Source organism: Clostridium sp. C8-1-8 (assembly GCF_009928445.1).
Classification (GTDB): Bacteria; Bacillota; Clostridia; order Clostridiales; family Clostridiaceae; genus Clostridium_AR.
In genome coordinates this window covers 115344-173014 of record NZ_JAABNO010000005.1, presented here as the reverse complement: position 1 = coordinate 173014, position 57671 = coordinate 115344, and the positions used below count along the sequence as shown (strand labels likewise).

The window sequence follows — 57671 nt, the reverse complement described above, 5'->3', positions numbered from 1 at the left end:
CCAAGAATCTTTTCTTCCATTTCCTTAAGTTCTTGGGTTATGAATCTTTCTGCATTTGCTAAGGTTTGCTTTCTTATATATCTTCCTTCAGGTATGGAGCTATAGTTTGCTCGAGATATTTCTATATAGTATCCAAATACCTTATTGTAGCCTACTTTCAACGATCTTATACCTGTAAAATCTCTTTCTTGATTTTCTAAAGAAGCAATCCATTCCTTACCGTGGAGCTTTGCCTGTCTTAGCTCATCTACTTCACTAGAAAAGCCATCTTTAATTATATTTCCTTCCTTGACGGAAAGAGAGGGCTCCTCAGATATGGAATTATCCAATAGTTCGTAGATATCCCTTAGCTCATCTATATTGTTATGGAAATCTAAAAGCATACTGGATTTGCTATCCTTTAGTAATTCTTTCACATTAGGTATTTTTTGAAGTGATACCTTTAGTGATACCATATCCTTTGCATTCACATTGAAGTTAGCTATCTTCCCTGTTATTCTTTCTATATCATATATATCCTTTAAGGTCTCTTTTAGCTGCTCCATAAGGTATAGGTTGTTATATAGATCTTCTACACCACTTAATCTAGCTTCAATAAGCGACTTTGTTATAAGCGGTTGGTCTATCCATCTTCTAAGCTCCCTGCTTCCCATAGCAGTAGAAGTCTTATCAAGAACCCAAAGCAGTGAGCCTTTTTTAGTTTTCTCTCTTATATTTTCTGTAAGCTCTAAGTTTCTTCTAGAATTCGTATCTATAGTCATATAATCCACGATAGAATAAGTATCTATTCTATTCAAGTTGCTTAAAGACATCTTCTGAGTGTCTACAACGTATTTAGTTAGTCCTATAGAGCTTTTTAGGGATAAACTATCTAGCTTATTCTTTTCCTCTTTAAATTGAGCATAGAGTAGATCTTCGCTGTCATCTTCAAAGTAGCTTGTTGTCTTTCTAGTAATCAAAGCATTACAGCTATCTGTAATCATGGATATTAAAGTAGTGTCCTCTAATATATTTATGATTATTTCCTTTGGAGAAAACTTTGATATCTCGTCTAATATTATATTTGGATTATAATCAAAGCTTGTAGTTAAAAAGTCACCGGTAGATATATCAGTAGTGCTAAGCCCTACCTTGTTCTTTTCCGCGTCTACAAATAAACACATTATATAGTTGTTCTTTGACTCATCTACATAATTAGAATCATTATATGTACCAGGAGTAACTATTTTAATTACATCTCTTCTTACTATGCCTTTAGCAAGTGCTGGATCTTCTACCTGTTCACATATTGCTACCTTGTATCCCTTAGAAACCAATCTGCCTATATAGGAATTAGATGCATGATAGGGAATACCACACATAGGAGCTCTGCTTTCTAAGCCGCAGTCTCTTCCTGTAAGAACTAGCTCCAGTTCTTTTGCCGCAACCTCTGCATCCTCAAAGAACATCTCATAGAAGTCACCTAATCTAAAAAACAAAATACAATCTTTATAGTTCTCTTTTATCTCCATGTATTGCTGCATCATTGGAGTTAGTGCCATTATTAAACCTCCTTAAAGGAAAAAGCCCTTAAATCTAAGAGCTTTTACTTTTACTTATAATTATACTTCTTCACCTACAAGAGAAAAGGCCTGAGCTCTTGTTATCTTGACGTTTACAAGCTTTCCTACGCTTTCTTTACATCCGTCAAAGTTAACAAGCTTACCATTTCTTGTTCTTCCCATAAGTCTATTTTCGTCATTTTTACTTGTTCCTTCAACAAGAACCTCAACAACTTTACCTTCATAAGTAGCATTTTTCTTAGCAATTATTCCATTAACTGCATCAACTAGCTTATTAAATCTAGCATGCTTTATATCATCAGGTATTTGGTTTTCCATTCTATCAGCAGGAGTGTACTGTCTTCTAGAATATATAAAAGTAAATGCAGAATCATATTCTACTTGTTTTACTAAATCAAGGGTTTCGTTGAAGTCTTCTTCAGTTTCACCAGGGAAACCTATTATTATATCTGTAGAAATTGATACATCAGGAATTTCTTGCTTGATCTTTTTAACTAGTTCTAAGTATTGTTCCTTAGTATAACTTCTGTTCATTTCTTTAAGTACTATTGAAGAACCACTTTGTACTGGAAGGTGTATTTGTTCACATAGCTTATCACATTCTTTTATAGCCATTATAACATCTTCAGTTAAGTCCTTAGGATGTGATGTCATAAATCTAACTCTTTCTAATCCTTCTATGTTGTTTATTCTTCTTAGAAGATCGGCAAAAGTTAATTCTTCTTCTAAGCCTTTTCCATAGGAGTTTACATTCTGTCCTAGTAGAGTTACTTCTTTATAACCTGCAGCTACTAAATCTTTTATTTCCTTTTCGATATCTTCAGGCTTTCTGCTTCTTTCACGACCTCTTACATATGGTACTACACAATAAGTACAGTAGTTATTACATCCATACATTATAGTAACAAAGCCCTTTATATCGCTCTTTCTATCTATAGGAATACCTTCTACTATCTTGTCTTCCTTATTTACTATTTCTTTAACTTGAACACCTTGTTGCTTAACAGTGTTTAAATACTCTGGGAACTTATAAGAATTATGAGTTCCGAATATAATATCAACATATGGGAAAGTAGTTAGTATTTTATCCGCCATTCCCTTTTGCTGCATCATGCAACCACATATAGCAATTATAAGATTAGGATTCTTAGCCTTTAAAGCCTTTAGAGCCCCAAGGTTACCAAATACTTTATTTTCAGCATTTTCTCTAACACAACATGTATTAAAGATTATTATAGAAGCTTCTTCTTTAACTTCTGTACTTTCGTATCCAATTCTTTTAAGCATACCTGAAAGCTTTTCAGAATCCTCTTCGTTCATCTGACAGCCCCATGTTTCTATATAATACTTATCCATTATGTTACTCACCGCGTTACTCCTCCAATTATTCAATTCTTTAATATTATACTGAATTTGTGAAGATTTTTAAAGTGTTAATATATAAGTTTCCTTAAATTAATTAACTTTACGACTTCATGTTACAGATTTTGAGCATAAATTTGTTTCGAATTATTAATTTTATACACTAAAACTACTAAAAACTCATATCTTATCCCTTTTATGAAGGTACTTAAGGAAAGTAATCACTTATAAATAATTAACTTCGTATTGCTTTTCCATAACTATAAACTCCACATCTTCATCATATATGTCCCAAGTAAATTCATCGATTTTTTTAAAACCTAAGCCTTCGTAAACTTTTATGGCTCTCTTATTAAACTTGGCCACATATAGTGATATTTGATCATAATCATATTTACTTTTTCCAAAAGCTAAAATAGCTTCTACAAATTGGTGTCCCATTTTTTGACCAGTAAACTCTGGTTTCATTTGAAGACCTAGTATCACTTCACCATCTTCATTGTCAAAGCTGCAGTGACCTATCAAAACATTATCCTCATTATAAATCACAAAAGCATCTTCTTCTGTATGGATATTTAATGCCCACTCTCTTTTTGCTTCTGTTCTATCATTGCTATAAAAAGAATATATATCATCATATTTCCAGGTTGCTATGTCTAAGGAATCTTTTTCTTTTGGTATTCTAAAATCGAATTTCATATATGTCTCCTTTTAGTAAATATAACTTAATTATAATACATAGATGTAGACGCTATTTTAAAACGCACTATATATACTAGTTTTTTATGCTGCTTTTATTAAAGCTAATTACAGTAGCCCCCATATTATCAGGAGTATCCTTACTTGGCAAAATAGAATATCTAATCCCATCTCCAGAAGCTTCTTTTACCATTTTAACACAGTAATTTGGAGTTCCAGGTATAAATTTATCTTTATTCGAATATGTATCGTAGGCTAAATCTTTAATAATCTTCCCATCTGACTGATATTCCTCTAGTTTATTAACTAGTAAGGTACCATTATCTTCTAGAGTGCCTTTTATTACACGCACATAAGCTGTTTTACCGTTGTTAAAGGAATCAATAAATTTATCTAAACTTGAAATGTTGTATACTTCAAGTTTGTCGCCATTTCCTTTTGAAATCATTATTACACTTCCATTGCTTAAGGATAACTTAAAGTCTCTAGCTTCTTCTATATTAGGCTTTTTTAGATCACTATTTTCTTTAAACATTTTACCTAAATTCTCAGATTCTTCTTCAGCTGTTTTCTGTGAATCAACATTTTTAATACCTGTATTAGTATTATTTATAGTGCTTACGGTTTTACTTACATTCTTATTAGCTGTACACCCAGAGGTAATTAAAGCTACTAATATTATAGTTGTTAAGCCTATATATCTCTTCATAATTTATCTCCCTTTTAGCATACTTCCAATATGTTTAAGACATATCTTTGATTATATTATACTAGATTTAAGCATCATGTTCAAAATTTGTAAGTAATAATACAATACTAATTTTCAGTAGAAATTACTTAAATTATTTTACAAAAAACAGCGGCCATCAGATTTATCACTAAACCTGATGGCCTAAACTCACCCACATTTTTTCAATACATTCGTATATAGCAGATAAAATTAATATGGTTAATCCTAAAAAGCTTATTTTAGCTAATTATCAACCTATTGTTTAGACATAAGCTATTTTAGAAACTATGTATTAATTAAGTTTTTTTATCTTAAAGATCTCACCAACACTTACTAATTTTATATTTAAAGTATCTGTCAAACTTTTAAGATTTCTAAGATTGTTTATAAATCTGGAATTGTTTCTTTTAACAACTATCTCAATTACATCTATGATATCTTGTTTTTCCTTTAAGCTTAATCTAAGATCGTGATTTAAACATTCTTTATTTATATAAGTCAATGTAGTCCAAAGCTGCTCTTCTGATATAGTATTTAAATCCATTAGTACCCAGGTAAAGTCTTTTCTTCTATGGTGTTCTGGATAAGCTTCTTTAAAAAATTCAATAAAGTGATTTGTTGGTTTTGGATCTTTTTCAGAAACTAGTTTACCTAATTGAGATTTTAGATTATTCTTTAGAAACATTCTGGTATTAGGCTTTATGTCTAAAGCTTCTATTTTTTCATATATTAGATTATATGTATCTTGAATCTTATCAGGGCTTATTTCTAGTTTCTTTAGAACCCTTGTAAGTTCAATATATTCAAGTATATTCTTCTTTGTATTAATTTCCTTACCGTACAGTTTTTCAAGTAATTCAACTGCAGTTAATTGTTCTATTTCTTCTTTTGTCAATGTGAAGTTATTTTCCATGTTTGCTCCTTAAGTCTATTTAATGAATTTATTTTTATTAATTATTAGGATGCTTTATAAGTATACCAATCTAATTAGAGAATTATCTCTATTGAATAGTTCCATCTTATTGTACCACAAATGAAATTACATCAAAACCATAATTAAAGACTATACTTAATAATATTGTTGAAATTAAATTTGATTTTCTTTTCACGTACACTCTTTTATGTTTATAAGATGTTAATGCAGCGTCCTAAAAGAAGAAGGAGTGTCGCCACCATTACCGACAAAACCAGTGCTAAAGTAAAAGGTGGTGAAAAATATCTATCTTAACTATTTTAAGTTACTTTATTAAATTGAGTTCATCAACTCAAAGAAATATTTTGACTCCTGAGTTTTATAAAGATTGTACCAGGAATCCAAGGTTTGCGGTAAGAATATATCTAGACTTCTCAATATATGCAAAGCAAATTCAAGAGGAGCTATTCCAGAGGCAGTAATCAAATTTCCATCAGTTACTACAGATTCTTGCTTATAATACAGCTCTCCACAATAATTCGGACAAACCATTTTAAGATATCCAAGGTCATTGCTTGTATGATCTCGTTGATCCAATACTCCCCCCATAGCAAGTCCCATTGTAGCACCACAAATTGCCCCCACAACAATACCTTCCTCTAAATATTCTTCAGCCACTCTTATAATGGGAGTATGAATTGCTTCTGTCCATGTATTACCACCAGGTAGAATCAAAGCAGCAGCATCTTTAACACTACACTCATTAAGTTCAATTTCTGGCAATATTTTTAGACCTCCCATTGTAGTAATAGGGGTCTTGGTAATTCCTACAGTTACAACTTTTAGAGGCATTAATCCCTTTTTGTAGTACCTTCCTGAATTGATTTCAGCTATTAAATAACCTATTTCCCAGTCTGCCATTGTATCAAATACATAAAGATATACTGTATTCTTCATTATCTATTCCTCCATATTCGTTTTATTAGTGCTATTGGTTGCAGGATGGTCTCAAACTCCATCTGGGTCTATTATATATTATCTTCACTGACATATTCAGTCAGTGAAGATAATGAGCCATCAAATCTCTAAGAATTGCTACCATAGCATCTTTAAAACTATTTGGTTCAATAACTTTTATTGATTTACCATATTGAAGTAGAATATGAGGAACATAGGTATGTATTGAGTTTTCATCCATTAAAAAATTAGCTCTGCATTCAGTTCGTTCTATCAGATGGTAGCCTAAAAACCAATGTGCACAAAGATCATTCAATGCTTCTGATTTGCCCTCTATCACTAAAGTACAAAGTCCTACTTTGCTTTCTTCATTCGATAATAAGTTTTTTGTAAAAAACTCACGTGCCGAAAAAGCTTCAGGACGCTTAAACGAATTTTTAGTTATTATAATATTTACTATCCTATCTACCCTAAAGCTGCGAATTTCATTCCTAATATGACAAAACCCTATAGTATACCACTTATCGTTCCAGTAAAGCATACCATAGGGATCAACAATCCTTTGCTTAGGATGTCCTTCATAACCTGAACAATATTCAATTTCAATAGAGCATTCATTAGCAACAGCTTGCTCAATTTCTATTAACATAGGTTTGACAGCTGGATCGCAAATACGACTGGCTACTTCAAAGCCGACTAAATGACGATTAAGAACTTTTTCTTGTTCTTGATTGGAGAACATCTTTAACTTTGAGGTTGCACTATTTAGTGCTTCCACAAAAGGATATCCTGCTTCCATTGCAAAAATAGCAGCATGTAAAAGTGATTTTTTCTCTTCAAGGTCAAAAAACAGGGGTGTTCGGATAAAATTGTTAAGCAAACTATATCCACCGTTATGACCAGGCTCAGATATTATTGGCACTCCACTAACACACAATGCATCCATATAACGGTAAACTGACCTTATGTTTATTTCTAACCTTTCGGATATTTGCTTTGCAGTTATTTTTGCACCTGAATTCAGCATCCATAAAATTGCTAGCATATTATCATTTTTTGGCATAATGCGCCCCACTTCCTTAGATTTTTATTAGTATCATTTATTAGTAAATGTAATGTACATCATTGCCAACACATATTTTACTCATATTTAAATTAGCATCTTTGACACCTTTGTTTGTTAAAGAAAATTAATGGGGTCAGTTCTTTTTCTTAATATTAATTCTTTACATGGTCTCAACCATACATAGAATGACTGACCATTTAATTTCAACAGGGTACTTTAAGAGAACTTAATTAAATTATATTATTTTCAAGTAAAAACTTAGTATCCTTCAATACCTCTTCATAGTCATCATCTCTTATGATGCAGTGATTGTCTGAGAAAACAAGCGCTCTCCTAAATACACCTTGCACGTATTCAAAATCATGGGTTGAACATAGGATTGTCTTACCGGCTTTGTTTAGATTAATCATGAATTCTTTAAGGAATCTCTTTGTTTTAGGATCTAGTCCATTCATTGGTTCGTCAAAAACATAGATATCAGGATTGAGAACCACCACAGAAGCTATTGCCACCTTTTTCTTTTCACCGCCGCTTAGATGATAAGGTTGTCTATCAGATAAATTCTCTATTTTTAAAAGTTGCATTGTATCCTGTACCCTCTTATGAACCTCTTCTTCCTTCATGCCCATTTGTCTTGGTCCAAAAGCAATCTCGTCATAAACCTTAGAGCAAAAGAGCTGTACCTCTGAATTCTGAAAAACAAAGCCTATTCTTTTGTGAAAAGCCTTCGAAAACCTTTCGCTCTGTAGCTTTTTATGAGTTATTTCTTCATTATCAAGCAGATACTTTCCCTTTGTAGGAGAAATTAAACCATTAATTAAACTCATCAAGGTTGACTTACCACTTCCATTTACCCCTATTAATGCTACTGCTTCCCCTTCGTCTATCTTAAAACTTATGTTATTTAGAGCAGTTATACTATTGTCATAAGCATAACTTACATCCTTCATCTCTATCATAAAATCACAACCTATCAAAATAAAAATATATTAGTACTAATGTCAAATCAATTGCTACGAATATAAAATCATATAAACTGAATTTAAATTTTGTATATATTTTATATTCACCTGTAAATCCTCTGCATTCCATAGCCATATGCATATCTTCAGCCATTTCTTTAGACTTTATAAACATAGTGCCTACAATGCCAGAAAGTGCTTTACTTTTCTTATCACTTCTTCCCACTGACCTTACCTTAAGCGCATACAGCATGTTTAAAGAAAATTCTCCAAGAATTATTATATATTTTATCGTAATATCCAATACAAAAATAAATATATCTGGCATATGAAATAATTTTAGAGCGTTTATTAAATCGCTCCAATTAGTAGTTATAGCCAAAATATTAGCAGAAGTTATTGATGTTAATACTTTTAGAATAATTACAGCACTATTATTACCATAACCAATGAAAATAGCAGGTAAAAGTACTATAAACGTGAACAATAAAACAATTAGATTAACATTTAAAATATGCTTAATATCTTTTATACTTAAAAAATTAATTATAATAAGTAAAACTACATCAACTATGAATATATAGTAAGTGTTTTTACTTAAAGAAGTAAAAATGATTAGAATGAGTGTTGAGATTAATTTTATTGCAGCATTTAACTTAAATTTACTCTGCTTATTGTCAGCTTGTACTCTAAACTTGTTCAATATTGTAAGCAGCGAAATAATACTCTTATTTATAAAGGCATTATTACCTTTTTCCGGTGAATAATCATCCTTTTTAAGTAACCATTCAGGCATTATAATCTTCCTTTCATTATTATGCAATATTATTAATTGTCTCAGTAGGTTTTATTGACTTTCTTTTTTAGAACTTGAGATAAGTCTAAAAATTATGAGTAGTATCGCAACTCCTGCAATAGCAGAAAGAATATACCCAACGATTTCTGGAAGTCCTTTTAATGAGTAATCAGACATAAGAGATTTAAAGCTAAAACCATTTTTCATTCCCTTAGGGATAAATCCTAAAGCTTTACCTCCTACGTTTACTGAACCTATCTCATCAACTCCCCATTCACCCCAAGCAGTTCCAGAAGCTAGAAGACCTAATGGAGACAATAAAATAAGTACAATGATAAAAGCGTATATTGGTTTTGTCTTGGCTTCAGTATTGTCGTATATAATGCCAGGAGAAACTCTTCTTATAAAGCTTAGTACCCCCACGGTTATTATACCTTCTAATACTCCTGCAACAGTGAGGTGAGGTATCATCATTGATGGTATAGATATTCCTAGTGGATATGGGCAATACAAAGGCATACCAAGCGAATCTTTAAATAACAAGGGTTGTATACCAAATTCAACAGAAGTAAATAAAGCTCCTATATTTAAGGCTGCATATGAGGAAATAAAAGTTACAATACTTCTTCCCTTATCTGTTTTTACTAATTTACTGAGTAGATTATAGATATAGTAGCCTGTGGTTGGAATTATAAAAGCCATATTGAAGGTATTAGCACCGTATGCCAGTATGCCGCCATCACCAAATAGAAGTGCTTGTATAAGTAAAGCAACGGATATGGAGATGCAAGCTGCTTCTGGCCCTAATAAAATTGCAAGCAAAGTACCTCCTACAGCATGACCAGTAGTGCCTCCTACTAAAGGAACATTGAACATCATCGTTAAAAAAGAAAGTGCTGCCCCTATGCCCATAAGCGGTAGCTTCTTTTTAGATATCTTTTTCTTAACTGTTTTAATAGATTTTGTCCATATAGGTACCATTGCTGCCCCCATAACAGCACAGGTAGCTGGACTCAAATAATTGTCTGGAATATGCATCTTTAACTCCCCTTTGTGATTTTTGTAAGTCTATATTTAGATTTTATCTAAAAAATAAGACCACAAAAATTGATTATTGTATAACAAAAATCAACCTTCGTGGTCCTAATAAAATTCTATTTATATAAATAACCATAGGATTATAAATAAAGAACCTATTTATAAAATCCTAAATCAAAAATTATTTAGACTAGTAATTGCAAGGCTTTACTAGTTCTTAACATATTTCAAATAAAGTACATAGTATGCCTTCGTGACATACATATTAATAATACAATAACTTATTATTAATGTAAATAATGGCTTATTTTCCTATCACGACTTTAAGCTTATCCTCTAAGGTCTTAGAAAGCTCTGCTATGCCTTCTTTAGTCCTTGTAGATACCCTGAAGATATTAGATATTGGATTTAAAGCTAATATATTTTCTTCAACTTTATTGTGATCGAACTCAAAATACTGAAGCATATCATATTTATTTAGTACCGTTATATCTGCTTCTGTAAATAGAAGAGGATATTTCTCTATCTTATCGTCACCTTCCGGTACACTCAGTATAGCAAGCTTTATATCAGCACCTATATCGTATTCCGCAGGGCAGACTAAGTTTCCTACATTTTCTACAAAAATAATATCTATTTCATTTAAATCAAAGTATTGCAGTATATTTTTTATTGAAAGAGGTTCAATGTGGCAAGCACCCTCTGTATTAAGCTGAACTACAGAAATTCCAAGTGCATCTATCTTCTCTGCATCTACCTTACCAGCTATATCCCCTTCAACCACGGCGATGTTATATCTACTCTTTAAACTATTTATAAGCTCTATAATAACGCTGGTCTTTCCTGTTCCAGGAGAGCCCATTACATTTATAAGATAGACATTCTTAGACCTCAATATATCTTTAATATCATTGCTACAATCCGTACTATCTTCTATTACTTGTTTAATAACTTTAATATCCATATGTACATCTCCAAAACTATAGAATATATCTATATTTTATTATATAATAAAATTTATGGTTATGTAGTCTTTTTATTTAAAAAGCTTAAAAATCTGGAGGAATTTTTTCATGAAAGTTGCTGTAATAGATGCACAGGGTGCAGGTCTTGGACAAACAATAATAAAAAAACTTCGTAAAGAATTAAATAGTGATATTCATATAGTTGCACTTGGGACGAACACTTTCGCTACCTCTAATATGGTTAGAGCCGGAGCCAACGTAGGAATAAGTGGCGAGAAAGCAATCTGTTCTTTTTGCAACAATAATAGAATCGATAGTATAATTGGGCCTATAGGGATACTCTGTAGTGGTGGTATAAATGGCGAGATTACTCCGTTGATATCAAAGGCTATATACGATATGAATTGTACTAAGTATATCCTACCTTTACAAAAACATCAGATATACATTCCAGGTACTAAAAATACTTCGATTAAAGACTTAATAGATGAAATCGTTTCAGATATAAAGAGTAAAATAGTAGTATTGGCTTAGCATGAGCTAGTCCTATTAAATTAAAACCTCTAAAAAGCCTTAATACTAATAAGGTTTCTTAGAGGTTTTATTAATACACATCTTATTAAAATTTAATATTGGGCTGTGTTCAACACGATACTTTAAACTCCTTCGTAAATCTTTGTACAGTTCCTCGAACTCTCTTTAGCCTCGTAAAGAGCTATATCTGCTTTTCTTATGAGTTCATCTAAATTTGTAGCTTTATTGTTATTATCAGCTATACCAATACTTATTGTATAATTTATAATAGTATTCTCATCAACAACTACAGCACTGCTTTCTACTTCTTTTCTAAAGTTTTCTAATAAGTTAAATGTCTTATTCTTGCTGATACCATTAAATAAAATGGCAAATTCTTCTCCACCTATTCTCCCCAATGCATAAGCTGTATCTAAATACTTATTCAATAGTTCTGAGAAATGCATAAGTACTTTGTCTCCTGCCATATGTCCATATGTATCATTTATACTTTTGAAGTAATCTATATCTATCATTGTTATTGAAATTAAGTTGTTAGATATTTGTTCTTCTATGTAATTAAATTTATCTGTGAAGCCTCTTCTATTTAATAACCCTGTTAAACTATCTCTATCTGCTTTTTCCTTTAAACTGATTTCATATAGTTTCTTTTCAGTAATATCATTTAGTATAAGTATTGCACCAATCATAGCTTCTTTACTATATAGTAAATGCACACTACAGCTAAGATAGTTATCCATATCATTAAGCTTATACTTTAACTCTACATAGTCCTCATTTTTTGAAGAATACAAATCCAAGATTTGTTGATGGTCCTTTAATACATCAGTTACTTTAAAACCAATTAAGTTGTCTTCCTCGGTAATATACTTTGAAGTTAATTCTTTAGCATATTCATTGGCGTCAACTATATAAGAAGCTTCATCAATTACGATTATACCTTCTTTAATAACATCAAATACCTTATCTCTGGCAATTGGAGAAACATTTAATAAGTTATATTTGAATAAGCAATAAAACATAATTAAAGTACTAGGTATATATAGTACTGCTATTGGTATATATAAACCTAACTTCTCCAGAACTGCGGTCTTTGCCCAACTAAATAGCAGCATAAAGAAAATACTTAATATAACCAAAGATACCTGCTTTTTGAATTTATCTGATACTTTTCTTCTATAGTTAAAGAGTATGGACATAGATAGAAGAGGTATAAAAAAATTAATTGCTACTAAAATTGAACCCAAAGTAGTAAGTTTAACTACAAGATTTTGTCCAAAAACAGCATTTTCAGCTAAAACATAACCTGATCTTACTAAATGATGATAATAATTAGTATATATCAGTACTATATCTAGCACTGGAAATAAAGTTAACACATATGCATATTTTTTAAATCTATATTGTTTGGAATAGGCAATGGCAAAAAACACACTTGCTATTGGAACAGTAAATACACCTATCTGCTGCATGTTTCTCCATATTATTTTATTATATAAGCCTATGGTGTTAATCTCTAAAAAAGATGCTAGTGACCATAGGATACCACCAGACATCTGTATGAAAAGAAATAAAGCTCCTGGAACCCGTCTGTTAATAAGAGAATACAAACCTATATATCCTAGAATTGTTATTGATATTAAGAGCATAAAACCTTGAATAAATTGCATTTTATGTACACCTTTCAATTGTCATTTTACCTTAAGTAGATAGTAAAATATTCTTTTCAATTAAATAGTTAATCAAACATACACTACTTTAAAGAACTCATGAAGATAATAAATATGATTTTAGCATCACTATAAATATATAAATTTAAATTTTTATCAATTATATTTTGTATAACCTAAATTATACTATATATTTTTATAAAAGGAACTATTTAATAAAAATAACTATTATTTAAAAAACAGAAATTTGCAATAATATTAATAAAAAAGTCGCTGAATTTAGATATATTAGTCTATAAACAGCGTTTTAGCTCTATACTAAAGGTACTGCCACTACCAAGCTGTGATTCAAAATATATTTTCCCTCCATGGGCCTCAACTATTTCTTTACAAATAGCAAGACCTAACCCAGTTCCACCTACTTGCCTGCTGTCGGAGTTATCAACTCTATAAAACTTTGAAAATATATTTTTCTTTTCTGATTCTGGTATTCCTAGACCATGGTCCTTTACATCTATCTTAACAAACTTTTCTTCTATAATTACTCTAACCTCAACCTTTGAGTTTTCTGTTGAATACTTTATGGCATTACTTATTAAGTTATGAAGTACTTGAGTTATCCTATTAGAGTCTATATCTACTATAACCTCTTCCTCAGGAATTTCCAAAGTTATATTTTCATGCTTTAGCTTCCATTGGTCAAGTATATCCTTCATCATTTCATTTATATCAACACAAACAAAATCATACTTTTGTTTACCTGAAATCATTTTTTGAAGATCTAAAAAGTCATTTATCAAATCAGAAAGTCTCTTAGCTTCTTTATAAATTATCTCTAAATATTTTTTTTGTTTTTGAGCGTTTAACTCTTTATGCATAAGAAGTTCAATAAACCCAAAGATAGAGGTCATAGGAGTTCTTAGTTCGTGTGAAACCATATTTATAAATTCCTCCTTATGGTGTTCAACCTCTCTTTGCTCTGTAACATCTATGCTTATTATTATAAATTGGGATCTTCCTTTAACTTCATTCAAAATAGGTACCATAGTAGAAAACATAAGATGTTCAATAGAATCTTTTCCTACTACACTTAAGTCTCCACTCCAAGTTTCACCTGAGTTTATAATATTTTTAATATTATCTATGGAATCTTTCCCCACAACCCTTAAATTTAAAAAGTCAAATTTCTTATTGTGAAGCTCTTCATAGGTATATTGAAGCAATTTGCAAATGTTTTTATTAGCATGTATGATATTGCCATTGCCGTCAACTATACATACAAAGGTGGCTTTATCCACAGCAAACTGTATGTTATCTAACCGCTTAGTTGTTATATTTAACTGTTCAGCGGTTTTTTCATATTGTTCTTCTAAGTCTTCAAAGCTGTCTTTCAAGGCTACCTGCATAGCCTTGAAGTTTGAAAATAATATACTTATCTCCTCTACTAGAGTTTCTCTCTCTAAGTTTATTATTCCATGATTCTTTATTTTTTCAGGTAACTGATAGGTTATATTGGCTAAGTTAGAAAGTGGCTTTAGTAATATATTAAGTATTAGAGACAATATCAAAAGTAATAAGCCTATTGATATTGCAATAATAGAAAATATTTTTATATTAGTGTCATACAATTGTTTTATGTATGGTCTTAGCTCTAACTTAATCGTAACAATGCCATCGTCTATAGGCTGTGTTTTTATATAGTAAGACTCTTCCCACTGCTTTATAGGAGGTGTAGCTATATTAGGAACCCATCGATACATACCACTTCCAAGGTTAAATAGTTGACCAACTGAATGCCACTTATCTTCCATGTCATTTTCTTTGTTGGAATAAAGTTTGTTACCATTGTTTTGTCTAAAAGATATTATTAGGTTCTGGTTGTTTGAGTATGTGTCAAGTAAATCTAGGCTATAATTTGGTTCATCTAGATTTTCCTTTATATAGTAAGCTAAACTATTCGAAGCTATATCCAGCATGGATCTTCCATTATTATTAATATAACTTAGCTCTCTATTTCCTGATATCACTATATAGATTAAACTCAAGGTTAAGATTAAGCTTCCTATACTATTGAAAAGAATATTCTTTAATGAAATCTTTGAGCTAACATCGTCATTTATTATGGTTGAAAAGGGTATAACCATATATAGAATATTAGCTAAAAGAACATTGAAGATTCCATTAATACCTTGCTTTAATACTACAAGTAAAGTAGCATCAGCACTGACCTTCATTACATAAAGATAAGCTACATAAACTAAAGCTGCACCTAAAGTACACCAATATATAATGTCGGCCATAAGTAAGGTTTTGATCTTTGTCTTTCTTATTATTAGGTAAATCATTAGAACTTCCATTACTGATGCTACTATAGCATACGGATGCCCCCACAACAAAACAGTTCTATAATTAACTATTAAAGCTGATATAACAGCATATTTAACTCCAAATAGATAATAGCATAATATGGTACATATACCACCTAGTAAGAAATCAGTACCAAAGGGCAATGGTATTGAAAATAAATTTAAAATAACTCCTAATAACAATAAAATTATAAAAACTTCCATCTTTCTTATCATATTTTTAAATTTTCCTTCTATGTTTTAGCTGTATAGTATATAGAAATCATAATAACTCTTCAAAAATATTATCTACTTTATCAAGTAATTCCATTGGGCTAAAGGGCTTTGTCAAAAAGTAATCCGCCCCGCTTTCCATGGCCTTTTCCCTATCTGAAAGTTGAGCCTTGGCAGTTAATAGCATTATCTTCATATCTCCTTTATCACTACCAAGCTTTTCTATGACTTCATAGCCTGTTAGTTTTGGCATCATAACATCTAATATTAATAAATCAGGCTTTTTCTCATATACCAGCTCTAGAGCTTCCTGACCATCCTTAGCCTGATATATCTCACTATCATCGTCCTCAAGGGTTTCAGAAATAAGAAATCTAAGTGAAATTTCATCATCTGCTATAAGTATTTTTCTCATAAAGTCACCTTCTATTTCTTTTAAATCTTGTAATGTTTACTTTTTCTATTATGGTTTTAATAACTTTAAATGTATTGTAAGTAATATTATTAGTAGTAGCTATGATTCTTGTTGCTAGTTTTTTTAAGTTATTATCTCTATTTTCGGTGGTATAAAATTCATAAATCACAAAAGTAGCAACAAAACCTAAAAAGAACACTATAAGACCAAGATAGTATAACTCTCTTAGAATAACTTTAGTTGTACCTTCACCGGTTTCATTAACTATAAATCCAGTAGTTACTCCATTTAAAATCATAGTTCCTCTTTGCTTTTCACCAAAGTCGATTTGCCAAACAGGATTTGGTGATTCACAGTAATTTAGCAAGATTCTTTCCTTAACTGGGTTGCTTACATTAAACTTTCGCTTCATTCTATCTACTTTCTCATAATTTACTCCTTCAACCTTAGTTTCTGATAAGTTAAAGAAATTATCTAAATCATTTCCTTCATAAAAAATCACATTATCAACTAGAAGCATATGATTGTAAGGTATAATACTAAAATTCTTCAGCTCCAAATATCCATTACTAAGCTTCTCACCTCTAGCTAGTATATGATACTGCATTAAGGTAGCTTTTTCCGGTACCTTAATTATTTGCTCGTATTTATTCCATTTGTACTTATCTTTCTCTTCTACCTCATTGATATAAGTAACATCTACCACGTTCATATCGTCATCTAAAAATATAACCTTCATATGCCTTTTTCTAATGTTCTCTGAACGAGCCTCCACATTAACTAAATACTCTTCCTTAGGGTTTACCTTTATTTTCTTTGAGGCATAGACGTACCAATCACAGGAACAAGTTTTTTCATAATCTATCTTCATAGCGCCATTGCTAATTGTATTATTCATCATATCCTTTGTGACTCTATCGCAATCAGAGCAGTCTTCTTGAAAGATATCAGCAATAAAAGGAGGCAGCTTAATCTCACTAACATCAAATTTATGAAAATCAGAAAAGGTACTTACTGAAGGTACTTTGCTATCGAAAGTTAGCTTAATAGTATAGTATCCACTGCTAAAAAACATATTTTTAAGATCAACTCTGTAGTAATATTGTAAGGTGTCAGCTAACTTATCTATGGTATAAGGATAGCCTTTACTCAATGGATTATAATCTATCATAGTTGCTGGTTTTTCAGTCTTTAACTTAAAAGAACTAGTTTCGATAACTCTGGCTATTTTTTCACCGGTATCTTTATTGGTTATATCCACAAGAATTCTTCCGCTATTTAATGGGTATCCGTTGAGATTTAATGATAAGGAATAAGTACCATCTTTTAATACTTCTACATCTCTAGACAAAGTTCCACTTTGAGAACTAATTCCTTTTCCAAAACTCAAAGTTGGATAGGCTCTTTCAGATTGCAAGTTTCCACTATAAGAAAAATCATTTTCTGCCTCTAGGCTTACAAATATATTTGATCGTTCAACTGCCTTTTTTATTGGGAAACTGATTCTTTCAAAGTCGTCTTCTGGAATTATTGCAAAAACATTGACTGCATTAAAGCCAGAGACATTTTCTACAGCTATGTTATTTTCACCTTTTTCAAAGGAATGTATACCTAAATCTATCCAAATGAATTGATTGAGGCTTATGTCCTTAGTGTTAATAATACTTTTATCCTTAGGAAAAGATATCTTCAAATTACCTCCTACCTTTGATCTTAAAACTCTTGCGTAGACATGGGCTTTTGTATCAGTATCAAACTTTTTCTTCATTGTAAACTCATTAGGAGCTTTGTATTCCTCAAGATCAAAAAGCTTCATATCATGTATCCACCAGTAGGTTCTTTGTTCTGGCATTTGATAACTTAATATATCTATTCTCATGTATTTAGAACCAAAGGGAGAAATATACTCACCAAAAAAGTTCACTGCATCGAAATTTACAGATTCAGTTGGAGCCACCACATAGCTAATTCCTAGTTCTTTCATGTTATCGTCAAAGAATCTAACCTTTATATGCATCTTGTTTACTCCTCTGCCAGATACAGCTATATTGAACTGGTAAGGATTATTCTCCTTTGCTTCCAACAGTCCTGATTTTGCTACTTGCCATATATTTTTAGGGTCTCCACTGGCTATCTGTCCATAAAGCATTGGGATTGCATTGACATCAGTCATTGGTGCAGCTTGAACATTAAAATATTGTGGGTTATCTGGTACGAAAAATTTTTCTGTCCTTAGTAAGGAATTAAAATCAGCTACTAGTTTTCCTTTAATACTTTTCATTCTATATGGCAATATATTTAGCTTACTACTAGCAAAGGTTACCCCAATTCCTGAAGATTGATCAAAATCAAAGGGAAAGTTTTGTATCCCCTGAGAGGATAAAAACCACAACCATTCGTTATTTTGAGGCAAGGTTTTTGCCCATTTTAAAAAAGGATTAGCGGAATCTATAAATTCAAAGGGCTTTATGTAATTATCGCTAGGTAGATTTGAAAGCAATAAATCTCTCATATTAACTGCTTCAATGTAATCACCTTTGTTTGCACTAGTAATGTAACTTTTAGGTTCTATGCTTGAGAAAATTACTCCTATATCCTTAAAGTTAAAATTAGGTATACTGTTATAGGTTTCTAGTCTAGAAAAACCATAAGGGGTATATAATTTTTTAGGAACCTGGTACATATAAGGAATAGGCTTAGGAACTTTATATAGTGAAAATATATTATCCTCATATTTCTTTGACAGATTTTCCTGCAATTCTAGAAGTTTTTTATTAAATTGCTGTCTTTCCTCTTGACCAACATATTCCTTATGATATGCAAGCTCATTTATTCCAAAATTACTTACTAAAGTACTTATATTACTACTAAGTCCTCTGTCCATGATATATTGAAGAAAATTAAGGTAGTATGTAATGCTAGGTATATTACCTTCGTGATGGAAGATTGTATTTTTCTGGGATGAATATACTTGCAAGTCCCCAGTGGCTTTTTCCATACCTGTTATATTAGGATTTTTGTTCCAAAAAGGTGTTGCTACACCAGTATTACTCTGAGTCATGTTATCAGCTATAGGCATGTATAGGACTTTACTATCAAACCTATCCTTGTCTATAAAGTGCTTTTGCACTTCAAGATATTCCTTGGGGATTTCTACAGGATGATAAAAACCTTGTATAAAGCTTTGGTAAAAAGGATTAATATAAAGCCAGAAGCTTCCTATAACTCCTACCACTAAGCAACCTTTCAATATACTGTGATATATATTAGTCTCTAGCTTATGGAGCACAGCTTCAACTCCAAAGGTAAGAAGAAGACTAAAACCTACAGCCATTAGACCTACGAATTTATTTGGATCCCTAAACATTGATCCTATTATGGGAACTTTGGTCACTATTATCACAAAGTAATCTGCAAAAAGTGGCAAGGTTACACCTGTAGAAAGTAGTACAAATAAAAGTGATAGAATGGTGAAAAACAAAATTATATTCTCTTTATAAGCTCTAAACACCATAGCATAGATTATAAAAAATATAAGTACAGCACCACCCATATAGAAAGTGATTGGAAGCTTCTCAATATTGAACATAGGCCACCAATAGCTAACTAGATAAAGTACTTTTACTGGCGTACTATACCTACTAAAAAGTGAAAGTGTATCTACAACATTAATATTATGCTGAGAGGCTTGTGCTTTAAAAAGAATGCTACCAAAGTACATGGAAAGCCAATAAAAGCTAAAGAAACAAAATACTGTTCCAAAGGCAAAGATCTTTAAAGCAAAGTTAATATAGACTCTTCTTAATCTCTTAAACTCTTTACTTCTGGCAAATATGATAGTTTGCTTCATCAGTAATAACATACCTATTACGAAGAGAAAGATAAGACCATAAAAAAAGTAGTGAATGCCTCCTGCACTGATGGTAAATATTATGCTTATCATAAAGATATCAATAACATTTCTCTTGTAGAGCTTGATGTTACTTACATCATAATGTGGAATTATTTGAGCCTGAAACTTAGGGTCAAACAAATTAAAGAAAAACATAAGGACTAAAGGAAATAAGCTGTATCCACACAAAAGATAAATATGCTGTATTCTATAAATTACCCAAGGGTTAAGAGCATAGAATATTGCACCAGTTAGCAAAGCAAATATTTTAAAAAAGTTAAATTCCTTTGAAAAGTAAATACTTATTATTCTCTTAGAAAATAGATACATAGAAATTGCTGAGTTTAAAATCAAGAGTATTATAAAGCTTTTTAGGAGTACAGGACCACTATAGTTAAATAGCTTAGATAGTATATAAGGGGGAAGAATATATAGCAGTCTAGGAATGTTCAGTAAGGTTGTTGTACTCCAACGTTCATTCCATACTCCAAAAATCTCCTCCATGTATCTACCTGATGTAAAGCCAAAGGCCATATCACTAAAAACCACATGCCCTTTTTCAAATAGAGGCTGCAAGAACCATAAGATTAAAAATACCATCATAACCAAGGAAAAGATATCATATCTGTATATATAGATTAAGTCTTTAAGCTTTTCCTTCAGGTTTATCTTTTTCATTGATATGCAATCCTTCCTTTCTTACTTCATCTTCAAATTCATTTAAATCTCCTCTTAATTTTGACAAAGGTTCATATAAGTTTTCTATGTCCGTAATATGTTTCAGAACTTTGTTAGCTTTTTTGCTTAGTTCGTCTATATCAAAAAAAGTAGTGTTTTTTCTATTCTGTATTTCATCTTCTACAGCTTCTTTTAGATTGCTATAAGCCTTCCAGCCTAGAACAAAGATAGCTATAAAAGTTAAGAAAATTACAAATAAAATAAAAGTTCTAATATTGTTTACTGTACCTAGTATATTCTTTTCACTATTATAAGAAGCTAGATACAAAGCTACTCCGTTCAAATCTATAAAACTGTATGCATATCTATATCCTTCATAGGCTTCAATATCTGTATTTCCATCCAAAGCCTTCTTAGTAATGGGGGTTATTTCAGTCTTATTTATGTTTTTAATATCCGTATCACAGACCACTTGAAATTTATTGTTATATATCTTTACCCCTAATTGCTTAGAATTTTTCAAAAGCAATTGTAATTGAGATTTATCTATGGTAAAAACAGTATACCCCAGCGCTCCTGACTTATTAGAAATCTTATAGTACAGATATTGATAGTCTTTAGAGCCAGTAATAAAAAAATCACTTAATATAAAAGGCTCTTTAAACTTATATTGTTTTAAGGTATCCGATACTGTAGTAATATCAGAATCAGAGTTCTTTTTGTATATAAGGTTATAGCTTGTATCAAAGACATAGATATTCTTAATCTCTGCATTTTTGTCATAGGCAGTAAAGTCCCAGCCGTTAATAAGCTCTCCTTTTCCTCCTAGAATTGATAAAGCTATTGTTTGAGAATATATCTCTTGCTTTTCCTCTAACTTGGAGTAATGTTCCTTAACAAGATTGATTTTTTCGTCTCTTAGGCTTTGAAGATTAGTATCCGCAGCAGAAATAAAATATCCTCTAAATCTAAATAAGAATAAAATAACAAATAAGATAATAGGTATACCCGCAGCAAAAATCATATACATTATGCTTTTGTAATGATATGTTTTTTTCATTTTTATCTCCTCATACTTTTTCTTTGCTTCTCTATTTTCCACATATTATAGAAAATGTTGTTAAAGCCAATTGCATCTACATGGCTACTATACCAGTGTAAAGCATAGGATAATTAACCACTGAATTTCAGCAAAGTATGTAAACAGTGTGTTTTCTAATATTTTCAATGAATTATAATTGCTCTTCGACGTATATTATTATTTAGAGAAAGGAGATTTATACATGACTAATAATGACAGCATTTTAATTATTTCCGATAATTTTAGAAAAATAGATTATGAACATATAATAGATTTTTACTCTCACAAGCTTATAAGCATAAATGAAATGGAAGAAACTTTGTTGGGAGATTATTCAATGATTTTATTAGATTTAAAGGATACAGAAGATACCATCAATTATGCAAATAAAATAAGGAATATAGTTCCCAGTATGCCGTTGCTACTTATCAGCACCTTGGATGAAGCTAAGGATTTCACATACTTTAGGTCTATTGTAGGTTATGGACAGATAAGATCTTTAAATTATCGTGCCAGTGATTCAGATGAAATCTTAGAATACATACAAAGCCTATTGCATCCTGAGTATCCTAGTGAAAAAACTGATATAGCTATAGTTCTTCCAGTATACAACGAAGCTAGTAGGTTCAATAATGTATATGAATTTGTAAAAAAATTAAAGGTATTACTTGAAGAAGGTTTTATAAATGCCTCACTATACTTTATAAATGATGGAAGTAAGGATAATACAGAAGAGTTGGTAAAAAAGCTTATAGACAATGATCTTTTAGAAACAAATTACATAAAACAAAGAAGTACAATTTCTTCTCATGAGCTTAAGGTTAACACAAGAAAAGCAGGAACCTATATTGAGGGAATAAAAAGTATACGCTCTGAAATTCTTGTTTTTGTAGATGCAGATAATTCCTTTGAAATAGAAGACATAGCTAAGATGATAAACATTATAAAAGCAGGTTACTACGATATCATAGTAGCTACAAAGGATATGACAGCAGAAAAAAGACCTCCTATAAGAAGGTTCGTTAGCTTTTTCAAGCGTCTAATGACAAAACCTATGCTTCCAAAGGGGGTATATGACTCACAGACTGGACTTAAAGCGGTGAATTCTGTAGCTGCCCAATATATTCTTCCCTATCTTCATGCAGAAACAGAACTTGCAATTGATTTGGAGCTTGTGTACTTAGCAAAGCGAATGAACTTTAGAGTGCTTCAGCTTCCAGTTAGATGCATTGATATGGAAGGTTCTCATGTAGATATAGTGAGAGATTCTATTCACTTTGTAAAATCCATCTTCAAGATATATAAAAATCATCGAAATATCTCCTTAAGGAAAATATAATATGTTACACATGGTTAGATTTATAAAAAAAAGACAGAATATTATCTTCCCGTTTTTAGATATAGCTTTGAATGTAGTAAACTATTTCTTTCAATTATACTTGAGTTGGAACCTCTTATCACAGCAGTATGGCACTATTAATTCCCTACTATCTTTTTCTGCAATATTATTTGTATTAGGTATTTCTTTTCAAACTTTAACAGCTAAAAGAGTATCCTCTGGTCAATGCTCTGCTGATACTTTTAATAGCATTTATTTGTCAACACTATATTTTTTGTTACCTATATTATTAGGAACTTTAATTCTAGCAAAACCAATTGTAAGTTTTCTTAGGAGTGATTATGTTTCATTATTTTTTTTAGTAGTTATATTTGTATTCAATTTATATTTGAGTATCTTTAGAGGAATTTTTCAAGGAAACCATCAATATTTAAATTTGAATATAAGCTTCTATATCGAAACCTTTGTAAAACTAATATCTATATTTTGGCTTTTTAGTTATAGAAAAAACGTACATATTGCCTTAATATCAATACTACTTGGGATGGGATTTTCTTTTTTTCACGGTTTTTTAACAAACTCAAAAATGAAAAAGTTTATGTCCGTAGATCATTCAATAAAAACTTCTGTCCAACAAATTTTTAAGCAATCGATCTCTATTTATATAGCTAATTTTTTTATATACTTTTTCACCAGTATAGATATGCTGATAATAAACTATTTTCTACCTCAGGTTTCAGGAATATATGCAGTTATTCAAAAGTATAGCCAGCTTATACTTGCTGCATCCTTTAGTATAATAACCGTATTTATACCGACCTTTAGTGCAAACTATAATGACAAGATAAAATTAAGGAGTATTGTTAAAAAGGCATTCTTATTATTTGGCCTGTTATCTGTAATAGCTCTTTTAGCTTATTACTTCATACTCCCCTATACAGTTTCTATTTTTTTCAGTACCAAGTATGAAGAGGCTAGAAATTATTTGTTTTTTAGCTGTATAGCGTATAGTTTTTTAGTGTCTTGTTTTTTAGCTATAAATGTCTTTATTGCTTTAGAGAAGAAACGCTATCTGATTTATTTATTAATAACATCAGTATTCATGTTGTTGTTATTTTTAATGCATCATGAAAGCATACTATCAATTATATTCATTCAGATTATCTGTTACGTTTTAATGTTTATATTTTTGATAGCAAGATTAACAAAAGAGTTAAAGGAGTAGATTGTATGTATACGGAACCTGATTCATCAATGATTACTATATTATTTCTATCCTGGAGAGATATAAATGCGCCTAAAAAAGGTGGTGCGGAAGTTTATACTCATGAAATGCTTAAGCGTATCGATCATTCTAAATATAGGATAATTCACTTTTCACCTATGTTTGAAGGTGCAAAGGAAGAAGAAATCATAGATAACATATTATACTTAAGAAAAGGTAATGAACTCACTAGTATACTTGAAGCTATTAAGTTTTATAGACTTAATAGAAGCACCATAGATTTTGTAGTTGACCAGTGTAATACTCATAGATTTTTCACTAGATTCTGGGTTGAAGATAAGAAGAGAATCTTCTTTATCCATCAACTTACAAGAGAAATCTGGCACCTAAATACTAAGTTTCCTTTAAACATTGCTGGTTATCATACTGAGGATGCTCTTTTAAGATTATCAAAAAATGACTACACCATAACCGTATCCCAATCCACTAAAAATGACCTTATTGATGTAGGATTTAATCCTAGAAAAGTATATATATTGCCTGAAGGAATTGAGTTTGAACATTTGAAAAAAGAAGAGTTTTTAGCTAAGGAGGAGGTGCCAACTTTTATCTATGTTGGGAGATTTGCTAATTACAAAGGAATTGATGATTCTATAAAAGCCTTTGCACTTTTAAAAACAATTTATTCTACAGCAAAGTTATGGATTGTAGGTAAGAAAAATGAAGCATATATAGCCGAAAGGTTAAAACCTATATTAAATAGAGAAAATCTTTCCTATGGAAATGAGGGAGAAGACAAAGATGTCACTTTCTTTGGATTTGTAAGTGCAGAAAAAAAATTAGAACTTATGAGTAGATCACATGCGTTGCTGTTCCCATCTCAAAGAGAAGGTTGGGGGCTAATTGTAACCGAAGCCGCTGCAGTAGGTACACCAAGTATAACCTATAATTCTCCTGGAATAGTAGATGCTGTTGACTTTGGAAAGGCAGGATATCTTTGTAAAAAGAATAATGTGCTGTCTTTAGCAAAATTCATGGAAAGAGTTATTATTGCTAAAGATGAATACGAACAATATAGAAATAGAGCCTATGAGTTTTCACTAAAATTTCATTGGAGAAATACCGCAAAGGCTTTTGAGGACTTTATGGAAGTAGTAAGGAAGGGATGAAAGTATGAATGATAAGGTCAGCATTATATTTTCAACCTACAATAGTTCAGAATATGTAATACCTTGTTTAAAAAGTTGTTTAGAACAGGATTACAATAATTTTGATGTGATAGTTTCTGATGATGGTTCTACTGACAATACTATAGAAATATTAAAGGAAACAGCAGCTTCTTGTGATAACTTTTATCTTATTCCTCTGCCTCATGGAGAGAGAGGAATTGCTAGAGCCAAAGCGATTGAAAAAGCTAAAAGTATAGGTACTAATTTTATATTTATAATAGATTCTGATATGGTTTTAAAGGAGCATTTACTGAAGGATGTTATAACATATTTTAGCGATCATCAAAAGGTTGGAGCACTTGTCATTCCTGAGATAGCTTATTCTGACTACCATAACTTTTACTCTAAGGTAAAGGTCTTTGAAAGAAATACAATAAATAATGCTGGAGAAAATTTAGGTAAAAACTCCATTGAAGCAGCGAGATTTTGGAGAATAGATGCTTACAATAGCACAGGCGGAATTAACATAAATCAAATAGCCTTCGAGGAAACCCAACCAACCATAAGGTTTATTGAAAAAGGTGGTTTAATTAAAAGAGCCCAGTTTACTGGAGTATATCATAATGAAAAACATGTAACCTTGAAAAATATAATAGCAAAAAAAAGATATTATTTTTCTGTTATGGATAAGACTCTATCAACTGAAGAAGGTGGCTTTTTTAAGGCACTTCAAAGATGGTACTTTTTTAGACCTGTTCTATACAGAAAGGATAATCTCAAGAGATATATAAAGCATCCTTTACTAACTATTGGGATGTTTTATATGTATCTTTGTTTAAGTATAATAGGTGTTTATGAAATTTTGAGTTCAAAGTTTAAGAAGAAATGAGTCTATAATATCATTATTATTAAACATAGCCTAAACAAAAGACATGGATAAAGTAACAAAACAAGTTTCCTTTATCCATGTCTTTTAATGTTGTAATTTTTAAATATATCTCTGATGAAAAAGTTACATAAGCTATTATTACTAGGTTGGTTTAGCATTTCTTTTATGTAATTGTACTAGACGGTAAAAGCTATAATTTTGTAAAGTAAAAATAGTCATTTTCTTAGAATCAATAGTTTGTAGTTATCACCTATTACAAGTTCTTTCTCTATATTATTCTCTTCTAATTTTTTAATATTTTCGCTATACGCTTCATCATTATTTTCTATAAAAATATAAGGATTAGGCAAGAATCTTAATAGTTGTAAAAAGTCTTCTTTTTTTATATTAAAGCTATCAGAAGCCGATGTATTTTTAGACTTAAGATAATCAGAATAATCCGAGGCTTCTTTAATTATTTTCTTAGCTTCTTCATCTACCTTCCAAGGTTTGGTGATATACTTAAAGATATCCCCACTATTTATTGCTTCGATTATAGAAGGAATCTGTGAAAAACCAGAAAGAACTATTCTTACTATATCAGGATATTGAGTCTTTACAACCTTCAATACTTCAAGGCCACTCATTCCAGGCATCCTTAAATCAGTGACCAAAATATCTATGTTATTGTGCTTTAACAATTCAATTGCCTGAGGACCGCCATTTGCAAAAAACAAGTTATACTCCTCATCTTGAAACATCCTTTTAAGTAGAAGTAATATTTCATCTTGGTCGTCTACAAACAAAATGGATTTTTTCATAGTACACCACCTTCTTTATACATGAACAAATAATATATATAGGTGTATCAATCTATATATGTAACTTTTACAGATGCAAGATATTCTTTTAGAGAGTTTATCACATCAACTATTTCGCTATTGTTTTGTCTAACTGCAGCTGCCTCAAGCTCTTCACCTAATTTTGAAGCAAAATGAAAACCGTAACTTCCACTAGCTCCGTATATAGAATGACCTATTAACCCTATAGTTTCAAAATCAGAAGTTTCAACTGCAGCCTCTAGCTTTTCCACATCTGATAATCTAGCACTTAAAAATATAGGCACAAGATCTCTATATTTTTCTTTAACTTCAACGGTTAAATATTTTTCTGAAAAATGCATTTCTTTCTCCTGTTAATGAATAGTTTAGATATTTTGTTATAGGTATCATTAGGTTAATTGTATTACCCTAATTATATTATTAACAACAATATGGATATACTATTCAAATTATAGAAGCTAAATTATATTTCTAGATAATTTAGCTTCTAACTAAGATCAATTATTAATTTTCTTATCATAAACCATAGGTGCTGTATAAGGAGTTGTATTACAATAATGTTATTTGAACTTCTTTAATACTAAAGTAGCATTATGTCCGCCAAACCCAAAGGAATTGGATAGAGCATAATTGAAATCAAAATTCTTTCCTACATTAGGAACATAGTTCAGATCACATTCTGGATCTGGTGTACTATAGTTTATTGTTGGAGGCACAAAGCCTTCCTCTAAAGCATATGCTGTTATAATTGCTTCGACAGCACCAGTGGCTCCTAAAAGATGTCCTGTCATAGATTTTGTTGAACTTATCATGAGGTTATAAGAAGCATCTCCAAAAACAGTTTTTATTGCTGAAGTTTCACTTCTATCATTAGCTTTTGTGGACGTACCATGAGCATTTATGTAACCAATAGCTGATGGAGCTACACTGGCATCTTCTAAAGCTCTCTTCATACATCTTGCTGCGCCTTCTCCTCCTTCTGAAGGTGAAGTGATATGATAAGCATCATTGGTGCACCCGTATCCAACAACTTCAGCGATTATATCTGCATTCCTTTTTAATGCATGCTCAAGTTCCTCTAAAATTACTATACCAGCACCCTCCCCTAATACAAATCCATCTCTATTAAGATCAAAAGGTTTGCTAGCACTTTTAGGATCAAGGTTAGTTGTCATAGTCTTACTAGAAGAAAAACCTGCAAGAGTAAGTCCTGTGATAGGAGCTTCTGCTCCACCTGCTATCATCACATCTGCATCGCTTCTTTGAATAGCTTTGAAGGCATCTCCTATAGAATTAGTTGAAGTAGCACAAGCTGTTACTGTACACTCATTAAAACCTTTTGCTCCGTATTTTATAGCCACTAACCCTGAAGCCATATTGGGTATCATCATAGGAACTAAAAATGGACTAACTCTACTTGGTCCTTTTTCAAGAAATATGTTATGCTGAGCTAAGGTAGTTTCTATTCCTCCTACCCCAGTTCCTATAATTACGCCCATTCTTTCCTTATCAACTTTATCTAAATTTAGCTTTGAGTTGTCCATTGCAATTTTTGTAGCCGCCAAAGCAAATTGAGAAAATCTATCAGTCCTTTTTACCTCTTTCCGTTCCATAAAATCACTAGGTTCAAAGCTCTTTATTTCAGCAGCAACCTTTGTAGGAATTTCTGAAACGTCCACTCTTTCTATAAGGCTTATTCCACTTTTACCTATTTTAATATCTTGCCAAAACTCCTTTGCACCAATCCCAACGGAAGAAACTACTCCCATACCTGTTATTACTACTCTTCTATTCATATAAGAAACCTCCATATATCAAACTGTATTTACTTTTCAAAATATAATAGATATAATAAATTTAATCTATTTAGCTGCCACTTAAATTCCAAATTCATCTTAAAGCGTCTTGTGGTAAAGAAAATAAGCTTTAAAGTCATCTCAAATATTTAAGTGCCAGTGATTTGTTAATCACCTTTCAATATTATTGTAGTAGATGTATTTTTACTAAAATGAACAGATATTGCTTTTATAGAGTTCTTATATCGAAACTAAAATGAAAAGGTGCAAAAATATGAAAGATTTAAAAGAAGCTATTGTTTCCGCAATAGCTTATATTGAACAGAATTTATATAATAAAATTTCTTTGGATGATTTATCAGAACATACTGGGGTTTCTAAGTATTATCTTCATAGGATTTTTAAGTCCTTAACTGGTGAATCTATAATCGAATATACTCAAGGCAGAAAACTAACCTCCAGTATCAATGAGCTTTTAAATACTGATATGAGGATTATAGATATTGCATTAAATTATGGCTTTGATTATGAACAATCCTATATACGAGCTTTTAAGAAGTTTTTCGGACATACTCCTTTAAAATTAAGGTCCGACAATATGAGTTTAAGCTTAATCATAAAGGAAAAGATAAATACAAAGGATATTTTATCTGTTGAAAACTCAATAACCTACAATCCTCAGTTCGTATTTAAACAAAAGTTTAATCTTATTGGAACAAAGCATAAAATATTAAGTAAATCTGGAGATAAAACTGCCAATGCCTTTGGTAGAGAATTTTTTTATAAACAAAGAAGTAAGATCAAAAATATCTCTAAAGATAACGTATATTTTGGATATACTGATTGGAGTGAAGATCATAATGGCGTCATATACTACATGCCAAGTGCTGAGGTTAGTAGTTTAGAATCTATTCCGGAAGGTATGGTTGGAATATCTATACCTGCTCATAAATATGTAGTTTTTAAATTTGTAGGGTTCTTTAGTCCAGATAATATAAACGGAAGACATGTGGGGCGGCTTTTAGTTCAAATGTATTCAAGGTGGATTTTTAAATCAGGGTATAAATTTGCTGATACCTTTAGATTTGAATATATTGATAATTCTATGTCAAAAGATAATTACTGCGAGTTATATGTATATCAGCCAATTGAAGATATATAAAGCTTCGCTGAAGGATAGGCACAATTTCTATCCTTCAGCGAAGCTTTTGTTCATATGGTTTATACTTTATTAATATTTTACATAAAATATAATTTTATCTGTGTAATAAAGTTTTAGTAGTATTCATGTCCTTTAATCTCATAATCAAGCTCATCAATAAAACTTTTTATAAATGATATTTTATTCATCAATAATTCTTTACCTGCATCGGTGTTAAGCTTATTAAGCTGACGATAACAGTATGGAAGCTCTTTGCTATTAAGTTTATCACGTAATTCATCAAAAAAATAAGGATTTCCTTTATCAAGTCTATTTGAAAGCATAAAAATCGACATTGTACCTATTTCATCAAGTAAATCTGCATCCTTAAGTATTGCAAGACATATATCCTCTTCCTTAGTTTCTTTATCTGAATGATTCTTAATAATTTTCAGTAGTCTTTCTTTTTCAGTAACAGTACTTGCTATATCATCATAACTGTTAAGCCAAGCTTCTACTAATTCCATACTCTTCTCAGCATGTTTTTCATTTACATGAGCTTTTCCTATATCATGCAATATAGCAGCTAATCCAATTAAAATAATATCATCTTCAGAAAGTACAGGTATCTCCTTTTTACTAATTTTCATTGCTATACTATGTACTCTAAAAGAGTGAAGAACTATATGCTTTTCATCTCTTGCCCATGGGTTTATATTTTCAAATTGCCTAGTATTTTCATTAAGATATTTCTTTAGATAGTTTTTTGCTTCCTCTATAGGGTTTATACTCAACTTCATCTCTCCTCTAATATAAAACTAATAAATTTAATATTTATGATTTGTTAAAGTACCGTGTTGAAATATAGACAATATTTACTATATGCTACTTGATATTCAAGGATTATTCATCATATTTTTGAAGAAATAAAATTAGTTCAGCACGGTTTTTTAATTGGAGTTTTTCAAGTATTTTTGATACGTAGTTTTTAACGGTACCCTCAGTAACATACATAGCCTGTGCTATGGCTTTATTACTTTTCCCTTCCAATATGTGAGAAGTTACTTCTTTTTCCCTCTGAGTGAGGGAGTTTATAAGTTTTTTCCCCTCACTACTATTTTCTTTAGCTTTTTTCTTGTCTTCAATTGAATTTAGAAGATTTATAACTTTAATAGTTACCTTGGGATTTAGTAATATTTGATCTGCGTAGGCAGTTTTTATTGAGTTAACAATCTCTTGAGAATCGGAATCCTTAAGAATATAACCATCTGCTCCGTCCTTTAACACTTCAAAGATATATTCATCTTCATTAAAAGTAGTTAATATAACTATTTTAATTTTTGGATAAGTGACTTTAACTATTTTTGTAGCCTCAATTCCATCCATTATAGGCATCCTTATATCCATTAAGATTACATTAGGAGTATGTGTTTCTAGTAATTTTAATAATTCTCTGCCGTTGCTCGCTTCACCTATTACCTCTATCTCATCATGAAGGCTTAATATCATTTTCAGTCCTTCTCTTACAATCTCTTGATCATCTACAATAATAACTCTTATCATACTATCCTCCAGTTGATTATACGTTAGGAATATTAGCTCTTATACTAAAATCCTTTAATTCACCAGATATAAAACTAACATTACCACCAAGCGCTTTTATTCTATTCTCTATTCCCTTTAGCCCAGTTGATTTTATTATATTACTGCAAGGTAACCCATTATTTTTTATAAGCAAACTAATATTATTGTCTTCGTTACTTATCTCTATAATAAAATTAGTTGCATTTCCATGCTTAATGCCATTAGTAACCGCTTCTCTAATAGTTTTATATATACAATTTTTCATATCAGGGGTGGCCTTCTCCACCTGTTCATCCATTTGCAAAGTAAATTCTATGCTATTACTATCCTTAAAATTATTAAATATTTCATTTATAGAACTTCTTAATTTATCTATGTAATTGTCTTTTCTTAATATAGAAACTACTTCCCTCAATGAATTCATAGAGTCCTTAGAAACATTCTTAGCTTTACTTATTGCTATCTTTGCCTTTTCAGGGTCTTTGTCTAATATATTTTCTGCATACTCTATATTCATCTTTAAAGCTATAAGTGAGTGTCCTATTGAATCATGAAGCTCTTGCGCTATTCTAGTTCGTTCTTGCTCAAGAGTTAGCTGTTTAATTATTTCTGAGTATTCATTTAAAGTTAAATTCTTAGCTAGAAGCTCTTGATTAAGATCTAACACTTTATTCTTCTCTTTTACCACTGTTCTAAAAAGAAAGATTATTAGAAAGAAGGAGCAATAGTTCATCGCTATATTTATCAAACTGGCTATAAAGACTTTTGTATCAGTAAAGCCTATTTTTGATAGATTTGATATTAAATAGACTGTAAAATGGAAGGCAACTAGTATTGCTCTTGTTTCTCTATTAGCTATAAGTACCTCAATAAGCATAAGAATAAAATAAATATCCGTACCTGTACCTCTCATAGAGAAATTAAGATAACCTATAATTGCTACACTTATATTATAAGAAAGATAATATGTCTTGCTTTTATAATCCTTTAAGTACTTGTACCTCACAATATTGTTCACTATTAAAATGATAGCTAGAAAAAGAAAAAATGAAGTTTCTATATTTTTCAGATTACTTCTTTTTAAAATATAATTTAGAATTGTATTAAATGCTACAAGCTCCATTATCCTACAAAACAATAATCTACCCTTTGACGATGAGTAATTTTTCATATGCATACCTTCACAACTTTATAAATTAACTCTATTATACCATTTTATTGTCATAATCCACATATTACTAAAGTAATGATTAACAATGATAATTATAGCTAGTATTGACCACTTGCTGTATAATTTAATAAAACTTGCAAACTAAAATGTACCACAATACTTAAGGATACGGGAACATATAGACGATTAAGGAAATTGAGAGTGGCAGAAACATAATACTATAATGTAATAATGTATATTGTTTTAAGGAGATGTTTTGTATAAAAATGTGTAAAAAAAATATATTGATTTTTATGCTTATGGTTATTCTAATAACAGTGTGTTATGGGTGCGATGTAAAAAGTAAAGAACAAACACAAAGAAAAGCAGATTTTATTGAAAAAAGCAATATAAGCAGTTTTAAAATACACAATATACAATCAGAAGAAAAGGAAATAAAAGATAAGTCTGGTAGAGACAATATAATTGACCTAATTAATAGTGTAAAGATTAAAAAGTCAAATGTAGAGCCACAGGATGGAGTTGGCTATGGTATTATGATAACCTATAGTAACGGAAAGAAGTTCTCTGCCAGTTATTTATCCTCTAATATGATTTATACAATAGACAACAAGTCTACATGGTGCCATATAGATAAAAATATTGTTGATGAGCTAAAAAACTACTATGATAAAAATTAGCTGCTTAAAGTTGTAAATATATTAGTGGTTTTAATAACATTATTTGATGGGACATCATAAGATGTCCCATCAAGAATATAGTATTAATAGCAATATCTTTAACATAGCTTCTATTAAAACAGGAGTATTCATTATCGCTGAAAAAATATAACTGCTATCAAGCTTTATTTTTTTCTGAAAGTGACCAGGACTTTAGGCTTAGAACCATTATTACACAAATTAGAAAAGCTCCTACTATGTGCCCATTATAGTCTTTTACTTTCTTTATAAAGATTGCATATAGGTTCAAAATCAATGCTAAACTTTGTACTGATAAAATAGTTATTTGTAGTGGTCTCAGCTTCATATTATCACCTTATTAGTATTTAAGTTATCATTATCCTTTAATAACATTACCTTAATTATTCCCAACCTAAAGAAAAATATAATTAATGTCTAATAAGTTATTTAACCAGACCACTTAAAGTTATAGTTACAATAGAAGTACTCTAATTGCTATAATATTAAAGAGGTTAAACTTTACTACAGTTTAAGTTTTTTTATCTTTTCAAGCAGCTCGTAATACTCTCGATCCAATGCTGCTACATCATCCTTCTTCGATGGCATAGATAGTCTTCCTAGGATCTCCGAAAGTCTATTCTGAAGCAGCATTAACTGCTCTTCTTTGTTTGTTTCCTTTAAAGGATTTATTTTTGATTTTTTTATTATATACTCTTCATATCCTCCATTGAACAAATTTATCTGCTTATCTTCAATAATCATTATTTTATCAGCAACTTCTTCAATAAATCTTCTGTCGTGAGACACAAAAAGTAAGGTTCCATTATAGCTTCTTAGTGCTTCTTCGATGACACCTAGGGAATCTATATCCATGTAATTTGTTGGTTCATCTAAAATAAGCATATTAAAGTCGCTAAGTAATATTTTTGCTAGTGATACTTTAACTCTTTCTCCGCCGCTTAAAATTCCAACTTTTTTATAGATGTCATCTTTTTTAAATAAAAGCCTAGATAGCAGTATCCTAGCAAAAGTCTCATCGTAAATACTTTCCTTTAGCACATTTTCCTTTATTGTTAAACCTTCATCAAGTATATTCATATCTTGACTGAAATATCCTATCTTGGCACTGTTAGAAATACGTATATAGCTATCTCTTTCCATAATCATCTTTATAATAGTACTTTTACCACAGCCGTTAGGCCCTATTATAGCTACTTTAGAATCTTTATATATTTGAAATTCTGCATTGTTGAATATTATCTTATCCTTGAAGCTTTTGCTTATATTGTGACCTTCAATGATGATTTTACTGTGCAATTCATTAACCCCTGAAATATCAAGTTTAATCTTATCCTGAACTATTGGCTTTTCTTTTACCTCTAGGTGACTTATTCGTTTATTTAAGTTTTTTACAGCTCTATCAATACCTGCTTTAGCCTTTTGTCCCCCCATTTTATGGAGCCTTGCCTCTGAGTTGCCCATTCTACTAGGAGTTCTTTTTATTCCTGAGGACTTTTCACTTGCATCTACAATTGCCTGCTTAAGTCTATTTTTTTCTTTGGTGTATTCTGTATATTCAAATTCTGCTCTTTCTCTATCATGAAGTTTTTTCTCAAAATATGCACTATAATTACCGTTATATTGTTTTAGTTTACCATCTTCTAATTCATAAATCTTATTACATAATTTATCTAAGAAGTTTCTATCATGGGATATTATTATAAGTGCCCCTTTATATTCTTCAAGTCTTTTCTCAATTAAATCTATTCCTTCAATATCTAAATTACTTGTAGGTTCATCAGCAATTATTAATTCATGATCATGACTTAAAGCACTTGCAAGCTTAAACCTGGTCTTCTCTCCTCCACTCATACTTCTTTCATATTGAGTTTTGATATTAAACCTTGAAGCTATTTCCTCATTGAGTCTATTATCCTCTGCTTCTCTTAACTGTGATATATAAGAGTAGCTATCATAAATGTTTATATTGCCTTCATCCGGTCTTATATTTTTAGTTATTATATCAATTAAAGTTGTTTTACCAACACCATTGACTCCTACTATACCTATCCTGTCTTCAGAATACACTTTGAAACGATCTATATTTAATATTAGTCGTTCACCATAATACTTTTTTACTTTATTACACTCAATTAATAACATAAAAAAATCTCCTCCTTTTATTTTGGAGAAGATAGAGATTTTCGTTATATTACCTGTTATTTAATCTTTGATGCTTACTAAATTTATTGCATAACATTATATAATGTTAAATCTAAACCTAGCATGAAATGATAATTAAATATTACCTATTCACAGTAATAGTGTAAAAGTTGAAAATTATACTAGTATTACTTACAACAATATACATCAGCAAAAGACTTGTTTATTAAAAGTCCATAGTAAGTATAATTAAACATATTTTACAAATCACCATTACCGCATCTTTATTAAGATTTAAAATATTAAGACAAGTATAGTCAGAAAATACTATCCGCTCACAAAAATGTACAACAAATAAAGCTAATTAAAGCTCTAGAAATTATTCATTTATAGTCTTGAAAGCGAATTATAATCTCATTTCTGCAAATACCTTGCCCTTTCTTAAAAATAATTTATATTACTATTATTAACTTATCAATAATTTTTATTATTGTCAATATACTTTTATCTATACATTGCTGGTAATTCTTAAACTTACTGTAACCAGCAATGTATAGATTCTATTTCTTAAAATACTTTACAACTTCCCACCACCCAGTAGATAATATACCTACAATAACAGCAATTGTAAACGTTTGTAATTCTAGGGGTGAGGTTTGAAACAGTGTTTGTAGGAACGAATTATATATTACAAGAAGCAAAGTAACCATAGATACAATGTTTACTATTGTTCTTATTTTATTTTTATTCTGTATTAGCTCCTTGATTATAGGCTTTGAACCTGAGCTACTCACTAATACAAGAATCATATTTCCTATCAATAATACTACTAAAGAAAAGCTTCTAGCATATGATACAGAAAAGCCGTTATCTACTAAATAATGAAATGGGAGAAAAGCCGCTAAAAACAGTGTAGTACCCAGTAATAAAGTCATCTTAACCATCTTTTCAGTAAGTAATGGTTCTTTTGGAGATCTTGGTGGTTGCTTCATTACATTAGCTTCTTCAGGCTCCAGTTCAAAGATTATTGAACAAGTTGGATCAATTATTAATTCTAAAAGCATTATATGCATAGGCAGTAGGATTTGAGGAAGATTAAACATAGGAGAAAAAAGTGCTAGAGCAACTATTGGAATATGAATTATCAGTATATATATCATGGCTTTTCTGATATTGGTAAAAATTCTTCTACCATCTCTAACAGTGTCTACTATAGTAGTAAAACTATCATCTAAAATTATCATATCCGATGCCTCTTTCGCAACCTCTGTTCCTCTTTTACCCATGGCGATACCTATATTGGCATCCTTTAAAGCAGGAGCATCATTAACGCCATCTCCTGTCATGGCAACTATTTCCCCATTATCTTTCAGAGCTTTTACTATTCTCATTTTATGTGAAGGGATTACTCTAGAAAATACATCACATTCTTTAACTGCCTCTCTTAATTCGTAATCATCCATTTTTTCTATTTCATCACCAGTAATAGATCTTTTAGAAAACTTTAAACCTATCTCTTGCCCTATTGCCATAGCTGTTTTATAGTAATCTCCAGTTATCATAACAACTCTTATTCCAGCGGCATTACAGCCTTTAACTGCAGCTAACACACCAGCTTTAGGTGAATCCTGGAAACCTATTAGTCCTATAAAATCTAAATTATATTGATCCAAACTATCTAGTATTCTATTGTCATTGCCTTCTGCAAAAGCTAAAACCCTAAGCCCTTTTGAGGCCATTTTATCAAACTCTAACTTTATTGAAAGCTTTTCCTCAGCACTTAGGTTGGTAAGCTCAAGTATAGCTTCAGGAGAACCTTTAGCAGCTACGTAATACTCTGAGTCCATTATATAAATATTTGCCATGGTCTTTGTTTTTGAGTCGAAATCGAACTTCTTACATAACTCCAAAGCATTAAGTTCAACTAAGGAAAACTTGTTACTATATTGATCTAAAATAGCTTTTTCAAGTGAGTCACTTGAATCTCTTTCACTAGCTAAAATACTCAGGAGGGCTAGGTTCTTATCAATTCTTTCTAATCCTATACTGCCAAGATCTTTTGAATACACTTCTTTTATCTTCATCTTATTTTCAGTGATAGTACCAGTTTTATCAACGCAAAGCACCGTAGTAGCCCCTAAGGTTTCAACTGCTGAAATCTTACGCATAATTACATTCTTCTTTGCCAGCCTATAAGCTCCCATTGATAAGAATACAGTTAAGACCACCGGAAATTCTTCCGGAATAATAGCCATAGCTAAGGTTATTCCAGCCATTATACTCTTTAAAATATTTCCACTAGTAAAGTAGGAAAGACTTATTACAACAAAACATAATAAAGCTCCAACCTTTGCTAGATTTTTCACCAAGCTGCCAACTTTTCTTTCAAGAGGGGTAGGTTCATCTTTTATTTCATATATGGACTTTCCTATTTTTCCATACTCAGTATCCACGCCTATTGTCTTTACTATAGCTAAGCAAGTACCTGATACAGCTAGTGTGCCTGCATATAGCATGTACCTTTTCCAATAATCCTTGTCCTCAGTTAGGTCCTTCTTGCAAAGCTTATAAGTAGCTTCTGCTTCTCCAGTAAGTACAGCTTCATCCACATAAAAATTAGAAGCCTCTACAACTTCACAATCCGCTGGAATTCTCTCACCAGATGATATATATATCACATCTTTAGGAACCAACTCCGAACTATTTATCAGAGTCTTTTTACCATCTCTAAAGACATATACCTTTGCACATACAAGATTTTTCAATTCATTCATTGTTTTATCAGTCTTCCACTGTTGTATAAAAGAGATTGCTGAGACAAAAGAAACGAAAACAAGCATAACAATGCCTTCTCTAAATTGCCCTATGATAAAGTAGATTACCGTTGCGCACAAAAGCAGTAATAACATTGGTTCACTAAAGACTTCAATAATTTTTGATACAAATGTTGACTTTGTCTTTTTAAAAAGCTCATTTGTTCCATACCTTTCTTTATACTTAATTACTTCTTCTGTACTCAAACCTTTAATATATTGTGCCATAGTTACCTCATTATCAATTAATATATTGTATTCTATGACATATGCCACATTTTGTGCATATTTTCTCAGCTATAGTTAGTTTCAATTGATAACCGGTATTACTGAGTTATTTTCTATAATTGCTCCTGTAACTTACTAATTTCGTAATCTTCACCAATTTCCTTATTTATTTGCCTTTTTAATTTTCCAAAGGATAACTCTTTCTCCTCTCCTCCAACAGAAACAAAGCTCTTTGCAAGGTCTTCTGTTGTTGTTTCTAAAAGTCTCATAAATTTATCATAGGCAAAGTCTAACTTTTTATCCTCTTCATTTTTGCCGAAAACCTGGTAGATCAGGCCTTCAATAAGTTGATCCATACCATAAAGCTTCACATGTATAAGCTCATGGATTATAAGTTCTTCAAGATTAGCCCATCTAGAGTTAAAGTTATTAATTAAAAGCACAGCCTTCTTATCCTCAGCATCAATCTTTATGTCACCAGATTTTCTCCAGTCTTTATTAACAAGTACATATCTTATATCCCAGTCTCTTAATCGTAAAATATCTTGCCATTTTGCTAAAAATCTTCTTAAATCTTTTTCATCATAAACCATAATAATTTGACCTCCTAAAAATATGTATTACTTTATTTATTTTTATATTTAACTAGCATTGAACTTAACCTCAATAAAGTTATAGCTTTTTTTATTAACTCACTGAAACCATAGGAACATTAGAAAAAGCATTAAAAATTAACTTATATATTTTTATGCAATATCTATATATTAACATAAGTAGACATTAACGGAAATATCATGATTAGAATGATTATCTTCAATTCAACTTTGAAAATCTCAATGTCCCGTGAGCTAAAAATAGCTATGCCTTATATTACTCATTTCTTTTAGCTGCTATGAGACTTTGCTTACATTAGTGCCTTTCTATAGTAAAAATTATTGTTCTGTTCAACCAAATACTTTAACAGCATCAAAATTATATATTCCTGTACAGTAAAAGCTTTTAGTATAACAGATATTCTTAGTGGAATAATAAACTTGTTTACTAAAGCTGTACCGCCTCAGTCCGATATATATTTTCAAAACTCCTCTGGTTTTTGAGAAGAGAATTTGAAAATATAAGTTTTAATATGAAGTGGTACATAAGAATATGGGAGGTGAATTTTTTGGAACAAAATTATCTAGCACCTGCAGAAACAATGCAAATTCATGAGTTATTGAATTTTAAGACTATATGCATGACCTCCTCAAAAATGATGGAAGGCGTAGTCTTTGATCAAGAATTGAAAACTCTATTTGAAAAAGACGTAAGACAATCAATTACAGCTATAAATGATTTACAAGCACTATTAGGAAAGGCACCAAAATTGAGATAGGAGGTTTAAGCTAATGATAAATGATTATTTAGAAATAAGAAATTCTGAAGGAATGCCTAAACTAGTAGATGAAACTATGGCTTTAGCTTTTTTACTTAATGCTAAAAATGGAGTAAGAAATTATGCTGTAGCTTTAACTGAGGCAGCAACACCTGAAGTAAGAGCAAAATTAACTAAACAGTTAAATGATGCTATAAATATACATGAAGAAATAACAACCATGATGATACGTAAAGGATGGTTTCATCCAGTAGATTTGGAAAAGCAGTTTCAAATGGATCAAGAGTCTTCTAGAACTGCAGTTCAAATTGCTAGTTTAGACTTATTCCCTGGCGATACAAGCAGACTTGGGGACTTTGCTACACCATATCAATAATAAGGAGGATATGTTATGAGAGCTGTAACCTTTCAAGGAATAAAGAATGTAAAAGTTAAGGATGTACCTGCTCCTTCAATACAGAAGGCAGATGATATAATTGTAAAAATAACTAACACAGCAATTTGTGGATCTGATCTCCATCTTATTCATGATATGGTTCCTAATCTACATCAAGATTACATAATAGGCCATGAACCAATGGGAATCGTAGAAGAAGTAGGACCTGATGTTACAAAACTTAAAAAAGGTGATAAAGTTGTAGTGCCTTTTAATGTAAGTTGTGGTGAATGTTATTATTGTAAACACGATTTAACTTGTATGTGCGATAACTCTAATCCTCATGGAGAAAATGGAGGTTTTTTTGGATATACTGAAACCTTTGGTGGATATCCTGGTGGTCAGGCTGAATACCTAAGAGTTCCTTATGGCAATTTTACTCCTTTCAAAGTACCAGATGACAATGAAGTAAGCGATGATAGTTTAGTGCTTATGGCAGATGTAATGGGTACAGCATATTGGAGCGTAGAAAATGCTGGTGTTAAACCTGGCAATACTGTTGTTGTTCTAGGTTGTGGACCAGTTGGACTTTTAGCTCAAAAGTTTGCTTGGCTTCATGGAGCTGAAAGAGTTATTGCTGTAGATTATATAGATTATAGGCTTAAACATGCTAAGGAATATAACAAGGTAGAAACCGTAAACTTTGAACAACATGCCAATACTGGTGAATACATTAAAGAAATTACCCACGGTGGTGCTGATGTAGTTATAGACTGTGTAGGAATGGATGGGAAAATGACACCAATGGAGTTTGTTGGATCTGGACTTAAACTACAAAGTGGATCTTTAAGTGGATTTACTATTGCCACTCAAGCAGTAAGAAAAGGTGGAATGATTCAAGTAACAGGAGTTTATGGAGGAAGATATAATGCATTTCCTCTAGGAGACTTAATTAATCGAAATATAAATCTTAGAACAGGTCAAGCACCAGTAATTCCTTATATGCCTACCTTATATAACTTAATGGCTGAAGGTAAAATAGATCCAAGTGACATTATAACCCACAAATTATCTCTTAATGATGCTCCACATGGATATGATGTTTTTGATACCAAAACAGAAGATTGTATAAAAGTCGTACTAAAACCATAATTTATAGACAGACTAAGGAGGCTTAAACTTATGAGTGATCAATATAATATGTGTGGACAATACATTACACCTCATGAAGCTATACAACTTCATGAGCTTATTACATTAAAGAATCTTAGCTTAACTAAATGCATTACTATGTCTCCACTAATTTCAGATGATGAACTAAAAACTATAGTTAAAGACAACATACCGGCTGAGCAGTTACAGATAAGAGAGTTAAAAGCTTATATGGATCAATCTGCTGTTGCTCAAAATAATAATAGTTAAATGTTATTTTTTAGTGCTAACTATCCTAAGTACATTCTTTCTTTTAAGGCATAGATATGTATTAACTATAGTTAAACTATAGACACTTTAAGAATTACATAATAAAAAGGAGGTGATTATTAAATGAATTCAATAATTGAAAGTCTTACTGGAATGAATAAGATGAGTGATCAGGTAATAGCTACAGATTTATTAGTATCAGCTAAAAGTGCTGTAAGAAGCTATTCTATTGCCCTCACCGAAGCAACTACCCCAGAGCTTAGATTGACCTTAAGAAATCATCTTAATGCCGCTATTGCCACCCATGAAAAGATATTTAACTATATGTTAAAGAAAGGCTACTATGACGCCTATAATATGAGTAATCAGTATGCCGTAGATATGAAAGTCACAGATACAGCTTTAAAACTCAAAGATTAGCCAAAAAGTATGCTTTTCTACATAGTAAGAGGCTTTATCATTTCAGTTTTAAGCGTCAAACCTATAAATGCACTAAGCCCACAGATATACTTGTTATCTATGGGCTTAGGATTATTAATCCATATATGTCTTATAGAGTTTTCCTTTAACTAAATATAATCAAGGAAATCATAATAACTAATTTTAATGAGTCTTTAAAGGATCATAATCCATTATAACATTAAACTTTAATATACCATCTTCATTTACATCGGTTATTGTAATTAATATATTGCCATTATAATTTGATTGTAAACTATCATAAATAGTATGTTGACATTTATAACCTTTTTTATCGGTGTAGTATAGATATAGATTTTTTGTGCCTAGATATCCTCTGTTATAAATCGAAGTTGTGGCAGTTGCTCCTACCTTAACCTTTTTTATTTTCACATCGGTTTTTGAATAATTGTCCATTGTAAAATACAAGTCATTAATTAGTTGATCTGTCTTATTCATTACATATATAATGGGCCATGCTTGTATTATTACTGGACCTGCAAATCCTGACATAAATCCCCCTCCTTATATTATCAGTGAGTTTTTAAATGATCATAATCTATAGTTACACTTAGACTAAAGGTGCCTTTTTCATCCAAGTTGTTAATTATTACTCTTATCCCACCGGTATAATTTGCTTCTAACTTATCGTATATCAAATACTGATGCTTATAATTATCATCAAGATAATATAAATATAAGTTTCTTACTCCGCTATAACCTCTGTTGTAAACGCTAGTTAACCCAGTTTCACCACTTTTAATCTTTTTTATCTTAGAGTCTTTAATATTATAATCATCTAATGTAAAGTATATATTTTCTATATCTTTATTTGTCTTGTTAACAACATATATTGTAGGAGTTAGATTATAAAAGCACATAAATATCCCCTCTAATAATTTATAATATTTTTTGTATCTAATAAATATATAATACTCTCATATACAATTAATGTAAACAATGCCAAAAGAGGGTTTGCCTTAAGAATACCTTAATTTAAAGTAAAAAGATTAAAAAATCATGATGCCTACCACGTTTTCTCATATTCCTTTGGAAAGGCAGATGCGCAAAAAAGCCGCTGAAGAATACTTCAACGGCTTTTCATCCTATATTAAATAAAATTCATAAGTTATAGCGCTCCATTACGAGAACTCAAGTTATGCATGTTCGAAGATCATGGCTTCTGAAGATTTTTGCAACGTACATAACTTAATAGATGAAGTTTGAGCACTATGGCTTACACAATATCAAATACTACAATATTTACAGAATTTGCAGGTAAATCTAAAACTAAATTACCATTGCTCAATCGTAAATCTTTTTCAGCTGGAACCACCTTTTCATCATTCTTCTTATTTACATTTGGAATGTGAACAAGTTCTTCTTCTCCTGTCAGAACAACAATCTTTGCAGTATTTGCTAAGCTTATATCCTTAACATCTATATTTAGTTTCTTTTCAACATTATCTGCATTTACTAGTTTAACATATACATGCTTAGAATCTTTTGTTACAGAGCTGAAGATTTCTTTATTATAAGCTTCAAGTTTATAATCCAATACCTTGCTTACAGCTTTGCCATCAGTATATGAGCAAATTAGATTCTCACCTGTAGCTCCACCATAATTTACAGTAATAGTATACTCTGTATCATTCTTAATCTCTTCATAGGTAGCTGCTCTAAGATTGCCTGCTGCTGTGCTTGATGAGTAATCTCCTAGAGTATAGCCTTCTATTCCATCCTTAAATACTTTAACACCAGTAGCATTTCCACCATAAGCAATTGCATATTCTACCACGTTCTTATTTTCAGAAGTTATGTCTGTTAAACCTACGCCAATATAGAATCCATCTAAGCCTTGTTTTTTAGATGCTACTACTTCAACCTTATAATTAGTCCAATTCTCATTTATTATATATAATCCATTAAGACCTGAAGCTTGAGCCTTTAGAGTCAATCCCTTTTCTGAATCTACTGTATATCCTACTGAACCTGGGATAACATTCCATTCATTACTTAGAGCCTTCCTAAAGTCTTGGGCGAAAATAACTTCTCCGCTTACATTACAGATTACTTTTACACTCTTAATTACAACTTCAGCATTTCCAGTTGCAATTTCTATACCTCCATGAGGAATTAAAGCTTTCTTTTCACCCTTTCTATGAGTTGAGAAGGAAGTTTTTAGAGTTTTCTTTCCAAGGTATTTTGCAAATAGCTGTTGTACATAGTAATTTGGTGTACGCCATACTGTTTCATCATCAAACCAAATACAGTCAGGAGTCCATCTATAAAGGTTGTCAGTTAAAACCTTATTAAATAGTGGTGCTGTAGCTGCAAGTCTTACAACATCAGAATTATTTTCGAACCCTGTCATTACAGCAGCCTCAGCTATAGCTCCAGCTAAGGTATTCTTATCTGTTGATGCATACTCACCAACAAATACCTTTGAAGTTTCATTTTCATTTAAGCTACCATCTGCATTATAAGCTCTATAATAGTAGTTGTATCTATCCACATTATTTAATAGATATTGATTTGAACGATAATAATGTTCATCAGCAATTGTCTCCATGTAATGGCTTTGATTGTTATACCAAGAAACTTCTTCTTCAGTGCTTGTCTTACCGTCAGTAAAGCTTACCTTTGCTGTTCCTGTAAGATTACCACTTAAGAACTTCCAACCGTTTTGGTATGCATCGTCATCTGCTTGAGCACCTACAGTTGATATAATGTATAATACATAACCTGGGTACTTCTTTTCCATGTACTCATCAATTGCAGCCTTAAAAATCTCAAAGCTAGCAAAAAATTCTGTACCCCAGTTTTCATTTCCAACGCCTAGATAATGTAGGTCAAAGGCAGCTTCATGCCCCATTTTTTTACGTAATCTTGCCCATTCATTATTTTCGAAGTCTGTATTTATTGCAAAATCTATAAGATCTGTAAAGTTCTTTATATACTTATCTCTAAGTGCTCCACCAGCAGGGTTAGCATAATCCGAACGAGCCTGACATAAAACTCCACATGCCATAACAGGAAGTGGTGTAGCATTAAGATCTTCTGATAATTGGAAATACTCCATGTATCCAAGTCCCATAGTCATTCCATAGCCCCATACATTGAAGTTTTCTTTACGGAACTCTACATCATCCACAGAATCCTTCCAGTCATATACATTTTCCCAAATATATGATCCTTCTGATATACAGCCACCAGGGAAGCGTAAGAAGGTTGGATGTAATTCTACTAATGCTTCAACTAAATCTCTTCTTAATCTATAGTTTGAATTTCCTTTATAATTAGTATGTGCTGACTTTGAAGTCACTTCTTCAGCTGCTCCCCAAACATCTTGAGGCACTAAAGATACCATATCTATTGATATATCGCCTTCAAAGCTTAAGGAAAGTTGTCCAAAAATAGTTTTTTCTCCTGTTAATACAATTTTCTTTTCTACGCCGTATTTCTTCCAAGTATTGTTGCCATCTACTTTAACTACAGCCACATCACTTATTATATTGTTATCTGAGTCTTTTAGCTTAATAGTAATAGAAGCTTCATTCTCAGCTTTTGCCCAGATTGTAAAGTCATACTTTGCAGCTTCTTTTATATGCATTGAACAATAGTTATTTGAATCGCAGAAACCTCTATTGTAAAGTGTTGCACCATTTGCCACAGAGATATAATATGAATTAATTTCTTTGTCTTCTATATTAAAGAAATCATTTAATCCACCTTCATTTTTTACAGTAACCTTATCTAAATCTCCAAACCAAGCTTCTAAAGGATTATGAATTCTTCCTGTAGATGCTGCATTTTCTCCTGATTCTGGAGAGTAAGTATCAAAGTTAAATGCTTCAAAAGAACGGTTTCTAACTAATTCAGCATAGATTCCTCCATCTGCAGCATTGTTAATATCTTCGTAGAACAAACCATATAAGGTTTCACTAATATCAACAACTTCTTTATTTCCATCAATAGTAAGACTATATGGTGGAAGAGCCTTAGGAAGAACAGATATTTCAAAAGCTTTCTCTGTACTATATTCTCCTCTTGCAAGCTTAGCTGTGATTGTTACACCTTTAGCTTCCTTTATATCCTTAACTATTCCATCATCAGTTATTGCTTCCTGATCACTTGACTTCCAGTAAACATTAACTTTACCACCCATTAAAGTTTCAGGTAATTTTATATCCTTTGATATAATAGTTGCTGGGAAGGATAAATACTTTTCCTTAGCAAGATTTACTATACCTTCATCTGTTAGGGATTCGCACATAACTTCTATTACTTCATCTTCTGACAAGCCTGCTCTATAAATTCTAAAATCAGAAAGAGAACCACAGAAATCACCATCAACCTCATGTTGAGACTTACCTATGCTGTTACTTGTATAGTTTGCCTCATCCTTAAAGGATTCGAACCATTCTCTTAATTTTGCATAATTCCCACTGGAGGTTTGACTTATTAAACCGTTTGCAGCTATTTTACCATTAACATATACAATTGGTCCTGCACTACTAAGTGTACCACTTTCTGTTCCTAAAACTGTATAGGCAACATGTATCCATTCACCTACTGGGTAAGTTTGGCCTGCATCAGCAACTATATCAGCACCTGCATTACAAACTCCACGTAGGTTACGAGTCAAAAATACATATGGTCCCATAGGTCCTTTGCCAAAATCAAAAATTCTTTCCCAAACGCTTAAACCCTTATCTAAATAAACCCAAGTAGATATGGTTAAACCAGTGTTATCATTTACATCTTTAAGTAGATTAGAAGGTAAATTAACGTATGAAGTTTTATGGTTTCCACCTACTAACTTTAATGCAGTCTTTCCTGCAACATTCTCTATATTTGGTTTTACTTCCCCTAATGCTTCTCCATGGTTTCCATTTTCTGAGCTATCTTTGCCTACATTATTTTTATCATCAAATCTATAATGAGCAATTAAGTTGTTCCTATAATTAGAGTTACCATCATTCTGTCTCATGAAAAAACCCCTTTCATTCTATTCACTTAATTAAATATAAAATGTTTTATATTTATATAAAACATTTTACCTTGAAATAAAACAGTATGTCAACTTCTAATTAGATAACTTCTCTACAAATATATTATATTCTTTAGATTACTATAATACTCAGCCCTTGTATATTCTATATTCCTCCATAAGATTTACAAGTTTTTAGTGGCTACTATTATTGTTAAATTTGTGTGTACAATTAATTCTTCGCTGGTCATATATTATTAACCGATATTCTTTTGTTGAATATATTATAAAACAAAGGTCTTAGCAGATATAGATACAATTTTTTAGATTATGAACAATAAATAGTAAAAAGAAGCCGCTCACTAATTACTTAGTGAGACAGCTTCCTTTAACTATATATTTATATAATTACCCTCTATAACTTTATAAAAAATATTATTTTGAATTTATCTATGCTGCCTTTAACTCTTCCATATCATCATCAGTTTTCTTTGTTACATTTATAATAGATCTAACAACATATCCACCAACTAAGAAAACTCCCATGAAGCTTACTAGTATGATTAGATTTTTATGTAATAATGATGAATTAATACCTGCTATTATCATTCTAAGAGTGCTAATAGCATAGGTCATTGGGAAAACTTGTCCTACAGCTCTGTAAAATGCTGGAGCTGTTTCTATAGGGAAAGTTCCACCGGAAGAAGACAACTGTAGTAAAAACACTATAAACATTATTGGTGTACCTATTATACCAATGGCATATGAAACACCATACATTACGCTGAAAAATACAATAGCTATGAATATGTTGCTAACATAGAAACTTGATATACTTGTAGCATCAATTTTCAATCCTTTTACTAAGGCAAAGCTTAAAATCAATGCCTGTAGAGTTGCTAAGGAAGCTCCAATAAGTAACTTTCCACCAAAGCTTGTAACAAATTTGTTTTCAGTAACCTTTAATTTCTTAGAAATTGATAAGATAAGGTTTATAAACATGGATCCAAGCCATAAAGATAAACAAACAAAGTATGGTGCAAGTCCTTCTCCGTAGTATTTAACTCCATTTATTGAGCTATCCTTCAAGTCAACTGGTGCTGATACAAACTTTGACATATTATCTGAGTTAAACTTAAGGCTATCATTCATCTTAACGTAGCCACTATTTAAACCATCCTTAAGCTTAAAGGCACCGTCGTTTGCATGATTTAAGCCATCTTTTAAAGTAACAGAACCTGTACTTAACTTATTAAGACCATCTGCCAGTTCTCCAGTTTTAGTAGCTGCAGTACTTAAACCATCCTTAAGAGTAGCTGTTCCATCATTAGCTGCTTTTAATCCAGCCTGTAGTGATAGAGATCCTGAGCTTAATTTCCCTAAACCATTAGAAAGCTCACCAGTTTTCTCTGCTGCTGTACTTAATCCAGCTTTCAAAGCAATACTACCACTTTGAATTGCTTTTGCACCAGTAACAAGCTGGTCCACTCCTGCAGCTGCTTTGCCTTGAGTATCTGCAAGTCCACTTACAAGCTGACTTACTCCATTAGAAAGATTGCTTGCCCCTTGACTCAATAACTGCATTGAACTAGGTAATGGTTTTACTGCCTCAGCCATAGCTGAAAGATGTGAACCTATATTAGCTGTTTTATTTACCGTATCAACTTTCTGAACAGTAGCAACTACAGCTTTTAACTTTTCAATATCTTGATCAGTTAAGTTTTTAGTACTTAAATCAGCCAGTAACTGCTTATCTATAACCGCATTTGCATTACTAACTGCTTGTTCAGTCAGTTTAGCTCCATTAGCTAAGGCGCTAAAGTTATCATAATTTAAAGCTGAAGTTTTTTGTGCTAGCTCACTAGTCTTTTCACTTAACTGAGCAGCACCACTTACTAGTAAGGGTAATTGATCATTCTTAGCAATTAATCCTTGTTTTAAGGTAGTAAGACCATCAACTAATTTTCCAGAACCATCAACTATTTGACTTTCACCGTTAGCTAAGGTATTAAGACCTGTTTTTAAGTCATTAGATCCATTAGCAGCTGTTCCCAAACCCGTTGATAAAGTAGTACTTCCATCTAATAGCTGTTTAGTACCAGTTTGAAGGTTAGAAGCTCCATCACTTGCCTGCTTTAAGCCATCTCTAAGTTGACTAGAACCATTAGCTGCGGTTCCAAGTCCATCAGCTAAAGTCTTGCTACCATCTAAAAGCTTCTGTGTACCATCTTGAAGCTTTGAAGCACCATCTCCAGCATCCTTTAAAGAGACCTTTACATCATATAAGCTATCTACTAATGCCTTTGAAACCTCTTTTTGTATATTAGAACTTAATTCAGTCTTTATGCTTTCAGCAACCTTTTCAGAAATTTGTGAGAAAACAAAGTTTCTCCCCTTGTTTGCTTCATAAATTACCTCAGGGGTGCTAAACTTTCCATCTTGAGAATCTGCAATTTTTTGTGAAAAATCCTCTGGTATTTCGATCATTGCGTAGTAATCTGCACCTTGGACTCCTCTTTTAGCCTCATCATAGCTTACAAACTTCCAGGCTACCTTATCATTGCTTTTTAGATTTTTCTCAAGTTCTTTACCTACGGCATATTCTTTATTATCTTTTGTAACTGACTTATCGTTATTTACAAAAGCAACAGGAACATTGTCAAGTCTACCATATGGATCCCAAAAAGCTCCAAGGTAAATAGAAGAATAAAGCATTGGTATAAACATTACTGCTGCGACTGCTATTGATAAAATAATTAATAAGGATTTTTTGCTACTTGTTTTATTCTTAGAATTCATCTTTTTACCTCCCTTAACCTTAGTACGTGTACTTATCATTAATGATAAATCTTCTATAATTAAGAGGTATTATGAGTAGGTCGCATTATGCGTCCATTCGTTTAATCAATTAAACCAATAGGCTAAAAAATTTATCTAAAATGACAAGTACCTTCGATAAAATGTAGAAGCTGTTCAATTTCTTCTATTGGTTTTTTTAGCGTTAAAAAATATAAATTTTCTGTGCCTATCTTCTTAATGCCCACAAAGCCTGCTTGTTTTAATATCTTTAAATGATGTGATATAGCAGGTCTAGAAAGTGGAATACCTTCGGTAATCTTATTTACATTGAGGCCTTCCTCTTCTTCTGCTAATATCATTATTATGTTCTGTCTATTCTCATCAGACAAAACATTAAAATATGGAATACATTGCCTAAATTGATCCAGTATCTTTTCTTTACTCTCTTTATTACTCATACCTACCTCCTATTCGTTTATTGGTTTAATCTTTTAAACATATATAATAATATAATCTTTAAGTTTTAGTGTCAATATACTAATTATAATGTAGACAATTACATAAAAAATTTAATAAATTAGCCCTTTTAGAGACTTCTCTTAAGACCTAATATTAATACAATTATGAGAATAGAAGTCATCAATAAAAAGATGATTTAACCTCTTTCATGTATGACTTCTTATCAGATAATATTTAATTTTAGGCTATTCTAAAGTCTTGTGCATCTGCCCTACGATACTTTAACAATGCCTAATATCCTATTATAACATCTATAGCTTATTTCTTATTTCTAAACCTTTGTTATAATAACTCAAATCATTTACTGAAACCACATTAAATATTCCATCCTCATACTCAACTAGTGAGATACTTGAGTTATCAATTCCTGTAAGCTCTAAATTATTATCCAAATTCTCCAGTAAGTTCATAAGTATTCCCCCGTGAACTACAACAAGAACATTTCCTCCACCATTGCCTTCAACCTTAGTGCATATTAAATTTATGGCTTTCATTATTCTTTCTATGACTTGATCATAATTTTCAGCTTTTTTTGTTTCGTCTAGTGCTGCACAACTATCCGTAAAAGCTCTTCCTGAATCTGAAAATTTAAAAATTTCATCAAAGCTTTTTAAATTTAAATGCTTCAGTATATCATTCATCATTATGATTTCTTTTTCACCTTCGTATTTGCCAAAGTATACTTCTCTTAGCTCAGGTAATTCAATCAGTTCAACATTCTCTGAACTTATGTTTTCCTTTAAAACTATTCTAGCAGTTTTTATAGCTCGTCCAAGGTCACTGCTGTAAACAGCCTTGAACTCAATATCTCTTAGGGCATATGCTACATTTTCAGCTACTTCTATTCCTTCTTCAGTGAGGACACCATCGCACCAACCTTGTACTCTTTCTGCTTTATTAATTATAGTTTGTCCGTGTCTCATTAAATATAATGTTACTTTACTCATTACTTCTCTCCTATCACCCATATCAAAAATTCATCTAACAAATATATATATCTTTAACCTTGAATATTCATGCTTTTAATATAAGGTTTTTTGCTATCTCTATATTAATTATAATCCAATTAGTATTTGTAAGCTATTAGCATTTGTTTTCAAAATCTGAAAATACCCCTTTGTATCTCTGTACTTTGAAATATTTTAAAAACTAATAGAATGAGTATTATACAAAATTTCTATATTATAGTACTAAGTATAAGAAAAACACCTGCAAAATATATTTCAGGTGGCTTCTAACAATTAATTATCTTAATAAAATATCCTCAAAGTAAGCCATAATATCTTTCTTACTTTTTCCAAGGTTTATCTCTTGATCTGCTATAAATATATGCACACCATGAATTAAACTTATGTGGACATCATATTGTAGATTTCTCTTCTCATATTCATCCTTAAAGAAGACATTAACAAAATCCTCTACTTTTATAGGATCATCAAGCTTGCTTGAATTTTTACACTTTTTTAGCTCATTTTTTATGGTTTCTTTTACTTCCTTCATTATCTTATATAGGTTAATTTGCTTCCATCTCTGAGTTCTTCGCTTCAAATCTTTGAAAATTTCATTTTCATCATTTCTTATTATAGGAACTCCATGAAGCTGCTTTTCAAGCTTTCTTACTGTAGAGTTAGTGCTGTCAAACTTACTCATTATAAAAAGCGCTCCATAATCATACTCGGTCCTTATAATCCTTCCATAAATTTGCTTTAAATCTATGGACACTATTGGAAAATTAATATTTGCATATGCCTGCCAATAGTTTTTTCCTTTTTCAATGCCATTTTCAACCAAAGATTTATAAAAAGGTTCCTTGCTATTAATGTTAGGTACCTTATCTAATATAACTGTAGTCATAGAATCTCCAGGAATATCTATGCCTTCAAAGTAACCTTTAGAGCCCAGAAGAATATACCTATTATTTCTTGATTTAAGCTTTACTATATCCTTCTTACCTTCAACCAGTCTTATTCCTAAGGAAGAAAATGAATCTAAACTGTCGTTTTTAAAAGCCTCTAATCTTTTTCTACTTGTGAAGAGTATTATAATATTGCCTTCTATGTTATCAATTAATTTTAAAACAAAGTTCTTCATTTCTTCTGCAAAAGAGCCTATGTCGTTTGGATCTATATTTTCTATAGCATATACCGCACTTTTTCCCTTATAATCAAAAACTGGATCGATAGGTGGTACTTCAACTATTTCTTTATTTTGAGACTTAGCTATATTTATCCCCAAGGAGTTTTTTAGATTGTTGTACCCATTGTCGGTACTTAAAGTTGCTGAAATAAATAGACAGCTTTTTGCACCATTGAGTATTTTATCGTAAAAATCACCAGATACATCTAGAGGGATACTACAAATCCTCCACCAATTGAGGTTTTTATCAACTTCAAAATAAAAGCAATAATCTTCTTTATTCTGTACAATAATATCTTCTATTAGCCTAATATAATTGCCTATGACTTCAACCTTCTCAATTAAAACCTTCAGTCTCTTATCCTTTTCTAGTGCTTTTATTTCTTTAAAAATAGAAGCACATTTATCTAAATACAGATTAAGAGACGACACATCTTCTTTAAGAAAAGTCAAAGCTTTAACTATATGCTCAGTATTAGGATTACCGTTTTTAAGATGTTCTTTAATATTGTATTCTTTGCTTATACCAGAGTGGTTTATATAGTTCTCAAAAGCAGTTTTAACATTATATATTTGAGTAATGCACTGGTCTATATCCGCTTCAATCTCCCTTAGAGGCAAATTCTTATCTTTTGCTCTTAAGGATAAGTAGTAAAGGTAGCCTGTTTTTTCTTTACTATTATATATTTCTTTTAAAAATTTCTCGAACTCGTAAGAAATAAGCGAACTTTCAAAAGCATCATAGGCTTCTTGAGTAAGATTGTGAGCTTCATCAATTATTATATTTTCAAGTGGAGCTACGTTTTGATAAGGCCACTTTAATAACAATGAATGATTAACCACCACTAGTTTTGACTCTCTTAGCGCTTCTACTTTGGAGGCATAGTAGCATCTTTCTCTATAGCTACAACTCTCTATATCACATAGCTCCCCATCACAATAGCATTGCTCTATTATGCTATTAAGCTTTAGTTTTTCTTTAATACCATAATTTATATCCTCAATATCACCTAAGCCTTTTTCAGTTATAAGTCTCTTTAGATAAATATAACCAAGAAGAGTATTAATATCCTTAGGATACTCTATATCTTCGAACCTATCAAAACACAAGTAATTACTTTTTCCCTTAATCAAATCATAGCTAACATCATCTTTTACATTAAGTGACTCTAAAAGGTTTGGTATATCTTTATCAACCAATTGACTTTGCAAGCTCTTAGTATTGGTTGATATAATTACTTTTTCATTATTTAAATAAGAATAGATGGAAGCTGGTAAAAGGTAAGCTAAACTTTTTCCAAGACCTGTAGGGGCCTCCATTATTGTGAATTTACTATTTTGTAAACCCTCTCTTATAAACTTAGAAGCTTCTCTTTGCTGAGGTCTCAGTTTGTAGCCTCTTCCAGTTCTAGTCCATATCTCTTTATGGTCAAATAACTTTTCGTAATCCTTTAGTGCAAATACAGGATATGCTTTTTGCTTTAACTCTTTTGTAATAGATATGTTAGCATTATCTATAAAGTACTTAACATTATCCATATTAATGTTAGATAAGAATCTATACCATTGCCATTGCTCTAACTCTGCAATGGTCATAGGCAAAGTAAAACCGCTTTCTATATAGAATGTGCTTATAACCATATTAAGAACTTTAATGGTATCTTCTGAATCGCTTAGTCCCCTATGCTTCTCTTCTATTTCTCCTTTTAAAAACCTATTAATCAAATATTGAAGATTAAATTCTTGAAGCTCTGGAAATAGAATTGCAACTAGTTCTAAGGAATCTAAAAATTCATTATCTATATTCAAAAAGCTTTCTTCAAAAGCAGCATTGTGACATATTATCGGCATATCCTCTATAAAAATCCTTAATTCCTTCATCACTTCATCTAACTGTGGAGCTTTATCTAGCTCATCTTGAGTCATATCCTTACAGAGATCCAATATGTTAAGAGGAACAGACCTATTAGGATTTACTAAAGAACTAAACCTTGTTACATCATTATTCTTAATCTTTACAGCACCAATTTCTATGATAGTGTCCTTTTCAGGATCTATACCTGTAGTTTCAATATCTAAAAATATTACGTTATTTAAAATACTATAAGGTTCCATATTTTCTCTCCAGTGCTCTAAATTAAAACTATCAAATAAACTTTATATAGATATATCACTTCATTAATAAACTTATAATTTATGATGGAAGTGATACATCTTTAAAAACTATTTAATTATAACTTGAAGCTAGATATGAAACAAGTCAATTTTTGCCCAGCTTTTTTTACAGTAAATACAAACACTGATTCTCCTACTAAATTTTTAATACATTATCTCCTGACAGATTTTTCTCATATACAATATTAGAAGTAATTGTATAAAAAAAATTCGCTAAATAGATCTCTTTAGCGAATTTTTCACATTATTCTTTAATAAACTTACCTGGATTGCCAAATTCAAAGTTACCTTTAGCAGCCAAAGAGAAATGTGCTTTAGCAATGCCAAGGTCTACCAAATCAAATACATAAGTATCTTCTATTGAAGCGGTTACTGTGCTTTTGGAGTAGTTAAACTTCACTTTTTGTGTGTTCATAGCTGAAGGAGCCTTTTGTACCGCACTTATACCTTCAACAAACCAATTGGGAACTTCCCCATCTGCTGAGTAAAACTCTCGAACTTCCTTTGTTTTACGATGTGATAATTTATATATAAGTTTTTCTTTAATAGTTTTGTCTTCTTTTACATTACCAACTGGTATTACACACACTAAAGCTTCATCTTCCTTTACGGTACCAATTGGTGTTTTTTTATCAAAAGTTCCACCTACCCAGCATGTTCCTAAATCTAATTTAGTAGCTTCTAGCACCAATAACTCACCATAATAGCCAAGCTTTTCTCTTAAGTTAGGATCATCTGCTTTTCCTACTAGGGCAAATAAAGCTTTAACACCTGAAAACATTCCATAACTTTTACTTAAACCATTAAAGGCTTCACTTCCATCTTCTAAAAACTGTATTGAAATATTTCCTTGCATATTATATTCAGCTATAAGTCTTTCTAAAGTATCAATCTTATCTTTAGCTATTGGGGTAGGTAAGTAGCTTCTTCTAGATATTCTTTTATCAATTGCTTGCAAATTATCCATTTTACACTCCTATAAATTCATATTCTAATATTTTATTTATAACAAGTTATTGTATGCAATCTTACATGAGTTATATTCAATTTGCTTCATTAAATACCTATTTGAAAGGCTATTACTTCAATGCATATGAATATAACTTATACACATTAAATTGCAAACAATTAATTATATAATTGAATTATAGTTGTATATACAAGTTTAGTCAACTATGGATTTATACCTGTAAAAGAATCTCTAGAGTCTGCGACCTTCGAAAAAAATGTTTTAAGTTCTTCAGCCATATTTCTTTAAATCTATTCTATTAAGCTATATCATTATGATTTCACTTAATGAAGCTATAGGCTAAGTTATGACAGTTCAAAGGCTCCAGTATATAGCTGATAATACTTACCTTTTTGCTCTATTAAATCCTCATGGCTTCCTCTTTCAATGATTTTTCCTTGCTCTAATACCATGATAACATCTGAATTCTTAACAGTTGAAAGTCTATGAGCAATTACAAATACTGTTCTGCCTTCCATAAGCTTATCCATTCCCTCTTGAACAATAGCTTCAGTTCTAGTATCAATACTTGAGGTTGCCTCATCAAGTATTAACACAGGAGGATCAGCAATAGCTGCTCTAGCTATAGTAAGCAACTGTCTTTGCCCTTGAGACAGACTTCCACCATCACCTGTAAGCACTGTATCATATCCATTAGGTAAGTGTTTAATAAATCCATGTGCGTTTGCTAGCTTTGCAGCAGCATAAACCTCTTCGTCTGTAGCATCTAATTTACCATATCTAATATTGTCAGCCACTGTTCCAGTAAATAAATGAGCATCTTGAAGAACTACACCTAGTGATCTTCTCAAATCACTCTTTCTAATTTTATTTACGTTTATTCCATCATATCTTATTTTTCCATCTTGGATATCATAAAATCTATTAATCAGATTGGTTATTGTTGTTTTTCCAGCACCAGTTGCTCCAACAAAAGCTACCTTCTGACCTGGTTTAGCATAAAGCTTTATATTATGAAGTATTATCTTTTCATCATTGTAACCAAAATCTACATCGTCAAATATAACTTCTCCAAGTAATTGTGTATACTCTAAAGTACCATCTGAGTGAGGGTGTTTCCAAGCCCACATACCAGTAGTTTTCTTACCTTCTTGTATTTTACCATCTGTATCTCTCTCTACATTTACTAGTGACACATAACCTTCATCCATTTCTTTCTCTTCATCTAAAAGGTTGAAGATACGTTCAGCCCCTGCCAAAGCCATAATTACAAAGTTGAACTGCTGAGCCATTTGACTTGTGGTCTGACTAAGGCTTCTAGTCAACTGTAAAAACGAAGCCAGCCCACCTAAGGTTAGTCCACCAAAGGAGCTAATTGCTAGGATTGCACCAAAAATCGCTATAAGAACATAGCTTATATAGCCGATGTTTCCCATAATAGGCATTAGGACGTTGGCATATTTGTTAGCGTTATTGGCACTGTTAAAAAGCATATTATTCAATTTATCAAAATCATTTTTAGCTTCTTCTTC

General features: G+C 31.2%; 46 protein-coding genes (2 of these 46 cut by a window edge). 11 read left to right on the top strand and 35 right to left on the bottom strand.

The window, feature by feature from the left end; translation table 11 throughout:
* From mutS to hypB, 11 genes are all read right to left on the bottom strand, one after another.
* Nucleotides 1–1541: the 5' portion of a DNA mismatch repair protein MutS gene (gene mutS / locus GXK57_RS07700; protein ID WP_160673923.1), read on the bottom strand. Its footprint begins 1228 nt before the window's first position; 1541 of the gene's 2769 nt are visible here — the first part of the coding sequence; it begins with the start codon at nucleotides 1539–1541; the stop codon falls past the left edge of the window.
* A gap of 60 nt (nucleotides 1542–1601) precedes the next feature.
* A complete protein-coding gene (gene miaB, locus GXK57_RS07695) occupies nucleotides 1602–2918 on the bottom strand; it encodes a tRNA (N6-isopentenyl adenosine(37)-C2)-methylthiotransferase MiaB (RefSeq protein WP_202127693.1) in 1317 nt (438 codons plus the stop codon).
* Nucleotides 2919–3149: 231 nt separating this feature from the next.
* Nucleotides 3150–3623: a GNAT family N-acetyltransferase gene (locus tag GXK57_RS07690; RefSeq protein WP_160673920.1), complete on the bottom strand. Its 474-nt coding sequence runs from the start codon at nucleotides 3621–3623 to the stop codon at nucleotides 3150–3152.
* 76 nt (nucleotides 3624–3699) lie between these two features.
* The gene (locus tag GXK57_RS07685; protein ID WP_160673917.1) at nucleotides 3700–4332 is read right to left on the bottom strand and encodes a DUF4362 domain-containing protein; all 633 of its coding nucleotides are present in this window, start codon (nucleotides 4330–4332) and stop codon (nucleotides 3700–3702) included.
* A 313-nt stretch (nucleotides 4333–4645) separates the two neighbouring features.
* A complete protein-coding gene (locus tag GXK57_RS07680; protein ID WP_160673914.1) occupies nucleotides 4646–5266 on the bottom strand; it encodes a hypothetical protein in 621 nt (206 codons plus the stop codon).
* A gap of 333 nt (nucleotides 5267–5599) precedes the next feature.
* Nucleotides 5600–6223, bottom strand: a complete 624-nt coding sequence (locus GXK57_RS07675) for a type 1 glutamine amidotransferase family protein (RefSeq protein ID WP_160673911.1) — start codon at nucleotides 6221–6223, stop codon at nucleotides 5600–5602.
* Nucleotides 6224–6323: 100 nt separating this feature from the next.
* Nucleotides 6324–7286: a WYL domain-containing protein gene (locus GXK57_RS07670; RefSeq protein WP_160673908.1), complete on the bottom strand. Its 963-nt coding sequence runs from the start codon at nucleotides 7284–7286 to the stop codon at nucleotides 6324–6326.
* 233 nt (nucleotides 7287–7519) lie between these two features.
* The gene (locus GXK57_RS07665) at nucleotides 7520–8248 is read right to left on the bottom strand and encodes an ABC transporter ATP-binding protein (RefSeq protein WP_160673905.1); all 729 of its coding nucleotides are present in this window, start codon (nucleotides 8246–8248) and stop codon (nucleotides 7520–7522) included.
* 4 nt (nucleotides 8249–8252) lie between these two features.
* On the bottom strand, nucleotides 8253–9047 hold the full coding sequence (locus GXK57_RS07660; RefSeq protein ID WP_160673903.1) for an energy-coupling factor transporter transmembrane component T: 795 nt from the start codon (nucleotides 9045–9047) through the stop codon (nucleotides 8253–8255).
* 51 nt (nucleotides 9048–9098) lie between these two features.
* Entirely contained in the window at nucleotides 9099–10085 is a 987-nt protein-coding gene (gene cbiM / locus GXK57_RS07655; protein ID WP_160673900.1) for a cobalt transporter CbiM, read from the bottom strand.
* Between the two features lie 304 nt (nucleotides 10086–10389).
* Nucleotides 10390–11049, bottom strand: coding sequence for a hydrogenase nickel incorporation protein HypB (gene hypB, locus GXK57_RS07650; protein WP_160673897.1), 660 nt, complete (start codon nucleotides 11047–11049; stop codon nucleotides 10390–10392).
* Between the two features lie 109 nt (nucleotides 11050–11158).
* On the opposite strand from hypB, the gene GXK57_RS07645 reads away from it, so the two are divergent.
* Entirely contained in the window at nucleotides 11159–11584 is a 426-nt protein-coding gene (locus GXK57_RS07645; protein ID WP_160673894.1) for a DUF3842 family protein, read from the top strand.
* A 122-nt stretch (nucleotides 11585–11706) separates the two neighbouring features.
* On the opposite strand, the gene GXK57_RS07640 is transcribed toward GXK57_RS07645, so the two are convergent.
* From GXK57_RS07640 to GXK57_RS07620, 5 genes are all read right to left on the bottom strand, one after another.
* The gene (locus tag GXK57_RS07640) at nucleotides 11707–13254 is read right to left on the bottom strand and encodes a diguanylate cyclase (protein ID WP_160673891.1); all 1548 of its coding nucleotides are present in this window, start codon (nucleotides 13252–13254) and stop codon (nucleotides 11707–11709) included.
* A 293-nt stretch (nucleotides 13255–13547) separates the two neighbouring features.
* Nucleotides 13548–15836, bottom strand: a complete 2289-nt coding sequence (locus tag GXK57_RS07635) for an ATP-binding protein (RefSeq protein ID WP_160673888.1) — start codon at nucleotides 15834–15836, stop codon at nucleotides 13548–13550.
* A gap of 46 nt (nucleotides 15837–15882) precedes the next feature.
* Nucleotides 15883–16248 carry a response regulator gene (locus GXK57_RS07630; RefSeq protein ID WP_160673885.1) on the bottom strand — a complete coding sequence of 122 codons (366 nt, stop codon included), beginning with the start codon at nucleotides 16246–16248 and terminating at the stop codon, nucleotides 15883–15885.
* 4 nt (nucleotides 16249–16252) lie between these two features.
* The gene (locus GXK57_RS07625) at nucleotides 16253–20818 is read right to left on the bottom strand and encodes a hypothetical protein (protein WP_202127692.1); all 4566 of its coding nucleotides are present in this window, start codon (nucleotides 20816–20818) and stop codon (nucleotides 16253–16255) included.
* Nucleotides 20787–21878: a hypothetical protein gene (locus tag GXK57_RS07620; RefSeq protein WP_160673882.1), complete on the bottom strand. Its 1092-nt coding sequence runs from the start codon at nucleotides 21876–21878 to the stop codon at nucleotides 20787–20789. Before GXK57_RS07620 ends, GXK57_RS07625 begins: the two co-directional genes overlap by 32 nt.
* Before the next feature lie 223 nt (nucleotides 21879–22101).
* Between GXK57_RS07620 and GXK57_RS07615 the strand changes: the two genes are divergently transcribed.
* From GXK57_RS07615 to GXK57_RS07600, 3 genes are all read left to right on the top strand, one after another.
* Nucleotides 22102–23238 (top strand): glycosyltransferase, encoded by a 1137-nt coding sequence (locus GXK57_RS07615; RefSeq protein ID WP_160673879.1) that lies wholly within the window; start codon nucleotides 22102–22104, stop codon nucleotides 23236–23238.
* Between the two features lie 1230 nt (nucleotides 23239–24468).
* Nucleotides 24469–25632: a glycosyltransferase family 4 protein gene (locus GXK57_RS07605; RefSeq protein WP_160673873.1), complete on the top strand. Its 1164-nt coding sequence runs from the start codon at nucleotides 24469–24471 to the stop codon at nucleotides 25630–25632.
* 4 nt (nucleotides 25633–25636) lie between these two features.
* Nucleotides 25637–26521 (top strand): glycosyltransferase family 2 protein, encoded by an 885-nt coding sequence (locus GXK57_RS07600; RefSeq protein ID WP_160673870.1) that lies wholly within the window; start codon nucleotides 25637–25639, stop codon nucleotides 26519–26521.
* A 215-nt stretch (nucleotides 26522–26736) separates the two neighbouring features.
* Here GXK57_RS07600 and GXK57_RS07595 read toward each other — a convergent pair whose 3' ends face one another.
* The 3 genes from GXK57_RS07595 to fabF all read right to left on the bottom strand — a co-directional run bounded on the left by GXK57_RS07595 (nucleotide 26737) and on the right by fabF (nucleotide 29138).
* Nucleotides 26737–27321 (bottom strand): response regulator, encoded by a 585-nt coding sequence (locus GXK57_RS07595; RefSeq protein WP_160673867.1) that lies wholly within the window; start codon nucleotides 27319–27321, stop codon nucleotides 26737–26739.
* Nucleotides 27322–27368: 47 nt separating this feature from the next.
* Nucleotides 27369–27683, bottom strand: coding sequence for an Hpt domain-containing protein (locus GXK57_RS07590; RefSeq protein ID WP_160673864.1), 315 nt, complete (start codon nucleotides 27681–27683; stop codon nucleotides 27369–27371).
* Nucleotides 27684–27902: 219 nt separating this feature from the next.
* Nucleotides 27903–29138: a beta-ketoacyl-ACP synthase II gene (gene fabF, locus GXK57_RS07585; protein WP_160673861.1), complete on the bottom strand. Its 1236-nt coding sequence runs from the start codon at nucleotides 29136–29138 to the stop codon at nucleotides 27903–27905.
* 274 nt (nucleotides 29139–29412) lie between these two features.
* Here fabF and GXK57_RS07580 point away from each other — a divergent pair, with 274 nt between their 5' ends.
* Complete coding sequence (locus GXK57_RS07580; RefSeq protein WP_160673858.1) at nucleotides 29413–30300, top strand: helix-turn-helix domain-containing protein; 888 nt, start codon at nucleotides 29413–29415, stop codon at nucleotides 30298–30300.
* Nucleotides 30301–30413: 113 nt separating this feature from the next.
* Here the strand turns inward: GXK57_RS07580 and GXK57_RS07575 are convergent, their stop codons facing one another.
* From GXK57_RS07575 to GXK57_RS07565, 3 genes are all read right to left on the bottom strand, one after another.
* On the bottom strand, nucleotides 30414–31073 hold the full coding sequence (locus tag GXK57_RS07575) for an HD domain-containing protein (protein WP_160673855.1): 660 nt from the start codon (nucleotides 31071–31073) through the stop codon (nucleotides 30414–30416).
* Nucleotides 31074–31182: 109 nt separating this feature from the next.
* Nucleotides 31183–31842 (bottom strand): response regulator transcription factor, encoded by a 660-nt coding sequence (locus GXK57_RS07570; protein ID WP_160673852.1) that lies wholly within the window; start codon nucleotides 31840–31842, stop codon nucleotides 31183–31185.
* Between the two features lie 16 nt (nucleotides 31843–31858).
* Nucleotides 31859–33034, bottom strand: coding sequence for a sensor histidine kinase (locus GXK57_RS07565; protein WP_160673849.1), 1176 nt, complete (start codon nucleotides 33032–33034; stop codon nucleotides 31859–31861).
* 266 nt (nucleotides 33035–33300) lie between these two features.
* Here GXK57_RS07565 and GXK57_RS07560 point away from each other — a divergent pair, with 266 nt between their 5' ends.
* Nucleotides 33301–33714: a hypothetical protein gene (locus GXK57_RS07560; protein ID WP_160673846.1), complete on the top strand. Its 414-nt coding sequence runs from the start codon at nucleotides 33301–33303 to the stop codon at nucleotides 33712–33714.
* A gap of 157 nt (nucleotides 33715–33871) precedes the next feature.
* On the opposite strand, the gene GXK57_RS07555 is transcribed toward GXK57_RS07560, so the two are convergent.
* The 4 genes from GXK57_RS07555 to GXK57_RS07540 all read right to left on the bottom strand — a co-directional run bounded on the left by GXK57_RS07555 (nucleotide 33872) and on the right by GXK57_RS07540 (nucleotide 39511).
* Nucleotides 33872–34060, bottom strand: coding sequence for a hypothetical protein (locus GXK57_RS07555; protein WP_160673843.1), 189 nt, complete (start codon nucleotides 34058–34060; stop codon nucleotides 33872–33874).
* Nucleotides 34061–34236: 176 nt separating this feature from the next.
* On the bottom strand, nucleotides 34237–35877 hold the full coding sequence (gene abc-f, locus GXK57_RS07550; RefSeq protein ID WP_160673840.1) for a ribosomal protection-like ABC-F family protein: 1641 nt from the start codon (nucleotides 35875–35877) through the stop codon (nucleotides 34237–34239).
* 560 nt (nucleotides 35878–36437) lie between these two features.
* Entirely contained in the window at nucleotides 36438–38918 is a 2481-nt protein-coding gene (locus GXK57_RS07545) for a cation-translocating P-type ATPase (protein ID WP_160673837.1), read from the bottom strand.
* Nucleotides 38919–39031: 113 nt separating this feature from the next.
* Nucleotides 39032–39511, bottom strand: coding sequence for a hypothetical protein (locus GXK57_RS07540; RefSeq protein ID WP_160673834.1), 480 nt, complete (start codon nucleotides 39509–39511; stop codon nucleotides 39032–39034).
* Between the two features lie 569 nt (nucleotides 39512–40080).
* On the opposite strand from GXK57_RS07540, the gene GXK57_RS07535 reads away from it, so the two are divergent.
* From GXK57_RS07535 to GXK57_RS07515, 5 genes are all read left to right on the top strand, one after another.
* Nucleotides 40081–40290 carry a spore coat protein gene (locus tag GXK57_RS07535; RefSeq protein ID WP_160673831.1) on the top strand — a complete coding sequence of 70 codons (210 nt, stop codon included), beginning with the start codon at nucleotides 40081–40083 and terminating at the stop codon, nucleotides 40288–40290.
* Nucleotides 40291–40303: 13 nt separating this feature from the next.
* Nucleotides 40304–40666 carry a spore coat protein gene (locus GXK57_RS07530; RefSeq protein WP_202127691.1) on the top strand — a complete coding sequence of 121 codons (363 nt, stop codon included), beginning with the start codon at nucleotides 40304–40306 and terminating at the stop codon, nucleotides 40664–40666.
* Between the two features lie 15 nt (nucleotides 40667–40681).
* Nucleotides 40682–41818, top strand: coding sequence for a zinc-dependent alcohol dehydrogenase (locus GXK57_RS07525; protein WP_160673828.1), 1137 nt, complete (start codon nucleotides 40682–40684; stop codon nucleotides 41816–41818).
* A 30-nt stretch (nucleotides 41819–41848) separates the two neighbouring features.
* Complete coding sequence (locus GXK57_RS07520; protein WP_243156383.1) at nucleotides 41849–42088, top strand: spore coat protein; 240 nt, start codon at nucleotides 41849–41851, stop codon at nucleotides 42086–42088.
* A 123-nt stretch (nucleotides 42089–42211) separates the two neighbouring features.
* Nucleotides 42212–42508, top strand: a complete 297-nt coding sequence (locus GXK57_RS07515) for a spore coat protein (RefSeq protein ID WP_128213687.1) — start codon at nucleotides 42212–42214, stop codon at nucleotides 42506–42508.
* 183 nt (nucleotides 42509–42691) lie between these two features.
* Here GXK57_RS07515 and GXK57_RS07510 read toward each other — a convergent pair whose 3' ends face one another.
* From GXK57_RS07510 to GXK57_RS07470, 9 genes are all read right to left on the bottom strand, one after another.
* Entirely contained in the window at nucleotides 42692–43060 is a 369-nt protein-coding gene (locus GXK57_RS07510) for a hypothetical protein (protein WP_160673825.1), read from the bottom strand.
* A 20-nt stretch (nucleotides 43061–43080) separates the two neighbouring features.
* Nucleotides 43081–43428, bottom strand: coding sequence for a hypothetical protein (locus tag GXK57_RS07505; protein ID WP_160673822.1), 348 nt, complete (start codon nucleotides 43426–43428; stop codon nucleotides 43081–43083).
* A gap of 356 nt (nucleotides 43429–43784) precedes the next feature.
* Nucleotides 43785–47540 (bottom strand): alpha-L-arabinofuranosidase C-terminal domain-containing protein, encoded by a 3756-nt coding sequence (locus GXK57_RS07500; RefSeq protein WP_160673819.1) that lies wholly within the window; start codon nucleotides 47538–47540, stop codon nucleotides 43785–43787.
* A gap of 450 nt (nucleotides 47541–47990) precedes the next feature.
* Entirely contained in the window at nucleotides 47991–50339 is a 2349-nt protein-coding gene (locus tag GXK57_RS07495; protein WP_160673816.1) for a YhgE/Pip domain-containing protein, read from the bottom strand.
* A 131-nt stretch (nucleotides 50340–50470) separates the two neighbouring features.
* Entirely contained in the window at nucleotides 50471–50797 is a 327-nt protein-coding gene (locus GXK57_RS07490; protein ID WP_160673813.1) for a metalloregulator ArsR/SmtB family transcription factor, read from the bottom strand.
* A 312-nt stretch (nucleotides 50798–51109) separates the two neighbouring features.
* Nucleotides 51110–51805, bottom strand: a complete 696-nt coding sequence (locus GXK57_RS07485) for a histidine phosphatase family protein (protein ID WP_160673810.1) — start codon at nucleotides 51803–51805, stop codon at nucleotides 51110–51112.
* 298 nt (nucleotides 51806–52103) lie between these two features.
* The gene (locus GXK57_RS07480) at nucleotides 52104–55109 is read right to left on the bottom strand and encodes an exonuclease domain-containing protein (protein ID WP_160673807.1); all 3006 of its coding nucleotides are present in this window, start codon (nucleotides 55107–55109) and stop codon (nucleotides 52104–52106) included.
* A 304-nt stretch (nucleotides 55110–55413) separates the two neighbouring features.
* A complete protein-coding gene (locus GXK57_RS07475; RefSeq protein WP_160673804.1) occupies nucleotides 55414–56136 on the bottom strand; it encodes a nitroreductase family protein in 723 nt (240 codons plus the stop codon).
* Between the two features lie 347 nt (nucleotides 56137–56483).
* Nucleotides 56484–57671, bottom strand: partial view of an ABC transporter ATP-binding protein gene (locus GXK57_RS07470; protein WP_160674142.1) — the 3' portion only. It continues 702 nt past the right edge of the window; the window shows 1188 of its 1890 coding nt (coding positions 703–1890); its start codon lies beyond the right edge, outside the window — the gene reads right to left on this strand; the stop codon is at nucleotides 56484–56486.

Bases quoted from the DNA above. Each gene is read 5' to 3' on its own strand.
- GXK57_RS07525 (WP_160673828.1), top strand. From the start codon at position 40,682: ATGAGAGCTGTAACCTTTCAAGGAATAAAGAATGTAAAAGTTAAGGAT.
- GXK57_RS07540 (WP_160673834.1), bottom strand. From the start codon at position 39,511: ATGGTTTATGATGAAAAAGATTTAAGAAGATTTTTAGCAAAATGGCAA.
- GXK57_RS07665 (WP_160673905.1), bottom strand. From the start codon at position 8,248: ATGATAGAGATGAAGGATGTAAGTTATGCTTATGACAATAGTATAACT.
- GXK57_RS07670 (WP_160673908.1), bottom strand. From the start codon at position 7,286: ATGCCAAAAAATGATAATATGCTAGCAATTTTATGGATGCTGAATTCA.
- GXK57_RS07660 (WP_160673903.1), bottom strand. From the start codon at position 9,047: ATGCCTGAATGGTTACTTAAAAAGGATGATTATTCACCGGAAAAAGGT.
- miaB (WP_202127693.1), bottom strand. From the start codon at position 2,918: ATGGATAAGTATTATATAGAAACATGGGGCTGTCAGATGAACGAAGAG.
- GXK57_RS07580 (WP_160673858.1), top strand. From the start codon at position 29,413: ATGAAAGATTTAAAAGAAGCTATTGTTTCCGCAATAGCTTATATTGAA.
- GXK57_RS07645 (WP_160673894.1), top strand. From the start codon at position 11,159: ATGAAAGTTGCTGTAATAGATGCACAGGGTGCAGGTCTTGGACAAACA.
- GXK57_RS07505 (WP_160673822.1), bottom strand. From the start codon at position 43,428: ATGTGCTTTTATAATCTAACTCCTACAATATATGTTGTTAACAAGACA.
- GXK57_RS07675 (WP_160673911.1), bottom strand. From the start codon at position 6,223: ATGAAGAATACAGTATATCTTTATGTATTTGATACAATGGCAGACTGG.
- GXK57_RS07545 (WP_160673837.1), bottom strand. From the start codon at position 38,918: ATGGCACAATATATTAAAGGTTTGAGTACAGAAGAAGTAATTAAGTAT.
- GXK57_RS07680 (WP_160673914.1), bottom strand. From the start codon at position 5,266: ATGGAAAATAACTTCACATTGACAAAAGAAGAAATAGAACAATTAACT.
- fabF (WP_160673861.1), bottom strand. From the start codon at position 29,138: ATGAATAGAAGAGTAGTAATAACAGGTATGGGAGTAGTTTCTTCCGTT.
- GXK57_RS07620 (WP_160673882.1), bottom strand. From the start codon at position 21,878: ATGAAAAAAACATATCATTACAAAAGCATAATGTATATGATTTTTGCT.
- GXK57_RS07605 (WP_160673873.1), top strand. From the start codon at position 24,469: ATGTATACGGAACCTGATTCATCAATGATTACTATATTATTTCTATCC.
- GXK57_RS07555 (WP_160673843.1), bottom strand. From the start codon at position 34,060: ATGAAGCTGAGACCACTACAAATAACTATTTTATCAGTACAAAGTTTA.
- GXK57_RS07640 (WP_160673891.1), bottom strand. From the start codon at position 13,254: ATGCAATTTATTCAAGGTTTTATGCTCTTAATATCAATAACAATTCTA.
- GXK57_RS07625 (WP_202127692.1), bottom strand. From the start codon at position 20,818: ATGAAAAAGATAAACCTGAAGGAAAAGCTTAAAGACTTAATCTATATA.
- GXK57_RS07635 (WP_160673888.1), bottom strand. From the start codon at position 15,836: ATGATAAGAAAGATGGAAGTTTTTATAATTTTATTGTTATTAGGAGTT.
- GXK57_RS07570 (WP_160673852.1), bottom strand. From the start codon at position 31,842: ATGATAAGAGTTATTATTGTAGATGATCAAGAGATTGTAAGAGAAGGA.
- GXK57_RS07685 (WP_160673917.1), bottom strand. From the start codon at position 4,332: ATGAAGAGATATATAGGCTTAACAACTATAATATTAGTAGCTTTAATT.
- GXK57_RS07475 (WP_160673804.1), bottom strand. From the start codon at position 56,136: ATGGATAATTTGCAAGCAATTGATAAAAGAATATCTAGAAGAAGCTAC.
- GXK57_RS07690 (WP_160673920.1), bottom strand. From the start codon at position 3,623: ATGAAATTCGATTTTAGAATACCAAAAGAAAAAGATTCCTTAGACATA.
- GXK57_RS07485 (WP_160673810.1), bottom strand. From the start codon at position 51,805: ATGAGTAAAGTAACATTATATTTAATGAGACACGGACAAACTATAATT.
- abc-f (WP_160673840.1), bottom strand. From the start codon at position 35,877: ATGTTATTAATTGAGTGTAATAAAGTAAAAAAGTATTATGGTGAACGA.
- GXK57_RS07510 (WP_160673825.1), bottom strand. From the start codon at position 43,060: ATGTCAGGATTTGCAGGTCCAGTAATAATACAAGCATGGCCCATTATA.
- hypB (WP_160673897.1), bottom strand. From the start codon at position 11,049: ATGGATATTAAAGTTATTAAACAAGTAATAGAAGATAGTACGGATTGT.
- GXK57_RS07595 (WP_160673867.1), bottom strand. From the start codon at position 27,321: ATGAAAAAATCCATTTTGTTTGTAGACGACCAAGATGAAATATTACTT.
- GXK57_RS07590 (WP_160673864.1), bottom strand. From the start codon at position 27,683: ATGCATTTTTCAGAAAAATATTTAACCGTTGAAGTTAAAGAAAAATAT.
- GXK57_RS07500 (WP_160673819.1), bottom strand. From the start codon at position 47,540: ATGAGACAGAATGATGGTAACTCTAATTATAGGAACAACTTAATTGCT.
- GXK57_RS07490 (WP_160673813.1), bottom strand. From the start codon at position 50,797: ATGAGTAATAAAGAGAGTAAAGAAAAGATACTGGATCAATTTAGGCAA.
- GXK57_RS07615 (WP_160673879.1), top strand. From the start codon at position 22,102: ATGACTAATAATGACAGCATTTTAATTATTTCCGATAATTTTAGAAAA.
- GXK57_RS07520 (WP_243156383.1), top strand. From the start codon at position 41,849: ATGAGTGATCAATATAATATGTGTGGACAATACATTACACCTCATGAA.
- GXK57_RS07630 (WP_160673885.1), bottom strand. From the start codon at position 16,248: ATGAGAAAAATACTTATAGCAGATGATGAAATTTCACTTAGATTTCTT.
- GXK57_RS07530 (WP_202127691.1), top strand. From the start codon at position 40,304: ATGATAAATGATTATTTAGAAATAAGAAATTCTGAAGGAATGCCTAAA.
- GXK57_RS07480 (WP_160673807.1), bottom strand. From the start codon at position 55,109: ATGGAACCTTATAGTATTTTAAATAACGTAATATTTTTAGATATTGAA.
- GXK57_RS07515 (WP_128213687.1), top strand. From the start codon at position 42,212: ATGAATTCAATAATTGAAAGTCTTACTGGAATGAATAAGATGAGTGAT.
- GXK57_RS07565 (WP_160673849.1), bottom strand. From the start codon at position 33,034: ATGAAAAATTACTCATCGTCAAAGGGTAGATTATTGTTTTGTAGGATA.
- GXK57_RS07560 (WP_160673846.1), top strand. From the start codon at position 33,301: ATGTGTAAAAAAAATATATTGATTTTTATGCTTATGGTTATTCTAATA.
- cbiM (WP_160673900.1), bottom strand. From the start codon at position 10,085: ATGCATATTCCAGACAATTATTTGAGTCCAGCTACCTGTGCTGTTATG.
- GXK57_RS07600 (WP_160673870.1), top strand. From the start codon at position 25,637: ATGAATGATAAGGTCAGCATTATATTTTCAACCTACAATAGTTCAGAA.
- GXK57_RS07495 (WP_160673816.1), bottom strand. From the start codon at position 50,339: ATGAATTCTAAGAATAAAACAAGTAGCAAAAAATCCTTATTAATTATT.